Origin of the sequence: Bifidobacterium sp. ESL0745 (assembly GCF_029433335.1) — a bacterium.
Taxonomy (GTDB): domain Bacteria; phylum Actinomycetota; class Actinomycetes; order Actinomycetales; family Bifidobacteriaceae; genus Bifidobacterium.
In genome coordinates, this window is the sequence record NZ_JAQTHX010000001.1 from 1 (window position 1) to 57,671 (window position 57,671).

A 57,671-nucleotide genomic window follows, 5' to 3' on the forward strand; every position below is an offset into this window, starting at 1 on the left:
GATCCTTCCGATCCTTCCGATCCTTCCGATCCTTCCGATCCTTCCGATCCTTCCGATCCTTCCGATCCTTCCGATCCGGCTAATCCTGCAGATCCGGCCGCCCCAGACAATCCCGCCGATCCAGATCCCGCCGATCCGACCGATCCTTCCGATCCCGACCCGACTGGCCCCACGAATCCCTCCAATCCATCTCAGCCAGTCGACCCCGGCACCCCGTCAATGCCCGGAACTCCGTCTGAACCGTCCAATCCGAGTACGCCTGAGAGTCCTTCCACTCCCGGTACCCCGAGCACTCCGTCAACACCTGGAAATACCGGCACGCCTACCGCTCCTGGAACATCTGGAACATCTGCCGGCTCCGGCACCGAAACCACATCCAATGCCACAGGCACAACAAATGCTTCAGTCGGATCCCATGGCCACAAGAAGCCCAGCCTTGCAGGGACATCAGCAGCTTCTAGCGAACACGGTGATTCCGATGCCTCCACGGCATCCGGCACACAGTCTGCGTCTTCTGCCGCACGTTCAGCTACAGCGCTTGCCGACGCAGCCGGCACGAACGCCGCACAACCCGGCATGACCGTTCCCGCGGCACGGCACACAAGCAACGGACGCCCGGCCGTAACCGCGGCTCCACGCTTGCCCGGAGGCGCCGACCGCGTCCTCGGCATGGTTCCTGCGCCACAGCCCAAGACCAAGCGCACGCCGAACTGTGAACCGATCAACTTCACCATCGGCAGCGCCAGCCCGGCAGCTTACTCTTGCAGTGGGTTCGAATCACAAGCCTCCGCAGCCGCGCCCAACGCCAGCAAGCAAATGCCCACATGGATAGTCCTGACCCTGTTCATGATCACCATGTTCTTCCTTGTCGCCGTCAAACGCAGCAAGAAGGAACTGCTCATCTCCCACCACCGCGGAGAAGACAACAGGAACTAGCAACAGGCCAGAGTGAGGGCCGGATCGCAACAATTTGATTGCGGTCCGGTCCTCACTCATATTCAGCCACTTCACAAAGAAACCCCTAGGCAGCTAAAGCCTGAAACCGAAGAACAAACAACCCGAACTTCACCCGTGCCTTTACTGAGTTTTGTCGTGAGAATAACCATGCTCGGCTTCGACAGCTTCATCAACATTGCGACAAATGATGAATCTGATTAAATAAATTTGTCGAAATCATATAAAGATTGAATATTTTTATGATAATTATTATTATAATTTATTAACAACTAACTTTAATCGATACTCATCTAAATAGCTAAATTTTTAATACTTTATGATGATAAATTACATTACAATTTGCCATACATATGCAATTTGCAAGCGATCTTTCGCAGGGGGACATGGCAAATTGCATTGAAAAACACGCTTATAGACTCTGATATTTGGCGCTTTGAGGCACCGACGCCTACGCTGACACTCACGCCGAATCCGTCGCCCTCAAACCCACCAAGCACTCTTCCGTCGCCCTTGAAGCCACTGGGCACGTCTCCGACCGTCCCGTCGGCTACGCTGTCGAGCACGAACCCGGCAGCCGATCAGTCGGTCAAAACTCCAGAAACGACTGCGGCGGCACCTGGCACGCCAGAGCCGGCGACAACAGCAACGGCAACACCGAACGCAACGTGCACAACGCCCGGTTCACCGAAACCAGTAGCTGAACAACAATCGCAAACTCAGGCTTCTGCGCTGGCGCAGCTGGCCACGACCGGCAGCAGTGTCGCAGGCATCGCTCTGGCAGTCATCGCGCCGATCCTGCTGGCCGGCGCCACCGTCGGTCTGAGAAACGCCAATAGACAAAAGACCTAGCAATAAAGCATGATGCCGTTTTCGGCACATGAAACGTCGGAAGCCATATCATCCGCTTCACTACGAGAGGGCGGGCCACAACAATTCAATTGCGGCCCGTCCTCTTTACATTCATAAATCGGCAATCAGCAACCGCAGTTCCATCAACCAAGCCTTCGGCCATCGCCCCCGTACGCAAATCGTTCGAGTCGCAATCATTCGTCCAACCGTCGATGACAACGAGGAAAACGCTGCTAAAAATTTAACTTTTCTATGGGCAATCGTGTATTGCCCGCAATCTACGGCTCTTGACCAAACAATCACAACAGCCAGGTCACCACGATCTGTCTAATTAATCTCCAGTCGCCAGGATGGTGCGTAACCCGTACCCTAACCTGCATCTTCACTGAGTTTATGCTGTGAGAAATAACAGTCCATTTCGCCAAATTAATCGTCATTGCAGAAAATGAATATCACAATTATGCAATTTCATTTAATGTATTTAAATAAATATGGATATTTTACATTAATTTCTAACGTAATTAATTAATAAATGATATAGCTCGATAATCTTTTAAATGACAAGTTTTTTTAACCTTTTATGTGAAAAATTTAAGTTACGATTTATTAGACAGACGAAATTTTGCACGCAATCTTTTACAAAGGGAATATAGCAAAGTTACGTTTGCGGAACGTACCCGTAGAACTGGTATTCAGTGCTTTGAGATATTTGTCAGAAGGCCAGCAGTCAGGTATAAAGAAAGGACAAAAATGCACTTACTGCCCATTTCTCCCGGCAAAGCGTTCAAGCGTTTGGCAACCGTGGGAGTCACCATCACCGCTGCCGCGGCACTGCTGTTGCCGCTGTCCAGCGCCACCGCCGACGAGCCGAGCGCGCAAGACGGCTGCACCGTCGGCACCTCTACAATCGCCGAATGCTTCCCGGACCAGCACCTTGCAGCAGTCGTCGCAACCGCGGCGGGCGGCGGCGCCACGACTGCCTCACCATTCACGCAGCACATGGTCGACACCATAACAACGATTAGCCACTATAATGCAGGGGTTACCAGCCTTGAAGGAATCAACCTTCTCACCCATCTGACAGATCTAGAACTTGCAGATAGTAAAATCCACGATCTCTCACCGATCAGGACAATGACGCAACTCCAGAAGATTGATTTCTCAGGCTACGATCCCGGCACTAACCAATTTACCGACATTTCTGCGTTGACTAACCTCACTAACCTTACCTATATCGATCTGTCGCCAATTAGTCCCAGCTACACCCGAACCTCGGAGACCAACGCCATCATGGACTTGTCGCCGCTGAGAGGCCATACACAACTTGAGAACCTTTATCTACAAAATAACAGCATCAGGGATATCTCACCGCTTCACGGCATCATCGACAAACCCGGTCATCCAATCTACCTCCACTTGGACGGCAATGTAACGGTACTGCCCAAATCCAGATCATCAACCTCCACCAGCATCGAAACCGCAAAGGACTTAAACGGAGAATATATCACGCCCCTTGTGTTCTACCCAACTGATAAGGGCCACTATGATCCAAGCACGGGGCGAGTGACATGGACAGGGCTCGCTCCTGAGTCTACAGTCTCTCTGTACTACAAATCAGCTGATATAGCATGCGCCTGTACTCAGCCAAAAAATTTGGAAGGAAGAATCGAACAAACTCTTCCTAGAGTCGACGCCCCAACTCCTCCGGTGACAACGCCTCCGGTGACAACCCCTCCAAGCACTAATCCTCCGGTGACAACCCCTCCAAGCACGACGCCACCAAGCACGACGCCACCAAGCACGACTCCGCCGGTGACAACCCCTCCAAGCACAATCCCGCCGGTGACAACCCCTCCAAGCACTAATCCTCCGACCACGACACCGTCTGAGAACCCGCCGAGCACCAACCCGCCGGCCACACCTCCGAGCTGCAATCCGCCGAGCGCTAACCCACCAAACTCGTCGACTACCACGCCGACATCCACGCTTCCGGAATGCAACCCGCCGAGCACTCAGTCAGACAAGGCCCCCGGCACACCTACGGCAACACCAAACGCAACGACCGCAACGACTGACTCGCCAAAGCAAGCAGCCGATCAACAGCCGCAAGCCCAGGCATCCGCACCGACGCAGCTGGCCACAACCGGCAGCAATGTCGAAGGCATCGCTCTGGCGGTTATCGCATTGATTCTGTTGGCCTGCGCCGCCATCGGTTTGAAAAGCCTGAAACGGCACCAAGCCGAGCGATAGGCACGATGCGGCTTCCAGCGCATGAAACGTGTTGGGAGCCGCATTCCCGCTTCACAGTTAGGAGCCGTCTTTCGCTTTACAAGCTAAGAGCGATCGTTCCTAACGATTAAGCAACGCCCCGATTATCAAGCAACGAAAGTTGCATTCGATAATCGGGGCGTTGTCATATCTAAACCCACACCAGCCGCTTTTACATCTAAGCCGTCGGAGTAACCAAGAGGCAAACTCCCCCCTGTTGGTTTGCTCACAAACCCAAAAAATAAAAATCTATTGATTATCTATTGTTTGTTTACTTTTCCAGATAAAGAACCTAAATACATCCAAGATAACAATATCAAGTATTTATAATCATTATCTATCGATAATTTTTGCGGTAGTTTCCTTTTGCAGACATCTGTCAAAAAACGATAACTCAAGTTACACTGTAATCCAACAACGTAACTTCTACACGCTGCTTCTTTATGATTTGCGCGTTTGATTTTGCACATACAAACATAAAAACGTATTGCTCTCTACTGCACGGGTATCCAGCAGGAACAAACCGTAAGAGGCACAAAAGACCGAAAACGACCTAGAGGAAGGCCCAACTATGCCAAAAGTGCACAAAAGCACCTTCAAACACCTGGCGGCCATGGGAATTGCCGCCATCTCCGCAATGGTACTGCTTCTTCCGCTATCCAACGCCAACGCCGAAGAGCCCAGTGCACAAAGCACCTGTACCATCGGCACTTCGACTATCACCGACTGCTTCCCGGACGAAGGACTGCGCTTCGAAGTGATGAGCGCCATAGGTCATGCATCACCAACAGACACGCTGACGCAGGCAAAGGCAAACAGGGTAGTACAGATCAATATGCACAGCCCCAGCCTTGTCACGGACATCAGCGCGCTGCAATATTTCACCAATCTCACCTTTCTGAGGCTTAAAAGCGACGGATCCGCCAGTTCGTTCAGCGACATCACGCCGAACGGCTCCAGTCCCGAACTCATCCCAAACACCACACCGACGTTGGGAACAATCCCGACGCTGGGCACCACGCCTACGTTGACGTCTGACCCCCCGCGACCCTACATCCACTCCGACGTCGGGCGCGCAAACTCCGGCAACAGAATCGCAAAAGCAGCCGGCAACGCAACAAACACAGGACAAGGAACTGAGCCAGACGCAAGTCACGGTGCAAGGACAGCAGAAGCAGACACAAACGACCGAGCAGGCTCAAGCATCCGCGCAACAGCGAGCGCAAGTGGCCAAGCAGTCGCCAGAACAGACACAGGCGCAAGCGACCGAGCAGGCTCAGGAGCAGGCTTCAGGGCAAGCGAAGCTCGCAACGACCGGCAGCAGTATCACCGTCATCGTCGGCGTGCTTGCGATGACGCTGGTGTCCGGTCTGGCACTCGTAATCATCAACAAGCGCAGGGCCTCGGCTCAACACTAGTTCCAATGAGCACGTAGTACGTTCGAATAAAAGCGGCATCCCTGGATGAGCAAATCGCCCACAGGTACCGCTTTTCGCATTCCCAGCGCGCATTCTCGCCGACACCGCACGTTCGCCTCTTCGAACATATGATCACATATTGAAGTCGAAAATGCACATTCACAATTACCAAACGGATTTCGTCGTATCGATCCCGCCATACCTTCCAATTCGACGCCAGAGTCTTTCGCTATCGGAAAAATCAAAGCAAAAATGCCAAAATTTTTTAATCACCGTTCTTTTTACCTATCAGTAAATGGAATTGTTATACTACTCAGCAACTCAACTGAACATCAAACGTTCTAATAATCATTAAAATCATGTTGACCGTTTGTAGCGAGATAGACAAGAATACCGGTATATCAACAATTTCCTTACTAAAAATAATCAAAATCCGATAAACTCTCTCCGCAAACGTCAAATTCTTTTATTTTTTACTTTCCGGCATCAAAATCGACGAAAAAATACGCTAGAATCATAATTCATCTGCATCTTCACGACGGTTCACATACGACACGTCGCAAAGAATACGAATGAAAGTGTTGAATCATGAAAGAGATTCGTCAGGGGCTTTCCCATGTCAACCATGGAATCAAGCACGCCGTATATGTCATTATGTCTATTGTCCTGGCCATCTCGATGTTCATCGCGATGTCGGTCACTGACAGTCAAGCCTTTGCAGTGACCGTCACCTCGCAAAGTGGGAGTGGGAGCGGAAGTGCGCCCGCAAGTGGAAGCGGGAGCGGGAGTGCGTCTGCGAACGGAAGCGGGAGCGGAAGTGGATCCGCGAGCGCCAGTCCCTCAACAGGCAACGCAAATCCCCCTACTGATGCAAATCCCCCTACTGATGCAAATCACCCCACCAACGCAAATCCTCCTACGGACGCAAATCCACCTACGGACGCAAATCCACCTACGGACGCAAATCCACCCGCTGATACAAATCACCCCACCGATTCTCCCTCGAACCCGAATCCTCCCTCGAACCCGAATCCTCCCTCGAACGCGAAGCCCCCAATCGACGTCAATCCCCCAACCAACGACACCAAGCCTTCCGATAGTGCATGCATCGTCGGCAGCTCAACCATCGCCCAATGTTTCCCCGACCATAACCTCGCGGCCATGGTGGCAGAAATCACGACCGGCAGCGCCTCCAACACAGATCAAACATTCAGCAAATACAAAATCGAACAGGCCAGGATGATTCGATATGGCTCCGGCAAATCCATTACCAATCTCTCCGGCCTGCAATATCTCACCGATCTGACGTATCTCGACGTAAGCGGCAATCAGATCAGCGACATCACACCGATAAGCAACCTTACAAAGCTGACAACGCTGAACCTCAGCAACAACCGTATTAGCAACATAGCAGCCGTCAGCAACCTCACCAAACTCGAGACAATCGATTTGGACAACAACCAGATCAGCGACCTCACCCCGCTCGACAGGCTCGTCAATTTGGCCAGTTCTCGATTCGGCGGTGGCGAGATAAATCTCAAAACGCTGAATCTCAGTCATAACGAAATCAATAACCTAAGCCCGCTGAAACTTGATCCGGAAACCCGCAGCAACCTTACCGACCTTGATCTGAGCCAAAATAACATCACCGACGTAACACCATTGGCCAGTCTTTATGCTCTGGTAAACCTCAACCTCTCCAAAAACCACATCGTCAGTCTCCAACCATTCACAAGTACCGTCGACGATATCCCGCTCAGCAATGCCCAATCCTTGGATCTCAGCAACAACGACATCACCGATCCGCAGCCGCTGAAAGATCTCCATCACGCCGGCATCAACCTTGCGAACAACAACATCAGCGATTGCAGTGCCTTTAAAGACAAAGGAGACGGAGACCTCAATCTGCAAAACAACCGCATCAGCGACATCACGCCGCTTTACAGCCTGATCTATAATTCAACGAACTATATAAGCGCGACGATAACGCTGGACGGCAATCAGATTCTCGATGTCTCGCCGCTCAAAAATATCCCAGACGTCCATACCGTAAGTCTTAAGAACCAACACATCACATTGCCGGAACAAACCGTATCCGCAAAGCCCAAGACGCCAACGACGACAACGGTTCCTGCTGCACAATCCGAATCTGAACCTTCGCCGCAATCCGCAGCACCCACATTTGACCCTTCCTCCCTTTTGCGATCCGCGACTTCCAACGTCAGTCTGCCCACGGCCAAGACGAAGTGCGGCACGTACGTGGCCCCGAAGAACATCACCCCGGCCTCGGGAGTCTACAATCCAGACACCGGAACCGTGACCTGGAGCGATTTGGATAGTTCCGTACACGACGTTTCCCTCACTTTTGACACCACGATACCGTGCCCCTGCAGTGCCCCAGTCCAATACAATGGCAATGTCTCGCAGTTGTTGCGTTTCATAGTGCCGACGCCGACGCCGAATCCGAATCCGAATCCGAACCCGGAGCCCGGTCCCAGCCCTACGCCTACTCCAAGCCCAACGCCGACGCCAACGCCCGGTCCGACGCCGCCGAATCCGAGTCCGACGCCAACGAACCCGAATCCGTCACCAAATCCAGCGCCTGGCCCTTCTAACCCGAAACCCACGCCAATCACGCCACCCTCAACCCCAGGAAACGGCACAACCGTTCCCCCCACTTCGACGCAAAATCCAAGTGTGCCTACAAGCGCAGCTCCGAATCAGCCCACACCTCATCCGGTCCATGTCTCGGCACCTCCTTCAACACACCCAACGCCTATGGCTGCAAAGGCGCCTGAGCCAATACTGGCTGCCACCGGCGCCATCATCGACTATGCGGCCTGTGTCGGATTGGTTTTCCTTGCGGCCGGCATCATGATCGGCGTGAGCAAAAAGTCCCGGAAATCCGACCCATCGCCAACAAAAACCCTTTGAGCATAGGGCAGCGTCCGTTCTTCTCTGCCTGAAGAACCCTCGCAGCAACGTTCCATGCTCATTGATGTAACAAGAAGGTGCGGCAGCTATCTGTATAGCTGCCGCACCTTCAATTCACACAAGCAATGACAATGCTATTGTTCACTGAGATTACTGATCACTGCTCAATGCTTCTTCTCGCCTCTTCTTGGCCAGCACGAGATAAAGTCCCCAGAACAAGCAACGTGAACACCACCAACTCAGCCACCATTCCTGTCGGGCACGGCTTCCCATCTCGTGGAATTATCATGGTCGAACAGGACCCATCCCGACGCCAACAAATTGTACAGATCCGCATTGAGGCTGAAACCACGGGTTGGCGGTTTCTAGTGGTGGTTGCAACACCGTTGTCTAGTTGTCGGGTTCAGGGTATCGGATGCCTTGGAGGAGCGGTGTGATTTTTTCTGAGGGTGTCATCCATCCGAGGGTCTTTCTGGGCCTGTCGTTGAGTTCGCGGGCGACGGCGTCGAGGTAGTCCTCCGGGTATATGGAGAGGTCGGTGCCTTTGGGGAAGTACTGGCGCAGCAGGCCGTTGGTGTTCTCGTTGGTGCCGCGCTGCCAGGGCGAGTGCGGGTCGCAGAAGTAGACGTCCATGTCCAGGGCGGTCCTGATGCCGGCGTGGCGGGCCATCTCGCTGCCTTGGTCCCAGGTCAGGCTTTGGCGCAGGGGCCCGGGCAGGCCGGCCATCTTTTCGATGATGGCCTGCTGGACCTGGCCGGCGTCGTGGCCGTCGGGCAGGTGCAGGAGCACTGTGAACCGGGTGGTGCGCTCGACGAGGGTGCCGATGGCGCTCCTGTTGTATGCGCCGGTGATGAGGTCGCCCTCCCAGTGGCCGGGCACGGCGCGGTCGTCGGCCTCGGGCGGCCGTTCGGCGATCATGGCCATGGGGTCGCGGAAGCGTTTCGTCCGCCCGTCGGGCGTTCCCTGCGGCCTGCGTCCGGTGCGGCCCTGGCGCAGGGCCTGTTTCAGCCCGGCCCTGAGTTCGCCCTTGGCCTGGACGTAGATGGCCTGGTAGATGGTCTCGTGGCTTGCGCGCATGGTCCCATCATCCGGGTACGCCGTGACCAGCCGGCGGCTGATCTGCTCGGGGCTCCAGTGCCGCGAGAGGCCGTAGGAGACGGCCGCACGGAGCCTCGGGTCGGCGAGTATCCTGCGGGGTTTCGGCCGTCTGAGCCGTGCGGCGGCCTGCTGCTGGGCGCGGTAGGGCTCGTACAGGCCGCTGGCGGGGTTGGTGTTGCGGCGCATCTCGCGGCTCACCGTCGACGGCGGCCGGCCGATCGCGCGCGCTATGGCGCGCACGCCGTGGCCGAGGCGGCGCAGGTCGGCCATCCGGAGGCGCTCCTCCTGGCTCAAATACCGTCCGTTGATGGTCCTGGGCTGTTCCATGCCTTTACGGTAGCAGTCGACGCTCGGTCTCTCGTTGCGCCCGGTGCTCCTGGTGCGCCCGTTGCGCCAGACCTTGCCGGTGCGCTTGCTCACCCCGACCGTGCGGGCCGCCTGCGTGTAGTTCATGCCGTTGTTGACCAGCCGGATGTAATGGCCGCGCCTGGCCGCCAGCATCGTCTTGCGGTCCGGATAGCGTTTCCCGCCGTACTCGTATGCCGCCATGCGACACCCCGATTCACCTCAGGGCGTTGCAACGATCGCTAGAACCCGCCCTTATGAAGTAGCGGGGGGGGGCAAGATGCTAGCCAGCAGGCTGTTCAGCAGACGCAGCTGCAGCAGAGCACTCAGACAACAGTAACTCAGGCGCAGCCAGACACGTTGCAACAGCCGTCCGCGGTTGCTGCTGGTAAGGATGATGCGGCGGCTGGTTCGTCGTCGACGTCTGCGGGCAAGTCTGTTGAAGCTTCGCAGGCTCAGTCTGATTCATCTTCGTCAAAGCAGGATGCTTCCACGTCGCAGAAAGCAGGGGCTGCCGCCGGTTCCTCTACCACTGCTACCGGTAAGGTAAGTTCGACTGCTGGTTCCTCTGCTTCTGCCACTGGTAAGGATGGTGCGGCGGCTGGTTCGTCGTCGACGTCTGCGGGCAAGTCTTCTGAAGCTTCGCAGGCTCAGTCTGGTTCTTCTGCGTCAAAGCAGGCTACACCCGCGCCGCAGGCCGAGGAGCTTACTCCGCAGGTCGGTCCTCAGAGCGAGCCGGAAGAAATGCTTGACCAGCAGGCCGCCAAGATCAGTGAGTTCCGCTTGGATCCCTCGAAGAAATGGGAGACGGGTACTGCGCCTTGGGATTCTGACAATGACCCGGGCAACGACAAGGACGCCAACAACGATGTGGTGCGTTCGTTCGACAAGATCAGCTACAACTATAATTTCGCGGTTCAGCCTGACCTACCGGGCACGCAGTTCAAGAAGGCCCGTGTGGGCTTCCGCTTTGAACTCCCATACTCCGCGACGAAGGTCACGTTCAACCAGGCTGATATGGGCTGGATGGATAAGACCGCAGGTTTCGAACCCAAGGTGACACAGGAAACTATTGACGGTGTGCCGACTCAGGTGCTGACCGCCTACCGCCTGCTCGAGGGAACCAAGAGCCAGCCGATCGTGGTGCCGGGTCAGTCGGGCGTGACGCTGGTGCTGGATGTGAAGCTGATGAACAACGGCGAGACGGTGCAGCCGAAGGCGAAGTCGTGGGTGGCTCAGGCGGTTTCCACGAGCCATGCACCGAATGATACAGTCGATCGAAGCATGACGAACACGCCTGATAAAGTAACGGTTTCCGCGAAGGCCAGTCTAAACATCAGAGCTGATTTAACCGAAGTTTCGCAGGAGCGGACGGTTAATTTTGACGGTGCCGGTGCCTCGACGCAACTCAATTACGGCTTAGGCGAGCGCAAGGGCATGTTTGGTAAGGTTCTTTGGTCAGTTGACATGCGGCAGAAGAATGTCGACAAGGGTATGCGAGGCTTGCAAAAGCCCAATGGTGATATCTCTTTCAAGATTTCCCTGAACTCTATATTTGCGAAGGGCGAGGATAATAAGAAGCAGCCTGCCGAAGCCGCTTTACAGCCGTACTTTTGGGACAGTGCTTGGGTGAAAAGGAGTTCATATTCTCAAGGGCGTGACCCGGGAACATACGGATGGTATCCGACGTTTGATGAGTGGTCTGCCGCTGGATCAGAGTCTGTGTCCGCGAACCCTTCGCTCAGTCAGGCTGATCATGTATATAAGAACGGCAATGTGACAGTTGACCAGAATCGAGAATCTGACAGGACTGTTTTCAACGTAACGGTCAAGGATTATGACACCAACGGTGTCTTTCCCCGTCTGGCAATATCGCATACGCTAACTGACCAGTGTAATACGCTTTTTATGGCCGCCGGTTGCACACAGCAGACTGCAGGCGAGCTGTCGACCGGGTATCTGTATGTGGTTTTCCCGACCACGGCGCCGAAGAGTCCCGGAAGCTCCGAGATGCAAGGTATATTCGACCATTATAGTGCCACTCGTTTGTCTTTGATGGCTGACATGGAAGAGGGAGGCCTTTCCAACGAATTCGTCGCCGCCGCAACTGGTGATAAGGATCGTTCCAATCAGGCTGCAGAGAATGATGATGCGAAAAACAAAACGATAGCAGTAGGTCTCACGACTCCCATTGTTAATGGAATTAATTATTCGTGTACGTATGACGGTGTGAACAGAAACGGTAAGAATGTAAGTAAAGGCGATATAGAAAACGGGACTGATTGTGCTACGTGGCGTGGGTCAGACTGGAAGTATGGTACTGATTCGGCTCCTCAGGGGGCAGGTACCAGGCTGTATGTGAGCTCAATTGTGACTATCGGACAAACAAGACAGTTGCCTGTGGCTGAGCTCAATCTGGTGAAGATCGACCCGACCGTGTTTGACGTGCCAGAAAAGAACCAACTCGATTTGCGGCTGTACCAGCAAACTAATGGGAAGCCTCTGTGGAGTGGGTGGAACCTCAACCCGAATAAGTATGGCAAGACTGCTGTCGAGGTGAAGTATGCAGTCAAACCAGATGGGACGTCTTGGATCGATGACACCGAACAGAACAAGACACAGCTGAAAGACCTTGTTTTATATGATTCTAAGGCCGAAGCGGAGCAAGGTGGGCGTACCGTTGTTGGGCTGGTGTTTGTGGGTAGGACTGCCGAAGAGGCTCACAGAGTTGGAATTGTGAGTAGATACACCGTGGGGACGATTGCATTGCCCATTAAGCCTGATGCCAAGATTGGTAGCGTGGCACAGGTTACAGGGGCGTCGTACATGTATACACGCGAGCAGGTGAAAAACTTCGGCCTGACAAGCTTGAATATTGATGATGACAGCAAGGCGGGCGATGTCAATTGGGAAAATGCATCTGCAAGTTTTGATGCACTGGCTCTCTACCAGAAGTATGCCCAAGAAAATAACAGTGATTATATGCCGTTCCACCATACTTCTGCAGACCCGATTTATTACTACAAGAAGGCACAATACGATTCGGAGAAGGGTTATCTTGGTGGCGATTCTGGTGGCCGAGACCTTGGCGACTCAATGTATGTTACCGGTGAGACGCCTTCCGTTGGCATTGGGGTTGAGCAACAGAACGCAGATGCCAGCGTTAAATCCGTTTTCGACTTGGACAAACAGCAGCGTCGGGTCGATTGGAAGCTGACCGGTTATGTTAAACCAGGCAAGCCTGGTGGTGCTTCAGGCACGACCACGGCGTATGTCAGCGTGACGCTGCCCAAGGGGCTTGAGTACGAACCTGGTAGTGCTGTGTTGGATGGCACGTACCAGTCGCCGACTAGTGTAGAGGCTTCCGATGGCAAGGTGAACGGCGGCACGATGCTGCCTGATCCGACCAGTACCCCCGGTTCTCGGGTGCTGACGTGGACGTTGGACAGGCCGGTGAACGACAGCCTGTTCGTGATTCATTTCTCCACGAAGGTGGGAAGTCCTTCGGATCCTGCGCATGATGTGAAGTCGAATGATGCTTTCCCCGTACAGGCTACGATCATGTCCAAGCGCGCGATGGCTCAGCCGTCGGATGTTCTGGGTACCTCTTCGACGGCGTCGATGAGTGTGTGGGGTGCGCGTCATACCACTATCGGTGTGGATGCGCAGGACCCGGTCGTCGAGTTGAAGGGCGATATGACGTTCGACATGATGCGCTATTACCGCAAGGACGATGATCAGGGTGGCGCGTTCGCGGTGAACATTTTGCCGTCGAACACGAAGCTCGACGGGACACCAGGTCTGTCGTCCTACTCTGGCAACTACACCCTGAAGGGTGTGAAGCTCAAGAAGGCCGACAGCCATGGTGCCGAGCAAGTGCATGTCTATTTCGCCAAGGCCAGTGATTTGGCAGACAAGACGGAAAACAATATCAGCCGGGATGATGTGACCGGATGGGAGGAAGGCGCCATCGATGCTGACGGTAATGTGACAATCCCTGCCGGGTATGAACATGCGCCGGCGTGGGGTGTGGTGTGGACGCCGGCTTCCGGTGCCACCGAAAGCAATGTCAACATGTCGATGACACTCACGACGGGTGGGGCCAACAAGATCGACAGCAAGTATGTCGACCAGTGGTACTCCGGTCCGATCCATGATCAGACGTCGGTCGGTGTGGCCAACCGCGTGGTCAGCGGCAAGGTGTGGCTGGACAAGAACGCCAATGGCATTATGGATTCCGGTGAAGATGATCTGCCGGCCGGTGGTGTGAAGATCTCCATGGTCGATCAGACGGGTCTTGGCTTCACACGTGGTGTGAGCGATACTGAGCCGCTGTCCAGCGCGTATCCGTTGACGACGGATGTGGCCTCTGATGGCACGTTCAGCTTCAAGGGTGTGCCTGCCGGAACGCACGAGCTGCAGTTCACTTCCAAGAATGGTACTTATTGGACGAACCTTGCCGTCACCAAGTCCGATCAGGGCGGGGACAGGGCGTTGAGCTCGCGCCCGGCCTCTGAGACGCAGAGCGACAAGGTCGATAACGAGATTCGCCTGCATTATGCATTGGTCGATCTCCCCGAGTTGCCGACGATTCAGGATATGCCGAATGGCACGTACGCGCTCGAGCATGAGAATCTCGGGTTCATCAGGATGGCTACGTCGACTATTTCACAGGCTCCGCGTCCGGAGCGTCCGGCGGATCCTATTACTATTACGGTGCCTGTGACTCCGAAGCCTAAGCCTGCGCCGCCTACCCCGTCTCCGAAGCCGACTCCTGATCCTGAGCCTGCTCCGTCTCCGACGCCGAACCCCGATCCGGCTCCCGATCCTGCACCATCACCGACTCCGATGCCGAATCCATCACCGAGCCCGAAGCCGAACCCATCACCGACTCCGATGCCGAACCCATCACCGAGCCCGGCCCCGTCGCCGTCTCCTGCACCGAAGCCCGGAACCGAACCCACGCCGTCTCAGTCTCCTGAGCCGACGCAAGGGTCTGAGCCGGCTCCGTCTCCAGCTCCCAGCTCGGATAAGAATTCGAATTCCATTGGAAATCCGAATCCCGGGTCTTCCCAGTCTCCGACTCCGGCTGTTCCAACGTCGGCTCCGACTACTCCGACAGCCCTGACTGGTGGGAATCCAGGAATGCCGCAGGTTGGTCTTCCGCCTCGTATGCTGCCGCAGGTTCCCGTGATCGGGCAGCGTGACCATATCGGTTCCACCGTACGTCCTCAGCAAAGGAATGGGCAAGGCCAATCGCCGAAGCGGCAATATGAGTGCATAACTTCCGGATATGTCGTAGGTACTGTTGCATACACGTCTAATAGCCCGCTGTGCGGTAACGATGCGCCCGCTGAGGCGATTCAGATTACGCAGCCGAAGTTGTTCATGTTGTGGTGGTTGTTGCCTCTGATTCTGCTGTTGGCATTGGCCCTGTGCAGGCGCAACGTGCCGATAGTCTGCCAGCACCGTTCTGCCGGTGAACGTTTGGTCAATGTGCTCGGCTAGATGCTACTGAATATGGTGTGATGCTTCGCCTGAATTCTTGTCAGGTGTCGCCTCACACCATATTGCATATATGGATCGCATACTGTCTTGATGGTATGGATGTGTGGTTCAGTTGCTTTTGAAATTGCGAGTCGCCTATAAGCGAGGTCAGGAATCAATATGATGGAAAACGGTCCACAGAACGTAAGCATCGGCTTGGAAAATGTGGCTGATGTCCCGTCCGAGGGCATGGGCGGATCACGAGGTCGCCGCGGTGGCCCTGTGCAGGATATTGGTTCGATTGAAAAGAAAAGGCATCTGGATATTTCCAGCCCCCGTTTCCGTAGCCGTTTGACAGCGGTGGTCTTGGCGGTGGTCTTCATCTTGCTGGCATTCCTTATTCATTGGTTTTTGGGACGGCCGGTCAAGGGACATCTGCTGGATCATACGGTCTCGGTGAATCTTAAAGGCGCCACACCGCAATGGTTTTCTTCGTTTGCCTCTGCTTCTCTGTTTGCAGCCCAGGGCATATACATCACCTTGATCGTGCTGATGGCTGTGGCGGCGTTTGCGATCGCTGCTGTTCGTCGTCGTTGGTGGTTGGTCCTGCAGGCGGCGATCTTCTTCGTTGTGTCCTTGATTGCCATACCGATAGCAAAGTGGCTTCTTGGCAGCAAGTCTTTTCCCATAACCCTCTGGTTGTTGCTGGTGGCCTGCATGCTGCTGCTGATCACTGTCCCCAGGCCATGGAGGGCGTTGGTGACTTTGGTGGAGGGGCTGTACGTCATTATGACGATGTTCTCGATGATGTTGGGCAATGCCTATAGCCTTTCGGCAATGCTGTCGGTTGTTCTGGTGGTGTGCGCGCTGGCGATGGCCGTACTTGCCCTGACAAGGACATCGGGTATGGATCCCCTCGCCGAGCGGATGCACGTGATGAGCGTGCAGATCGGCTCGACGCTCATGATCTCCTTCGGTATCGTATGCTGGATCAACGTGTTCTATCTGCGTTGGCAGTGGGGGCGCTACCGGGTGTCGTCGCAGTGGGTCGCCAGTGCCTCGTCCCTGACGTCCTACCTGTCCATCGCCGGGTTGGTCTGCATTGCCTTCGGCACCGTCGTGGCGGTGCGGCAGCTCACCGCTGCGCCGCTGATGCATTTCGATCAGATTGGCGAGCGCTCCGACGACGACCAAAACCAGGATGAAGACCAGCAGGCCGACGAGCGCGGAGCCGGTGCTCCGTACGCCGCAGCCCGCCGCTGATTAGCCCCTTAATCTGATCCTCGGTTGCCTCCGCTCGTGCCTGGTTTATAGCTGTTGCCCGCCAAGACATGTCTATTATTGTCATTTTTCACTATGGGGTGAATGGTGGCAGAAAACTCTCAACAATCGAGAAAAACACCGAAGTATAAGACTTTTTGGTACGTTTTGTACGATTAATTTTGTTGTGTATAGGGGTTTGTGCAAACCTACAAAAGCGGTCGGGCGATTTTGTCGATTCCTTTGATTTCATCGGTGGGGGATAGGCGATAGGTTGGAACCTATGGTCAAAAATGTCAATAAACTGCTGGTGGCGAACCGCGGCGAAATCGCATTGCGCGTCATCCGCACGGCCCACGAAATGGGGATACCGACCGTAGCGATTTACGCCGAGCAGGACAGAGATGCACAATATGTACAGATGGCCGACGAAGCCTATCTGCTGCATGGGGATTCCTACCGGGCCTATATGGATGAGGATCTGATTATCGACGTGCTGCACCGCAGCGGCGCCGACGCCGTCCACCCCGGATACGGCTACCTTTCCGAAATCGCCTCGTTTGCCGACAAGGTCATCAAGGCCGGCGCCACCTGGATCGGCCCGAGCCCGACGGCGCTGACGGACCTCGGCGACAAGATCACCGCCCGCCGCGTGGCCAAACGTGCGCACGTGCCACCGGTGCCCGGCCTTTCCGAGCCCGTGAGCAACATGCGCGAGCTGCTGACGTTCGCCCAGATCAACGGATATCCGGTAATGATGAAGCGCACTGATGGTGGTGGCGGCAAGGGCATCACCCTGGTGCACAACGACGACGAGCTGCGTAGTTTCTATATGAACCATGACGCGCTGGAAGGCGGAGACCTCAACGAATATTTCGTCGAGCTCTTCATCGACAAGGCTCGTCACGTCGAAACCCAGTCCGGACGCGATTCGCACGGCAACTTCACCGTCTACTCCACGCGTGATTGCACGGTGCAGCGCCGCAACCAGAAGCTCATCGAGGAGGCTCCGGCCCCCTACCTCACCGACGACGAGAAGGAACAGCTCGAGCGCTACTCCCGCAGCCTCTTCAGCGCCGTTGATTACGTCGGCCTGGGGACCTGCGAGTTCATGGTCACCGGGCAGCACAAGGTCTACTTCCTTGAGGTCAACCCGCGCCTGCAGGTGGAGCACACGGTTTCCGAACAGGTCTGTGGCCTTGATTTGGTTCGTGAGCAGATCAACATCGCCAACGGCGAGGAACTCACCAAGGCCCCGCAAAGCCGCGGCCACGCTTTCGAACTGCGCATCACCAGCGAGGACCCGGACAAGAACCTCACCCCGTCCGGTGGCACGCTCACCCGTCTCGATTGGCCCAGCGGCCCCGGCATTCGCATCGATTCGGGCGTGAAGGTCGGCGACGTGGTCTCCCCGAAGTTCGATTCGATGATGGGCAAGCTCGTCGTCACCGCACAGGACCGGCCCACCGCCGTCGCCCGCGTGCGTCGTGCGCTGAAGGAATTCAAGCTGGAAGGCGTGCCCACGCCGAAAACGCTTTTCGAGACGATCTTCAACGATCCCGAATTCACCGCCGAAGACGACCACTCCTTCTCCGTATATACCAAGTGGCTTGAGCGCAAGTACCTGAACCGCAAGCCCAACACGGCCGGCACTGGCCAGCCCGCCTCGCTTTCCGGCGGCGAGGAGAAGCCGAAGAAACAGGAGACCGATTCCTTCGTCATCGAGGTCGACAACAAACGCGTCAAACTGACCGTTCCGCGCGACATCGTCGACAATCTCACCGGTTCGGCCCGCGCCCGCGGTTCACGTCGACCGACCCAGCCGCTGCGCGGTTCGTCGACGGGTGCCGTCGAGGAACGCGCGAAAGCCAACGACGGCAAGTCCGGCGTCATCGACTCGCCGATGCAGGCCATCGTCACCCGCGTCAACGTCGCGGAAGGCCAGGTGGTCAACAAGGGCGACCTGTTGGCCGTGCTCGAAAGCATGAAGATGGAGAACTACGTCTACGCGCCCGTCAACGGCACCGTGCAGAAGATCTTCGTCGGCCCGTCCGATTCCGTGGACGCCGGCACGACATTGATGAAGATCGATGTGGACGGCGCCGCCAACCGCGAGAAGTCCGGAGCCAGCGACAAGGCGGCTGATAACGCCGATGCTGCTTCCGCCCCCGATAGCGCCGCAAACGTTTCGTCTGCCTCGCCTGCCGACGGCACGAACAAGGAGAGCGATCGCTGATGACCGACATCATGACCACCACGGCCGTCGAAAAAGCCATGTCCAGCGATAAGCCCCTCGACCAGCAGCCCATACGCGCTTCCGTTGCCCGCGCCGCCGAACTCGCTCGTGACGCCGAAAACCACGCCCACGCCCGTCAGAGCGCCAAAGGCAAGTTCACGGCCCGCGAGCGCCTCGACCTGCTCTTCGACACCGGCACCTTCCAGGAGATCGGCCGCTTCACTGGCGGCAACATCAACAAGGGCATCGCCGGTTCCGCCGTCATCACCGGTTTCGGTGAGGTCTACGGCCGCAAGGTCGCCGTCTACGCGCAGGACTTCTCCGTGCGCGGCGGCACGCTTGGCCACGCCGAAGGCGAGAAGATCTGCCACCTGATGGATATGGCGCTTGATTTGAAGATTCCGGTCGTCGCGCTGATCGATTCGGGTGGTGCGCGCATTCAGGAAGGCGTGGAAGCGTTGACCCAGTACGGCCATATCTTCCAGAAAACCTGCGAGGCCTCCGGCTTCATCCCGCAGCTTTCGCTGATTCTCGGACCCTGCGCAGGCGGCGCGGTCTATTGCCCGGCGCTCACCGACCTGATCATCATGACCCGCCAGAATTCCAATATGTTTGTCACCGGCCCCGACGTGGTCAAATCCGTGACCGGCGAGACGATTTCCATGGAGGACCTCGGCGGCGGCAAGGTGCACAACGCGGTTTCCGGCGTCGCGCACTACTTGGGCGAGGATGAGGCCGACGCCATCGATTACGCGCGTACGGTGCTCGCCTACCTGCCTTCCAGCTCGGATGCGCAGCCTCCGGTCTACGCCTACGCGGCCACCCGCGCCGACCTCTCCACGGCCGAGCGTTTGGGCACCATCGTGCCCGACAATGACCGCCAACCTTACGACATCAACGAGGTCATCCGCTGCATCGTCGACTACGGCGAATTCGTGCAGGTACAGGAGCTCTACGCGCGTTGCGCAGTGGTCGGTTTCGCCTGCATCGAAGGTCATCCGGTCGGCATTGTGGCGAACCAGCCCAACGAGCAGGCCGGCATTTTGGACGTCGATTCGAGCGAGAAGATCGCCCGGTTCGTCCGGCTTTGCGATTCGTTCAACCTGCCGGTGGTCACCTTGGTGGACACCCCCGGCTACAAGCCCGGCAGTGACCAGGAGCACGCAGGCATCATCCGCCGCGGCGCCAAGGTGATCTACGCCTATGCCAACGCGCAGGTGCCGATGGTTTCGGTCGTGCTGCGCAAGGCCTTTGGCGGCGCCTACATCGTCATGGGTTCCAAGGCGATCGGTGCCGATGTCAACTACGCCTGGCCTTCCAGCCAGATCGCGGTGCTCGGCGCCGCGGGCGCGGTCAACATCATCCACCGCAAGGACCTGCACAAGGCCAAGGAGCGCGGGCAGGACGTCGAGGCGCTGCGCCAGCAGTATGTTGACCAGTACGAAAGCGAGACGTTGAACGCGAACCTTTCGCTGGAGACGGGCCAGATCGACGCGATGATCGACCCCGAGCAGACGCGCGAGGCCATCGCCGAATCCCTGCGGTTGCTGCGTGGCAAGAAGCGCGTGCGCCGTACCAGCAAGCACCATGGCAACCAGCCGATGTGAGTTTGGACACAAAGCGCAATCCGGCGCGGGGCAGGTAAGATAATTGCCAGCGGCCCTGCGTCGGGTTGACTTGAAAGTAATAGTTTTTATTTTTATTTAATAACCGTAGAATTTCAACCAAATATAAGGAAGACAATGACTGAAAACACCTTCTTTTTGAATCGCCTCAGTACCGAGCCGCATGCGCTCGTCTTCGGCGGTCAATCCACGCCGTGGGTCAGCTCTCTGGCCGACGAATGCACCGACCCGACGCTGGCGGAGAAGCTCAAGGCGCACGCCGATGCTTCGGATCGCCTGCTTTCGGCGGTAAGGCCGGATCTCTTGGCCACGATGGGTGGCACGGTCGATCTCTTTGGTTTCACGGCCAACCCCGCCAGGCTCGGCGTTGCCGCCGACGCAGCCGCCAGCGTTCCGGGCATCGCCTTGGCGCAATTGGGTGCGCTGATTGACGCGGAAGGCCTCGGCTATAGCGTTGCAGCGGCCAGGCCGATTGCGGTTCTTGGCCATTCCCAGGGCATCATCGCCGAGCACATGGTGGATGCCATCGAAGAAGCTGGCTCCATCGATGCCGCCGCTGACGCCATTGACGAGATCCTCGCCATCGCGCGCCTGATCGGTGCCGCTGGTACCCGCCAGTCCCGTCTGCTGCCGGTCTCCACGAAGTTCGGCGACGCCACCCCGATGCTTTCGGTGCGCGGTGCCACCAAGCGCCAGATCGAGGTCTTGGTAGACCGCGTAGTCAAGCCCCGCGGACCGATTGCGTTCGCCGTGACCAACGCCACCGATAATTACGTGCTTTCCGGCCATCCCGAGGATCTCGCGGCTTTTGCCGTCGAGGTCGGCAAGGAGCACCGTCGTCAGGCCAAGCTTCGCGCCGATAAGGTGCGCGGCGGCGAGGTCTTCGACCCGATCTTGGAATATCTCGAGGTCACCGTTCCCTTCCATTCCCCGCTGATGGCCGAGGCCGTCGAATCCACCGTCAACTGGGCGAAGGAATGCGGCCTTGACGCCGATCGCGCCCGCACACTGGCCAGCGAAGTGCTGGTCAACCACGTCGATTGGGCCGCACGCACCGACGCGCTTTTGAAGAGCACCGACCCCACCAAGCTGTGGATCGTGGATATGGGCCCGGGCAATACCGTTGGCAAGCTTGTGAGCGCTTTGGTGCAGGGCACCGGCGTCGGCGTGGTCGAAGCCGAAAGCGAAGAGTCTCGCGCCGCGCTTTCCACCATGGAAGACGACCCGGTCCGTACGCAGGACTGGCGCAAGTTCGCTCCCAAGGTCATCTCCACGCCCGCAGGCGAGAAGATCCGCACCAAGTTCAGCGATTTGACCGGCAAGCCGCCGGTGCTGCTGGCCGGCATGACCCCGACCACCGTCAACGCGGACATCGTCTCCGCCGCCGCGAACGCCGGTTACTGGACCGAAATGGCCGGTGGCGGGCAGGTCACTTCGGATGTCTTCGACCGCAACATCGCCGACCTCGACAAGGAACTTGAAGAGGGCCGCACCATCGAGTTCAACGCCATGTTCATGGACCGTTACCTCTGGAACCTGCAGTTCGGCCCCGCCGGCATCGTCGCCAAGAAGCGCGCCTCCGGCACCCCGATCGACGGCGTCGTGATCTCCGCCGGCATCCCCGAGCTCGACGAGGCCAAGCAGCTTGTCGCCCAACTCAACGAGCAGGGCTTCCCGTACGTCGCGTTCAAGCCCGGTACCGTCGACCAGATTCGTCAGGTCGTGCGCATCGCCAAGGCCGTCGCCCCCGTCTCCATCATCATGGAGGTCGAAGGCGGAGCCGCAGGTGGTCACCATTCCTGGGAATCTCTCGATGTGCTGCTGATGGACACCTACGCCGACGTGCGCGCCTGCGACAACCTCGTGCTGGTCGCCGGCGGCGGTATCGGCACCCCCGACCGCGCTGCCGACTACATTTCCGGCCAGTGGTCCCGTATCTATGGCAAGCCCGATATGCCGGTGGACGGCGTCCTGATCGGCACCGCCGCGATGACGGCCAAGGAAGCCCATACCAACCCCGACGTCAAGCGCATGCTTGTCGCCACACCCGGCATCTGCGCCAAGCCCGATGATTCCGACCCGTTCGCGCCCCTGGGTGAGAACTGGGTTCCCGCCGGCGTGGTCGCCAAGGGCGGCGTCGCCAGCGGCCTGAGCCACCTGCACGCCGACATCTATGAACTGGAGAACGCCTCCGCCCGTTGCGGCCGCTTGCTCGTTCGTGTCATGAAGCACCCGGAAGAGCTGGAAAGCCGCCGCAACGAGATCATCGAGGCCCTGAACAAGACCTCGCGTCCGTACTTCGGCGACCTCGACAAGATGACCTACGTCCAGTGGGCGCAGCGTTTCGCCGAACTCACCTACCCGTGGGCCGACCCGACCTACGCCGACCGCTTCCTGCACTTGCTGCAGCGCGCCGAAGCCCGTGTCTGCGATCAGGAATCCGGCGAATTCGCCTCCCTGTTCACCTCGCGTGCCGACGTTGAAAACGACCCGCAGGCCGCCATCGACAAGTTGCAGCGTGCCTATCCGCGTGCCGCCGAGGTCACCGTGACCCCGACCGACGTGGCCTGGTTCCCGACGCTGATTCACGAATATCACAAGCCGGTGCCCTTCGTGCCGCAGATCGACAACGATTTGTTGCGTTGGTGGGGCCAGGACCAGCTTTGGCAGTCCGAGGATCCGCGCTATTCCGCCGATTCTGTGCGTGCCATCCCTGGCCCGATTTCCGTGGCTGGTATCACCACCGTCGACGAACCCGTCGGTTCCATCCTCGGCCGCTTCGAAGCCGCCGCGTTGGAACGCACCCGTGAGATCAACGGGGGAGTAGAGCCAGAGGCCGCTTACGCCGAACTTGATGCCGCTAAGACCGCCGAGGACTTCATCCGCAAGTCCCCGAACATCTCCTGGGTCGGCCACCTGATGGCCAATCCCGCCTTCGGCACCCCGAACGGCGATAAGTATTACGAAATTCGGGAAGTGGGCGACGAGGACGGCACCCAGATGTTCGACCTCGACATCCACCTCGACACTTTCTGGGACAACGATCCCGACGGCGGACTTTCCAAGCACGCCGTACGTGACATCGTCATCCCGCTCAACGTCAAGCCGACCGAATCCGGGCTCTTCCCGGTGGTCGACCGCGAGCGCCTGCCAAAGCACGTCTACGCGATGCTGGCCGACACCGCCGGCATCGGCAACACCGCCATCACCGGCGATGAGCTCACGGCCATGCCACAAATCGAGGAGATGAGCGATAAGGTTGCCTTCCCCTACGGCCAGGCCCACACCAGCTACACGCTTTCCGCCAACCTCGGTTACGACCACGAAGCCGCCACGGCCGGCAATATGCCTGGTTCCCTGAACGCCTCGCGTATCGCCCCCGACGCCTTGGTCGGCCCCGCCTGGCCTGCGATCTACACGGCGCTTGGCTCGGTTTACGTCCATGGCTACCCGGTTATCGAAGGCCTCTTAAACGCGGTGCACCTCGACCATCAGATGGAACTTGAGGTCACCGAGGACGAGCTGCTCGCCCACACCGGCGAGAAGATCGACCTGACGAGCTGGGCCGACGCCTACGCCGAGTCCGCTTCCGGCCGCATCGTCACCATCCATGTCACCCACACCGCCATTGACGGCACCGTTCTGGCCCACGAGGTCGAGCGTTTCGCCGTGCGCGGCCGTTCCTATTCCGACGAGTTGCCGGTGGACGTGCCCGATTACGGCGACTATCTGAGCTATCGCAAAGCCCATACCGGTGCAGGCACGCCGTTCAGTGAGGAAGACGATAAGGGACTTGACCCCGTGGTGGCCACCCCGCGTCGCATGTTGCGTCGCGTCACGCTGACCGCTCCCAGCGAGATGACCGCGTTCGCCCGCACTTCCGGCGATTTCAACCCGATCCACACCTCGCATCGTGGTGCCGCGGTTTCCGGCCTCAAAGCCCCGCTGGTGCACGGCATGTGGCTTTCCGCCGCTGCCCAGCACGTCGTGCAGGCGCGTGACGACAAGGGCGCGCATTACGAAATTGTCGGCTGGACCTACAACATGTACGGCATGGTGCAGCTCAATGACAAGGTCGAGATTTCGGTCGAGCGCATCGGCAAACTGCGTCACGGCGGCATGACCCTCGAGGTCACCTGCCGCATCGATGGCAACATCGTCTCCCGTGGCACCGCCGCGGTTCGCCCTCCGCGTTCCGCCTACGTCTATCCGGGCCAGGGCATCCAGCAGCAGGGCATGGTCCTGGACGAGCGTGCCAAGTCCGCCGCTGCCCGGCAGACCTGGGAGCGGGCCGACAAGCTCACCCGCGAAAAGCTCGGCTTCTCGATCCTCGCCATCGTGCGTGACAACCCGAAGACGCTCACGGCCAACGGCGTGACCTATCATCACCCCGATGGCCTCCTGAACCTGACGCAGTTCACTCAGGTGGCGCTCGCCACCGTCGCCTACGCCCAGACCTCCCGTCTGCGCGAGGCCGGCAGCGACATCTGGCCCGCCTACTTCGCCGGCCATTCGCTGGGCGAATACAACGCCCTGAGTTCCTTCGCCGGTATCATCCCGTTCGAGACGGTGCTCGAGCTGGTCTTCCAGCGTGGGTCGGCGATGAACAGCCTCATCGACCGGGACGAGCAGGGCCGTTCCAACTATCGTATGGCCGCCTTGCGCCCGAACCAGTTCGGCGTGGGCGACGACGGCGTGGACGATTACGTCAAGTCCGTCTCCGAAGCCAGCGGCGAGTTCCTGCAGATCGTCAACTACAACCTCTCCGGCCAGCAGTACGTCATCGCCGGAACGCTCAAGGGCCTCAAGGCCCTGCAGGCCGATTCCGCGCGTCGCGTCAAGGAATACGGCGGCAAGCCCGCACTCATGTATGTGCCCGGCATCGACGTGCCGTTCCACTCCATGCTGCTGCGCAAGGGCGTGCCCGACTTCCGCAACAAGCTCGACACCCTGCTTCCGGCGCATATCGACTACTCGCGCCTGGTCGGCCGTTACATTCCGAACCTCGTGGCGACCCCGTTCGAAATGACGAAGGAATTCGCTCGTAAGATCGTTGACGTCGTGCCATCCACCCGTATTCAGGAAGCGCTTGACAACCCGGCGATCTGGGATTCCTACGCCGCCGACGAGCAGAAGCTCGGCCGTTTGCTCTTCACTGAGCTCCTGGCCTGGCAGTTCGCCTCCCCGGTGCGTTGGATCGAGACGCAGGCCATCATGTTCGGCGATCCGGCACAGGGTGGCCTCGGCGTGGAGAACTACGTCGAAGTCGGCCTTGGCAACCAGCCCACGCTCGCGAACCTGGCCACCAAGACCCTGCGTCTGCCTGATTTCTCGGGCAGTGAAGTTGCGGTCTACAACTTGGGCCGCGACGAGCAGCGCGTCTATATGACCGATTCGGATAGCCTGGTTCCTGATACCGATAATGATGACGCTGACGACGTATCGGCATCGGCTTCGGCTCAGCCAGCAGCCGCCGCTTCCGCTCCGGCCGCACAAGCCGCTTCCGCTCCGGCCGCACAAGCCGCTGTCGCACCTGCCGTAGCCGCTTCGGCGCCTGCGGCACCAGCTGCCGCCGCGCCGGCCGCTCCCGTCGCAACTTCCGGCGAACGCCCTGCGGACCTGCCGTTCAAGGCCTCTGATGGCATCGCCATGCTCCTGGCCTACGCGGCTAAGGTGCGCCCCGACCAGATCGGCGACAGCGACACCACCGACACCCTGACCAACGGCGTTTCTTCGCGCCGCAACCAGCTCTTGATGGACATCAGCTCCGAACTCGGCGTGGCATCGGTCGACGGTGCCGCCGAGGCGTCGATCACCGATCTCTATGCTTTGGTCAACAAGGTGGCCCCGAACTACAAGCCGTTCGGCCCGGTGCTTTCCGACATCGTGCGCGACCGTATTCGCGGTCTCTTCGGCGCTTCCGGCATCAAGCTTTCCCAGATCGAAAAGCGCGTCACCGATACTTGGCAGCTCGGCCAGGGCTGGGTGGACTACGTGCTCGGCACGTTGGTGCTCGAAACCCGCGAAGGCACGTCCTCGCGCGGTGACGACCTCGCCAGCCTCAACACTGCCCAGGTCTCCAACGCCAACGACGCCAACGCGCTGATCGACGCGGCCGTGCAGAAGGTCGCCGCCGATCATGGCATAACCGTGGCCCTACCGAGTGCTGGCGGTGCCGGCGGTTCGGTGGTCGATTCCGCAGCGCTCGATGCCTTTGCCGAGAAGGTCACCGGTGCCGACGGTGTGCTTGCCAAGACCGCCCGCTTCGTGCTTGATGAGCTCGATATCAAGGCTCCCGTCGTCGCCGAAGACGAGGACGAGGATGCCGCCGTGGTCGAAGCCGTCGAGGCCGAGCTCGGCAGCGATTGGGGCGATCAGGTCGCCCCGCGCTTCGATGAGCGCAAGGCCCTGTTGCTCGATGACCGTTGGGCCACCGCGCGTGAGGATCTCGCTCGTCTCTACTACAACCACGACCAGAAAGTCGCCTCACTGAGCTTCATCGGCGCAGGCCACGAGGTCGCCGATCAGGCCACTTGGTTCGCTTCCAAAGCCGAAACCGACGGGAACACGATTCTGTCCTCCACCTTCAACCGCATCGCGGTCGAGGCACGCAGCAATGCTAAGAACGATCCGAAGGCGTCCCGCTTTGCCGGTGACGTCGCCGTGGTCACCGGCGTGGCCCCGAATTCCATCGCAGGCCAGGTCGTCGAAGGCCTGTTGGCCGGCGGTGCGACGGTGATCGCCACCTCCCACAGCTTCAAGCAGTCGGTGAAGGCTTGGGCCGAGCAGATCTACCGCGAACATGCGGTCGGCGATGCCGAGCTCTGGCTGGTTCCGGCCAACCTTTCCAGCTACCGCGACGTAGATGCCCTCGTCAAGTGGGTCGGCGGCGTGAGCAAGAAGACCACCGGCGCCACCACCACGATCCTGAAGCCGGCCTACGAGCCGAGCCTCTTCTTCCCGTTCGCGGCACCTCCGGTGCACGGCACCATGGCCGACTCCGGCCAGCTCTTCGAATCGCAGGCACGCCTGATGCTCTGGGGCGTCGAGCGCGCGATCACCGGCTTCGCGGCCATCGGCGGCGACACCGACGTGCAGCATAAGCTCCACGTCGTCCTGCCCGGTTCCCCGAACCGCGGCGTCTTCGGCGGCGACGGTGCGTACGGCGAAGTCAAGGCCTCGTTCGATGCCATCGTCACCCGCGCACGTGCCGAGAAGGATTGGTCCGGCAGGGTCACCTTCGCTCACCCGCTGATTGGCTGGGTGCGTGGCACCGGCCTGATGGGTGGCAACGATCCACTGGTCGACGTGGTCGAACGCCATGGCATCCGTACCTATTCCACCGAAGAGATCGCGCAGCAACTGCTCGACCTGGCCGATGCCAGTGCCCGCAAGGAGGCTGAAAAGGCCCCGCTTCGCGCCGATCTGACCGGTGGCTTGGGCAGCGAGCCCATTGACATCACCGCGCTTCGCGCCGAAGCCGAGGCCGACAAGGCCAATTCCGCCGCGGCAAGCGCCGACGAGAACGCCGAGACCGGCGATGTCAGCGCCAAGAACAAGGACGGCAAGGCGACGCTCATCAAGGCGCTGCCCACCCCGAACCCGCCGCGTCAGGCCGAGGTCGACTTGGCTGATTGGCGCAACGTGACCGTCAAGCCCGAAGACCAGATCGTCATCGTCTCCATCGGCGAGCTGGGTCCGTGGGGCTCCGGCCGCACCCGCAGCGAGGCCGAGCTTGGCATCCACCCAGACGGCAGCGTTGATCTCTCCGCAGGAGCGGTGCTCGAGCTGGCCTGGAACATGGGCCTGGTCACTTGGCAGGACAGCCCGAAGGCCGGCTGGTACGATGCCGACGGCAATCTCGTGCCTGAAGAGGACATCGCCGAGCGTTATCACGACGAGGTCGTGGCCCGCTCCGGCCTGCGTCCATTCGACAACGGCATGGGCAGCGGCGACTATCAGAACGACACCGCCAGCGGCGAAGTGGAGATCTACCTCGACCACGAGGTCACCTTCAATGTGCCGAGCGAAGAAGTCGCGCAGCAGTACGTCGTCATGGACGCCGAGCACACCACGGTCGCCCAGGATGAGGAATCCGGCGAGTGGAGCGTCACCCGCGAGCCTGGTTCGATGATTCGCGTGCCCAAGCGCTTCGCGATGACCCGCACCGTCGGCGGCCAGTTCCCGAAGGGCTTCGATCCGGTCAAGTGGGGCATTCCGGCCTCCATGGTCGGCGAGGTTGACGAGATTGCTCTGTGGAACATCGTCACCACGGTCGACGCCTACCTTTCCGCGGGCTTCAGCCCCTCTGAGGTTCTGCAGACGATTCATCCTTCGATGGTCGCCTCCACGCAAGGCACCGGTTTCGGCGGCATGGCCAGCATGCGCAAGCTCTATCTCGACCGCTTCCTGGGTCACGAGATCCCGACCGACATTTTGCAGGAAGCCCTGCCGAACGTCGTCGCCGCGCATGTCATGCAGTCCTACATCGGCGGCTACGGCAACATGGTCCAGCCGGTTTCGGCCTGCGCCACCGCCGCGGTCTCGCTGGAAGAGGGCGTCGACAAGATCGCCTTGCACAAGGCTGACTTCGTGGTCACCGGCGCGATCGACGATATCGGCGTGGATTCGGTGATCGGCTTCGGCAACATGGGTGCCACCGCCGACGCGAACGTGATGTATGGCAAGGGCATCTCCGACCGCTTCTTCTCCCGTTCCAACGACCGTCGCCGTGACGGCTTCGTGGAGTCCGAGGGCGGCGGCACGATGCTCGTCACCCGTGGCGATATCGCGCTGAAGATGGGTCTGCCGGTGGCGGCCGTGGTCGGTTACGTCCACAGCTTCGCCGACGGCGCGCACACCTCGATCCCGGCTCCGGGCCTTGGCGCTCTGGCCGCGGCTCAGGGTGGTAAGAGCTCCCAGCTGGTCCGCCAGTTGGCACCTCTCGGCGTCACCCCCGACGACATCGCCGTGGTATCCAAGCACGATACGTCCACCAACGCCAACGATTCCAACGAATCCGAGCTGCACAACTCCATCCAGCACGCCATCGGCCGCAACGACGGCAACCCGCTGTTCGTCATCTCGCAGAAGAGCCTCACCGGCCACGCGATGGGCGGCGCCGCGATCTTCCAGATCGACGGCCTGACCCAGCTGTTCAAGTCTGGTGTCATCCCGGCCAACGCGTCGCTCGACTGCGTTGACCCGAAGATGCGCAAGGACGACCACATGGTCTGGCTTCGCAAGCCGCTCAATATCGGCTCCATCAAGGCCGGCCTGGTCACCTCCCTCGGCTTCGGCCACGTCTCAGGCTTCGTCGCCCTTGTGCACCCGGGTGCCTTCGAGGCGGCCGTTGCCAATGAGTACGGCCAGGATGCGCTCGACGAGTGGCGCAAGCGCGCCAACGAGCGTCTGGCCCGTGGCGAGCGTCGTCGCCTGATGGGCATGATGGGCGAGGCCCCGCTTTATGAGGAGATCGACAACCGTCGCTTCCGCGAGGATTCGAAGGCCTACAACGCTCATGAGGTCGAAAAGGCGATGCTTCTCAACCCGGACGCCCGCCTCGGTGCCGACGGTTACTTCGAGTGAACCCCTGGGTGTTGGCGCTGTAGTATAAACACCGAATGCTGAAACGTAGGCCCTTGGCTGTTGGCGATATCACCAACAGCCAAGGGCCTACGTTTCGTTGTCGAGTGGATAGGAGTGGATAGAAAACCCGTTCGGCTTTGTGCACAAACAATTTGTTTGTGCGATGAAGCCAGACGGGTCTTTCATATTTAAAGGAGGACCGGTTTTAATCCTGTGTATCCGTAGCGTCTTTTCCGTTCGCGTCACGTTCCGGGTTGCCGCCTGCGTTGTCGTTGTCGGCAATCGTATCGTCGTCGTTGAGCGTGATGCCATTCAAAGCGTCCATGAAATTTCTGTTTTTGAACGCGGTGAGAGCGGCGTCCAGGCGTTTGTTCATCCCTTCGGTAAGGGAACGCGAGTATGCCGAAATAACCAGCCAGGCGCATATATACAGCACGATGAACAGGATGACGAAAACAAGCATCTCTTTGCTGATCAGACATTTCTTGCCGCCGCTGATGAAGACCCAGAGCGCTGTCAGCAAAAGCGTGGAGATGCCATGGAGCGGAATGATGATCATCCAGGGAAGGTCCGTGCAGAACAGGGCCAGAGCCAGTTCGCCGAGGATGACATCGATGATCAGCATCGCAGCCATGCTGGTGCGTCCGATAGGTATCCATCCAGGAATGAACAGCTCGACGACGGCCAATGTCAACGCCCCTAACATCGGTCCCTTGACGGCGTATTCCAAAATCATACGAAGCAATGAGTCATTGTCGGAAGGACGCAGCAACGCGCTGACGCTGCCTGCGGGACTATGCAAGTTCTTCACGATTATGCTCCTATCATTTCGCGCAGGCCGGGGACGTAACGACGGCCGACTATCTCTTCCAGACCACCGTCAAGATTTGCGCTCATATTCCCTGCGTAGCTGAGTTTCAGCGAGCGAAGATGACGGATATTGATGATCGCCTGACGTGATATGCGAATGAATTCCGGGGGCAGTCGGGTCATGAAATGGACGAGCGTGTCGTGGACGGAAAGAATGGTGATCGCCGGTTTGCTTCTTTTGGCGCCGTTGGCATTGACAAGGATTTGAACACTCAGCGATTCGTCGTTGACTTCGACGGCAACGATTGCCGCTGTCGGCACCATCTCGAAACCGCCATTGGTGTCGATGGCGATCGTGGACGTGTTGTGCCATTTGAGTCCTTTGATCGACTGCATCAGCTGTATGGTTTCGTCGTTGGCCTCGTTGGCCTCTACAATGACATTCACTTCGCCCTGTGGCAATTCAGGATTCGCGCGGAACGTAATACTCATAGGCCCCACCTTATCCTTTCTTTTTTGGTAATCGTCCTGCCTATACAACGTTTTGCATCGCCATTCATCGCGGATCTTTCATAAGCAGCAACGCTACAATAATACATTTTATGCATGAAATTGTATACTTTCCGCTATTTGAATTTACGTTCAGCCCCATTTCAGCACCGTTTAACCCGCCCTGTGGATTACTGACTGGTTCGCTTGCTCGATGCTTCGTTGTGGTGTGTTATATTAATTATTGATGGGTTTAGAGAGGGTTCATTGGCTCATGCCTATGTGAGTCGATGAAACGTGGAACGCACTAGGTAGACGGGAGCAGTGATGAAGTTGTTGAAAAAGATTGTAATCGCCCTGTTTGTCGCAGTGACGGTGTGCGTTGCCCCAGTTGCGGCGAATGCGGCTGAGCGCGTCGACATGGCTTCCGATCAAGTAGTCGCCTCCCAGAATTCCGTGATCGAGTCGGCTCCTCAAAGTGCCAGAGTCCCCATTACCCCGGTTGAGGGTGATACGTTGAACTGCAACGAAGTGGGTCAGGCCCATGTGCAGCAGTGCCTGGCCAATCAGCCCCGTAGCGCCATCAGTGCCGGCACGTCGGTCAGGTTCAATTGGTGGGTGATCGCGATGTTTACCGCTTTCGATGTCACCGTTTTGGCTGTGGTCTATGTCTATGAAGCGAACAAGGATGCGGGCAATGTTCTTGCCCAGCATTGCAGCGGTCGTTATTTGAACGGATAAACGATATTCGAATTGGTCCGGATTAATCTAGATCAATAGTTCGGCGGTTCAACAGATACCAGAATGGTTGTTGAACCGCCGACCTTTTTCGGTTTTTACGGTTCATTCGTGCCCGGACGTCAAGGCGCTCGTTGATGTTGTTGGTGAAACCGTAGTAGGCGAGTATGCCGGTCCCAATGACCGCGTACACCAGAATGAATCCGATAATGAACAGGACGGGCTCCTCGTGGAACACGTGCCACTGCCATCCGTTGATGCGGATTCAGGCAATGCAGATCACCAATATCACACCAGGTGTGCGGGAGTAATGACGAACAGGGGCAGGTCGGAACGTTGGAAGGCAAGGGTGATGATGCCTATGATTGCGTCGATGAGCAGCATCGTGCCCATTCCGAATCGGGTGATCGGCACGATGCGAGAATGAGTATCTCGATGAGTATTGCGGTGCACGAGCCGAAGAGGATGCCTCTGATGGCATAGTTGATGACATCATATACCAAGGTTTTGCGTTCGGCCGGCGCTTGGCATTCCCCGACGGAGTCGGAATCGGTGGGGATTCCTGTCCGATTCCGTCGTCACGGCGATATGGTTTTGGTCTGAATTCTTCATATACTGCCAAACCTTATGCTCCTATGGTTTTCCGAAGATTTGCGACATATCGCCGCCCCACGGTCTCCTCTATACCGGCGTCAAGGCTGGCCGTCATGTTGCCGGAATAGCTCAATTTCAATGACCGCAAATGATTGATGTTGATGACTGTCTGACGCGATATTCTTGTGAACTCGTTGGGCAACCGTGTAAGAAAATGGGCGAGGGTGTCGCGGGTGGCGATTGTTCTGTTCGGCATCCGCGAATTTTGTAGCGTCGTCTTGCCTGCCGGCAGGCGCAGGAGGAGCATTTCGTTGTGGACCTCGACGGCGATGATCGAGGCTACTGGTATGAGCTCCAGGCTTTCATCGGTGCTGACCACGATCGTAGTGGTGTTTAGCTGGCTCATTTTTTTGATGCCCTGCAAGAGCTGCATCACTTCGTCGCTCGCATTCGATGCCTCGACGATGACATCCACTTTGTCGTCTGGGAGATCGGGATTTGCACGGAATATGATGCTCATAAATGCTCTGCCTGCTCTTTCTATCGAATCCGTACGAGCGTCTTTTTCGTATGTCAATAAGTATTAATCTGATGTAATAATAGTTCGATAATGTCAATTATGTATAATAGCAGTTCAAATCGATTAACTTGTCCGATGTAACTTAAAAATAGATACATGTTATCTGTATATGTTTATCAGCTACGACGTCGTCGACGATGACGATGGGAAACTGCATGCCCGGCCTTGGCCGTCCTGTAATTTCATATCGGGCAGGTAGCATGAAACCGTGATTGACTTGCAGCAGGGCACCGGCCCGACTTCGTGCGGTTCGCGCGTGCTCGGGGTTGGACACGACGTCGTGGACGTCTCAGCGTTCGCCGAACAATTGAGCGAGCCCGGAGCTCATGGCAGGTTGCTGTTTTCGACGCGTGAATCAAGGCAGGCTGCCAGCCGTGCCAAGGCAAAACATGACGGTGAAGCGGTGCACTTGGCCGCTCGGTGGGCAGGCAAGGAGGCCGTACTTAAAGCGTGGTGCGAGGCGTTGGGCGATCACCCGAACCCTTATACGCTGGATGATTTCCCGTGGACGCAGGTCGAGATTCTCGACGATTCGCGCTCGCGCCCCCATGTGGTGTTGAGCGCGGCTTGCGAGGCAATGTTGCGCAAATCGCTGGCTGGGCAGGATTTGCTGCGTTGGCATATTTCGTTGAGTCATGACGGGCCGGTGGCCTCGGCCGTCGTGCTGCTGGTTTGTGATGTTGGTATGGATTGATTGGCTGGGCTGTCGGGATAGCATCAACAATGATGATAGTTATCTTATATAGTGATATGTCAAACGTTATATGTTCGCCTTGAGGCAGATTTGAAGATTCTTGTTTGATTTTCCAAAACGAATCGTCTTGAAAATGAATATCGTATATTTGATTCAATTTTATTTGAATACGTTGTAATATAACGATTTTCATGTATAAAAATAAGAAATATATAATAATTATTGAATATAAAATTCCTGATAGATAGATATATCAATATTATCCGTTAATCTGTGATGCAAGTTATGGTACTATGTCGTTGTCATTAAGTTTATCGTTCGACGTTTTGGTTTTTGGGTTCATATTGAGAACGATACGATTTTGCCAGTGCTGAATGCGGACATGCAATTGGGGTGATTGCGGTCTGATTGTTGAGGGAAAGGACAGGCAGGAGTGAAAAGGACAACGAAGATCGTCGGTTTGCTGCTTGGCGTGGCCATGCTTGTCGGCCCTGTGGCCGCCAACGCGAGTCAAAGTGCGGCAGACGCTGCGGGCTCGGCCACGATGTCGCAGAATTCATCCGTGGCGAGTGCCAATGGTGACGATGCCGCAAAAGTGCCGCGGGATTCATCGTCGGCTGCCGGGGACTCGCAATCCGGGTCTGATGCCGACAAGGCTGATACGCAGGCCAAGGGCAGCAACGTACAAAGCGAAGGCGCGTCCGTGCAGAAGTCTTCAAGCCAAGGAACGTCTAAGTCTTTGCCGACTCTTGCGCAATCACCTTCCGCGCAGGGCGAGTGCGGTGCCGGCGACGCGGCAAGCGGTATGTGGGGCGACGCCCCATGGGAGCTGTGCGACGGCACCCTGACCGTCAGCCGTGGGGTCATCACCGGATGGGGGAGTGGCGCCATCGGCAACTCCGGAGGTGGCAGTGTAGCTAATCATCCTTGGGACAACAACGCCGTCAAGAGCATCGTCCTTCAGCCGGGCGTCCTGCTCAATTCGGACTCGGGCTGGGCATTCGCATCGATGCCGAACCTTGAGCATATTTCTGGTCTGGACTCTGTCGATGTGCGCTATGCCCGCAGTCTTTGGGGGCTGTTCCGAGACGATCCGAAACTGCAAAGCGTCGATTTCGGCTCCGCGAACCTGATTCTAAACGCGCAACAACTTTCCTACATGTTTGCCGGTGACACTTCGCTGACCGGCCTCGATCTGTCGGCGTTAAAGGTTTCGCAGAATTATGGTGCGACTGTCAGTGCCGACAACATGTTCCTCGACTGCTCGAATCTGCACGGCGTCACCGGCCTGAACACGATGGCCCCTGCCGGTTATGGAAAGATCAACAATCTTGATTCCATGTTCAAGGGCGCGAGCAGTCTGCAAAGTCTCAACCTTTCCGGGTTTGACGCTTCGGCCGTTTCAAGCACCGCCGACATGTTCAATGGTGACGTTGCCTTGACAACGCTCAATCTCGACGGCTTCGACACCTCTAATGTGAACTGGATGGGCCGTATGTTCCTGAATTGTCAGAACCTTGCTTCCATTCCGATTGGGCATTTCAACACTCGTAACGTACGGGATATGACCAGCATGTTCGATGGCTGCCATAAGGTCGAAAATCTTGACATATCGAGTTTCGATACCACGAACGTGACCTCGATGGGCTATATGTTCAACGAGTGTAACAGCCTCAAGAAAATCACCGGACTCAACCATTTCAACACGTCCGCAGTGAATGACATGCGCATGATGTTCAACGATTGCTTCCACCTCGATCGTCTTGACGTTTCCGGCTTTGATACCGCCAACGTCACCACTATGCAATACATGTTCCGTTTTAACAGCGACGCGACGAATCCCAACGCCATCACCGTGCTGGATGTTTCGAACTTCAATATGGCTCGTGTGGCGAATGCAAGCGCGATGTTCGCACAGGATCGCACCCTTATAACGCTTACCATGCCGGCTTCCGCAAGCCCTGCGCTCACCGATGCCAGCGTCATGTTCTTTGAGGACGGGAAAATCGAGGCCCTCGATCTGAGGAACCTCAACACCGCCGGCGCCAATACCGGCTCTATGTTCGCCGGCGCCACAGCGCTCGCAAGGCTTGATCTGGGGCCCAGCACGCTGATCAAGCCGGGGTCGTTCAACGGCACGAATCCTCCGCTCGGCGATGCCACGAGCGGCGAATGGGTGAAGGTCTCGGCCAACGCCGGGGACAAGGTTCATTGCGCCGACGCCGATGACAATCTTTATCAGGTCAAAAACGCGGCGTGGAGCAGCTGCGTCACCAATCCCACTCCTGGTCAGCAGGCGTCGCACGTGCTTGAGGCCTATGCGTCAGCTTCCCATCCCGGCACCTACATCTGGGGCCAGCGGGCCACGGTGAGGATGAAGAATGTCGACCCGACCCAACCTGCAGGCGATGCCAACATGGCCGTTGACCATGTGTACGGCATGAAGATCGATAATGCGTTTGTCTACAACGCTTCCGGCAATGCCAGCACAGTGAACGTCAGCAATTTCGTCGATTACACCGTTCCTGGTGCTCCCGATCATGATGAAAACAGTTACATATTCAATGGCTGGAACACGCTCGCCGACGGCAGCGGCACCACCTATCAGCCAGGGGACACCATTACGCTGAACGCGGGGACCACCAAGCTCTACGCGCATTGGCAAAAGATCGCAATCCCCGTCAGCGGCGGGAATGGCAGTGGTTCCGGAACCAGCGGCACGACGCCTGCTCAGGGCGGCGGTTCAGGTTCCGGTAATGGCGGAAGCGGCACCAGCGGTTCGAACGGCTTCGGCTCCAATTCCGGTTCAGATAATGGTTCCAATGGGTCTAATGGTTCCAATGGCAGCACAGGCAATGGAAGCAATTTCAGCGGTTCGGGTTCCGGCAATGGCAATAATGCCGATGCCTCTAATACCGCTGCCAATTCCAACAACCCGAATGGTTCCACAATTACGAACGGGTCAGGCACCACGGCTGTCGGAAACAGCCAGACGGTGGGCATGCAGGCCCCGGCGTTGACTCCGGCGGCTGCCCCGGTCGCGTCATCTGTCGCCCCGCTGGCTTTGCCGGTATCCTTTGTGGTTGCGGCTGCCCCGGTTGTCGGCGCCCCGGCGGCTACGGTGGGCACGCCGACGCCAGCGGTTACCGCCGCGTTGGCTGCTCGCGCTGCAACCCCGCTTCGGGCCACTCCTACAGCTCCCACTGTTCCTGCCGATCCAATGCCCAATCAGGACAACGGCATTCCCGCACCGACCGCGCCGCACAACCGCACCAAGCAATGTGTCAATGCTGCCGAGCAATCGGCGTACACCGTCAGCTGGCTTGAGCCCGCGGCCTCGGCTGCCCCGCTTTGCGGCGAACCGAGCTCTGCGCCTGCACATGCGCAGTTGTCGATGGCGGATTTGTGGTGGGTTCTCCTGATCATGGCCGTCGCCGTGCTCACCATGATCGTTTATCGTCGTTATGCGGCTCAGAGCGAAACCGTGGCACATCACCGTAATCAAACCGAGTGATTTGGTACGGTTTTGACCCCTGAAAATGGGAGCCAACCGATAGCTAAACGCTCAAATATATGCGATGCCGTCGCCTATGCAGATATGTTTTTCTCTGCAGGTGGCGGCATTCGTCATCGCTGGGCATTTTTGCTTTGATTATGTGTTATCGATGTTGATGTTTTATGTTATTATGTAGCTACCTACCGGTCGGTAACTAAGTGGTTATCCTGAAACACAGGAATGGCCGGGCCGGCAATAACTGAATCAACATAGGTGTAGCGCAACGCTCAGAGATGAGCCTTGTGGGAATACAGAAAGGTTGCACAATGACCAATCAGACAACACCGGTAACGAGCGCCAAAGATCTCAGTGTAGAAGAGCAGGCAGCTCTGACCAGCGGCACCAATCCGTGGAGCATCGGCACGGTGCCCGAAAAGGGACTGCCGAACTATACGATCACCGACGGCCCTCACGGACTGCGCAAGGCGCAGAATCTCGAAGGCATGGATGTCGAACAGGCCGTCCCCGCCACCTGCTTCCCCCCGGCTGCAGGCATGTCGTCGAGCTGGAACCCGGATCTGGTCAAGGAGACCGGCGAAGCCATGGGTGAGGAGTGCGTCCAGGAGCAGGTCGCCGTCATTCTCGGCCCCGGCATCAACATCAAGCGCAACCCGCTGGGCGGTCGCTGCTTCGAATTTTGGAGCGAGGATCCGTATCTGGCCGGGCATGAGGCCTGCGGCGAGGTCGAAGGCATCCAGTCCAAGGGCGTCGGTACGTCACTGAAGCATTTTGCGGCCAACAACCAGGAGACCGATCGTATGCGCGTGAGCGCCAATATGTCGCAGCGCACCCTGCGTGAGATTTATCTTCCCGGCTTCGAACACATCGTCAAGACCGCCCAGCCTTGGACGATCATGTGCTCCTACAACAAGATCAATGACGTCTATTCTTCACAGAACAAGTGGCTGCTGACCGATTTGCTGCGTGGTGAGTGGGGCTTCAAGGGCATCGTCATGTCCGATTGGGGTGCTGTGCACGACCGCGCCGCCGCCCTCAACGCCGGCCTCAACCTTGAGATGCCGCCGACCAGCACCGATGACAAGATCATCCACGCCGTTCGCGACGGTGAGATCAAGCCCGAGCAGCTTGAGAAGATGGCCCAAGGCATGATCGATCTGGTCAACAAGACCCGTCCGGCCATGGAAAAGGGCAAGGCCGGCTATCGTTACGACGTCGACGCGCATGATGATGTCGCGCGTCGCGCCGCCCGTGAGGCCATAGTTCTGTTGAAGAACGAGGATGGCCTGCTGCCGGTGAAGTCCGGCACCAAGCTAGCCGTCATCGGCGAATTCGCCCGCACCCCGCGTTATCAGGGCGCTGGTTCTTCGCTCATTAATCCGAACAAGCTCACCAGCTTCCTCGATGCGTTGAACGATCGTGGCGTTAAGGCGGACTTCGCTCCCGGCTTCACGCTCGATGACGACGCGCAGGATCCTGCACTGACCAGCGAGGCCGTCAACACCGCCAAGGGCGCCGATACCGTGCTGCTCTTCCTCGGCCTGCCTGCCGAATACGAATCCGAAGGCTTCGACCGCACCTCGCTTGACATCCCTGCCAAGCAGGTTGAGCTCTTGAAGGCCGTTTCCGCGGCGAACAAGAACGTCGTGGTCATTCTCTCCAATGGCTCCGCGGTCTCCATGCCGTGGGCTGGCGATGCCAAGTCCATCCTCGAAGCATGGCTGCTGGGCCAGGCCGGTGGCGCCGCAACCGCCGATGTTGTCTTCGGTGATGCGAACCCGTCCGGCAAGCTCGCGCAGACCATCATCAACGATTTGGACGACGATCCGACCATGATGAACTGGCCAGGCGCGGAAGGCCAGGTCGACTATGGTGAGGGCGTCTATGTCGGCTATCGCTACTACGACACCTTCCATAAGCCGGTCATGTATCCGTTCGGCTATGGTCTTTCGTACACCACCTTTGAAGTAACCGGAGCCAAGGCCGAGAAAACCGGCCCGCAGTCCGCTCGCGTCACCGCGACCGTGAAGAACACGGGCAATGTGGCCGGCGCGGAGGTCGTGCAGTTCTATGTCGCCCCGCCGAAGGAATCCGTCGCGCGTCCTGTCCACGAGCTCAAGGGCTTCAAGAAGGTCTATCTGGAGCCTGGCGAGTCCGCCGAGGTTTCCGTTGATCTTGATTCCCGTGCGTTCGCCTATTGGTCTGAGCGTTTCGAAGGCTGGAAGGTCGAGGAGGGCGAATACAAGGTTGAGGTCGCCACATCGTCCCGCGATATTGCCGACACCGTTTCCGTCGATATTGACGACGACGGCAAGACCGCCAAGCTCAACGAGTGGTCCACCCTCAGAGAATGGAAGGACGACCCGATCGGTGGCCCGATTGTCACCAGGGCCGTGGCTAAGCTCGACAAGCAGTTCGGACACAACATCATGCCCGACAGCTCGCTGAACGTGATGTTCCTCGACAGCTGTCCCGTCGGCGGTATGGCGATGATGCTCGGCGCCGATGTGGCCGAGGCGCTCTCTACTGAACTGCGGACCCAATATGCCGAAGTCACCAAGTGACTTTCCGGTCCCCGCAATTCAACGGTTTACTGATTCACTGAATCGCTGAATGTGCAAACAGGGCGTGCCGTCCGTTATCTCTCGCGGGCGGCACGCCCTGTTTGTAGGCTTTGTTGCTGGTTTTGTTTCGTCTTGTGGTCTTGTGTTCTTGCGTGTTTGTGTCTTGTGTGTCGGTGTTGTAGGTCAGCCTATTCCGATGGTTTCCGGCGGCTTGTGCAAATCGGATTTTGGGATTTGATGTGGGGCATGGTGCGTTTTGTGGATTTCGTGTTCTTTCGAAGCAGGGATACCTGCGCAACCGCAATTGCGCGTAACCCTAAAATAGGGGCTTCTCACAATCGCGCACAACCTTAAAATAGGGACGCCCGTACTCGTAATCGCTCATAGCCTTGAAATGGAGACACCCCGTAATTTCAATTGATCACTACCTTGAGACGTGACCCAAACCGGCAGGTGTCGCCAATTCCATGCTTCGTGTATACTGAAAATCGTTGTTTTGTGCGTCTTTCAAGTCGCATTAAACGGCACGCGGATGTAGCTCAATGGTAGAGCCTCAGTCTTCCAAACTGATTACGCGGGTTCGATTCCCGTCATCCGCTCCCATCGCGACGATGGACAGGTTCCAAACCTATTCTCGGTTATAGGTCTTCTTCTATTGTCGTTCGGTGTCATACGCGAAATGTAACGCGTCGTCTCGCTGGAAGCCCTGATGGAGGATGCGAAAGGTTCGTGGAATCAATGAGGTGTGGCCATGACGGTTGAATCGAAGGATGCGAATCCTGAGTTCGCGGACGGCACATCGAATGATGCCCTTCTTCCCGACAAAACCAACGAGGCCGTCGAAATCGTCGAAGGCAAAGTCGAAAAGGTCAGTGTTTCCAAGCACCCTGAGGCTTCCATCCCGCAGACCGATCTTTCTTTGGCCGACATCAAACGCAGCCAATCGCGCCCATTGCGCTGGGTGGTTTACCTGATTATTCTGCTGATCGCCATCATCGCCCCGTACTGGTTCGGACGCGTGCTCGCGGTGCAGCACACATCGCAGGTGATCAAGCTGCTGAGTCCCTTCGCACCGCAGGGAGTGTCGCTTGTCGCTTGGACGGTGACGGTGTTCGTACTGGCCACGTTCGCGCTTTCGTTTGTCGAAGCTCATGCTTGGCTATGGCGTATCCTTTTCCTGCTGCTGCTTGGCTTTGATCAGCTGATCGCGGGTATATGCCTCCTCAAATTCCAGTTCTGGTATTCCACTTATGTCGTGTACGGGTCGGCGTCGACGCTGCCAAACGCCGTCAACGTCGGCATCATCGCGGCACTGCTGGCGGCGGGCGTCTACGCGATTGTGTTTGTGGGCCTGCTCATCGGCATCAAGAAGGATTCCCCGCTGAACGTCCTGACGCGCAGCTGGGCCTCGTTCCTCATGTACTTCATCATCGAGGGCATCGCGCTGCTTATCGTCCTTTTCAGCGGTATCCTCGCCGCCGTGTGACCAGCGGCTATCCTGTCAGCCGCGATGATACGACGAAAAGCATGTAAATCCGTGCTTTTGGTCGCGCCTCATTCATAAACGCGACGAAAAGCACAAAAATGGGCCTAAAACCGTGCTTTTGGTCGCATGTTCAATTCAAGTGGCATTGGCGCGGGGTACTGGCGACTGTCTAACGGCAGTCCGTCGATAGCCGGCTCATGGTTTGATGGTGGTTCTGCGACAACGGAATTGCGTTCATCCGTACCTATTCGTATACTTGAAACTTGGCGTGTATTCGCCCGCGGATAGAGAGCGCTTCGGCATAATGCCGGCGGCACCGCGCAGCAACTATAAGGAGGATGCCGTGGCACTTACGGCTGAAGAAAAGCACGAGATCGTAACCAAGTATGCGACGCACGAAGGCGACACGGGGTCTCCTGAGGTTCAGGTTGCGCTGCTGAGCAAGCGTATCTCCGATCTGACCGAGCACCTGAAGACCCATCAGCACGATCACCACTCTCGTCGTGGTTTGCTGCTGATGGTCGGCGATCGTCGTCGTCTTCTCGATTATCTGAAGAAGGTCGACATCAACCGTTACCGCTCCTTGGTCGAGCGTCTTGGTCTTCGTCGATAGCTGTTTTATGCCCGGGCTTCGTGCTCGGGCTTTTTCAGAGGTTTGATTGGACATAGGCGGTAGCAAACGTCTAATAATGTTCGCGCGTGAAGAAAAACCGACGGCCCTAAGGTGAGGGTCGATAATTGAAATATCTGGATATGTGTTCCGGCTCGATAGCCGCCAATGCTGCTTCAGACTGAGAAGTGAAAGTCAACGTGCCGTCCACCAGCGTTGGTGAGGCCAGGTAAGCCTTACAAAAAATACAGAGGTCGGACGTTGACAAAGCATTTTGCAGTATGTTGGAAAATAGGAAATTAAACAAAGGAGGAACCCTTGGAGGGTCCCGAAATCAAGGCCGTAGAGGCCGTTATTGACAATGGTTCATTTGGTAAACGTACGTTGCGATTCGAAACGGGTCGCCTTGCGCAGCAGGCCGACGGCGCTGTAGCCGCCTACCTCGATGACGATTCGATGGTCCTTTCAACCACCACCGCTGGCAGCAGCCCGAAGGAAAACTATGATTTCTTCCCGCTCACCGTCGACGTGGAAGAGAAGATGTACGCCGCGGGCAAGATCCCGGGCTCGTTCTTCCGTCGTGAAGGCCGTCCTTCGAACGACGCCATTCTGGCCTGCCGCATCATCGACCGTCCGCTGCGCCCGCTCTTCCCACACACGCTGCGCAACGAGGTCCAGGTCGTCGAGACCGTCCTCGCCTGCAACCCGGACGATGCCTACGACATGATCGCTTTGAACGCCGCATCCGCGTCCACCATGATCTCCGGTCTGCCTTTCGAAGGTCCGGTCTCCGGTGTGCGTCTGGCGTTGGTCGACGGCCAGTGGGTCGCCTTCCCGCGTTGGAGCGAGCGTGACCGCGCGGTCTTCGAGATCGTTGTGGCCGGCCGCGTCGTCGAAAACGGTGACGTCGCCATCGCCATGATCGAGGCCGGTGCCGGCAAGAACGCCTGGAATTTGATCTACGACGAGGGCCAGCAGAAGCCGGACGAGGAAGTCGTCGCCGGTGGCCTCGAGGCTGCCAAGCCGTTCATCAAGGTCATCTGCGAGGCTCAGAACGAGCTCAAGGAGAAGGCCGGCAAGACCAACGACAAGGAATTCCAGCTCTTCCCGGAGTATACCGACAACCTGTACAAGCGCATTGACGAGATCGCCCACAACGACCTCAACGATGCCCTGTCCATCGCCGCCAAGCTGCCGCGCCAGGAGCGCATCCACGAGATCAAGGAAGACGTCCGCGCCAAGCTCGCCGACGAATTCACCGACATGGATGACGCCGAGAAGGAAAAGGAACTCGGCAACGCCTTCAAGGAACTGCAGCGCCAGATCGTGCGTCGCCGCGTCCTGACGGAGGACTTCCGTATCGACGGCCGCGGCCTGCGCGACATCCGCACGCTTTCCGCCGAGGTCGGCATCGTACCGCGCGTGCACGGCTCTGCGCTCTTCCAGCGCGGCGAAACCCAGATCCTGGGTGTCACCACGCTCAACATGTTGAAGATGGAGCAGACGCTCGATTCCATCTCCGGCCCGCAAACCAAGCGCTACATGCACAATTACGAGATGCCGCCGTATTCCACCGGTGAGACCGGCCGCGTCGGTTCCCCGAAGCGCCGCGAGGTCGGCCATGGTGCGCTCGCCGAAAAGGCGCTCGTGCCGGTGCTCCCCAGCAAGGAAGACTTCCCGTACGCCATCCGTCAGGTCTCCGAGGCCATCGGTTCCAACGGCTCGACTTCCATGGGCTCCGTCTGCGCCTCCACGCTTTCGCTGCTCGACGCGGGCGTTCCGCTGAAGGCTCCGGTCGCGGGCATCGCGATGGGCCTCATCTCCGGTGACGTCGACGGCAAGCACATCTACAAGACCCTGACCGACATCCTGGGCGCTGAAGACGCGTTCGGCGACATGGACTTCAAGGTCGCCGGCACTTCCGAATTTATCACCGCGCTCCAGCTCGACACCAAGCTCGACGGCATCCCCGCCGACGTTCTGGCCGCCGCCCTGCAGCAGGCGAAGGAAGCCCGCACCACGATCCTCGAGGTCATCAACGAGTGCATCGACGCCCCGGCCGAGATGAGCCCGTATGCCCCGCGCATCATCACCACTTCCGTTCCTGTCGACAAGATCGGCGAGATCATCGGGCCCAAGGGCAAGATGATCAACCAGATCCAGGAGGAGACCGGCGCCGACGTCAGCGTCGAGGATGACGGCACCATCTACATCGCTTCCGAAGGCGGCGACGGCGCGGAAAAGGCCAAGGCCACCATCGACGCCATCGCGCACCCGCACGTTCCCGCTGTCGGCGAGAACTTCAACGGCAAGGTCGTCAAGACCACGAGCTTCGGCGCGTTCGTCAACCTCACCCCAGGCACCGACGGCTTGCTGCACATCTCGCAGATCCGCAACCTGACCAACGGTGAACGTATCGACGCCGTCGAAGACGTCCTCAAGGAAGGCGACACTGTCGAGGTGACCGTCCAGGGCGTCGATGACCGTGGCAAGATTTCGCTGGCCATCCCCGGCTTCGAGGATCAGGAATCCGGCCCGCGTGGCGGTGGGCGTGGCCCGCGTCGCGACCGTGACGATCGCGGTGGGCGCGGCTATCGCGGTCACGGGCGTGACCGTGAGGACCATGACGATCGTCGCCGTTCTGATCGTGATGATCGTGATGACCGTCGCCCCAGCCGCGGCCGTGAGGACCGTGAAGATCGCGTTGAAGATGATTTTGAGGATCGTCCGCGTCGCCGTCGTGAGGATCGCGACGACGATCGTCGCCGTTCCGATCGTGATGACCGTGATGACCGTCGTTCCGGCCGTAGCCGTGAGGACCATGACGATGCCGATGATCGCGTTGAGGATGATTTTGAGGATCGTCCGCGTCGCCGTCGTGAGGATCGCGACGATTACCGTCGCTCCGACCGTCACGAGGGACGCCGTGGTGGCGGCTACCGTGGTGGCCGTCGCAACGACCGCAACCCGCGCTACGCGACCGACGATCACTATGACGAATATCGTGAGGGCCGCGAAGAGCGCAGCGAGCGTCCGCGCCGCCGTGTCCGCCGCGACTTCGATCCGTTCGAGGACTGATTGACTAACTGGCTGATGGCTGACGGCTGACCGGTCGTTTCGATCGACTAATCAGCCAATCGACTGATCGCTAGATAACTGATAACTGGTCTGCAACCCGCTTCGTTTGGTTGCAGGCCAGTTTTGTTCATCCGGTGTTGTTTATTGTTGGTTTACAGATTTCATTGACTGGCTTTGCATCTTGGTGGTTTGGTGTGAGAGAAGGTTTGTTTAGGGATTCGTATTGGCCGGTTTGTCTTTTGATTGCTTTGGTGCGAGGAACCGCTTATTTCGAGGTTCGTATTGACTATTTTTGGTTTTCTGTCGGTTTCGTATCGGGAATGATCCATTGAGAGTGTCATATCAATCGGTTTTCGACATTCTGTTGGTTTTGTGTCAAAGACTGTTTATTTGGAGGTTTTGCTTACCGATTTTGGCTTTTGCTTGGTTTGACACCTGGAGCCGTTCATTTTATTTATCGAAGCTTATTAGTACTTATTCATTGCTCTTTACCGACGTTTTTTATTGATTGTTGGTTTTAGCCGTTATTCGTCGACATTGATGATAGATTGTTCTTCTTCACATATTTTTAGTAATTTGAGTTAACGTAATTCGCGTTTTTGTGGATGAATGTGCATGGCCCGACGATTCAACCCGCGACACGCCTCAAATGTGGATAACCCCTATCATCCGACCACAGTACCCGTTTCAGCTTGCGCTTGAGGTCTGCAAGCAGATTGAATGGATACATGGAACATGCATTGTCGATTTTGGAACGTTATGGTGGCGATATCTCTTCCGCGCGCCACAAAACGGTATTGCCGCCGGCCAAGGTTCGAGACAGACCGCCTGATAGGATTCGTGTCGGTCCACATAGCCGGATGGCACTGATTCCGCGAACTTTGGCAACGATGCCGGTATCAGCGTCGAAGCCGATATCGGAGGCTGTGACGGCAACCGCTTTGATGAAACCTCGACCGTATCGCCCACCGCACCCATCGGCTGTGTGCGAATTGCCATGCTCGCCGCAAGCGGTGAATGCTCCGGATATGCCAAGGAGTACCGGTTCCCGCCCGTTGAACTCGTCGACGCCGTCATATTCTTTGCAAAGACCGGACGTTTTAAGTCCACCTTCGAATGTTCAAATGCCTCCTACGTCTCAGCCGTTTCATACGCCTCGTGCACCAGACCAGTCAGGGTCGCAGACAATAGCGGTTTGTCATCCTCATGCCAAGGCGTCCGGCATGCTGGCTCTTGTACAACCGCCGATGCCGCAGACGGCGCAGGAAGAGGGAATAGGGGCTTGCTTCAGATCGCCTCAACCGTCGTCGAAAAGCTCGCCAAGTGTCAAGAAGCTCACAAGCCACTCATTCGGCAGACATACGGTCATCTTTCTTTCGGCCAGCGGCGGGGTGGGCTTGAGCGCTCTGTGCTCGCTGACCGCGTTGGAACTCAAAACCCAAAGCATTAAAACTTCATTGGTCGATGCGGATTTTGATGCTGGCGGGCTTGATGTGCTTCTTGGCCTTGAAAATGACAAAGGCCTGCGGTTTGGCATGCTGGACGTGCCTCTGGGCAAGATCGACGGCGAGGTGTTGCGTCAACGGCTTCCGCAATGGGAAGGCGTGCCCGTTCTCGCCTTCGATTCTTGGAACGGCGAGATTCCCGAATGGTGGGAGGTGAAGGCGGTGTTGGAGGCACTGGAACGAGCAAGCGACATGGTGCTCGTCGACGGTGCGCGTGGACGGCTGATAAAGATGATTCCCGACTTGTGTTCGGCTCCGATCGTGATTGCCGTAGAGCTTTCGGTACTCGGCCTGGCGCGTGCCAAAGCCTTGTTGGGCAGGCTCGTGTCGTTTTTTGCTGATGGAAGTGGGATGCTGCAGAAGGACCATTTTGGTGATTTTTTCGGTCCGGGGCCAAACCCGCCTTCATATTCATCACGGTGCCGGCCATCGCATACGCCATCGCGATCTTACAACGGCAATTTTGCTGTCGACGAGGGTGCTGAGCGGCGAACGAGTCCCCGATCACCGCAACTTGCCGCAATCGTCGGCATTGAGACACGAGGCACATCCAGGCGGCGTGGGGTTGTAAATGTTGACGAAGCCAGTGAATATTTGGGCCATGAGGTTCTTGGACCAATATGCCCCAACAGCGCCAGAACCAGCGACGCATTGGAAGGGCTGGGACTTAAGGCCGCCAAATCCGATCGGACAGTGATGGGTAAGTTGGCACGAGCCATCAGCGAATCGGTCGAAGGAGACGATGGGCATTGATGTTCGGACCGCTTGAAGAGCTGATTGGCGACAGTCGTGTGACTGATGTGGCCGTGACTTGTGAGGGTCGGGTATGGGTCGATCGTGGAAGTGGGATGCTGGAGTATCATCCTGCGGTGCCGTTCCGTTCCCCGCAGGTCGTGCGCGAATACGCCACCCAGCTGTGTGCACAATTGGGGCGTAGGCTCGACGATGCCTGCCCGATTGCGGATGCCTCAAGTGTGGAAGGTGTCCGTGTCCATGCGGTGATCGCCCCAATCGTGCCGTTCGGTGCCAGCATTTCCATTCGTTTGCCGAGTCTGATGGTTCCTCGGTTGAGCGGACTGGGGGAGCAGGGTCTGTTCCCTGCCTCGTGGTTCCCGCTGTTGTGTGGATTGGTCAACAACCGTGCGACGATCCTGATCACCGGTGGCACCGGGGTTGGCAAGACGACGCTGCTCAAGGCATTGCTTGGCCAGGCGGACCCTGCACAGCGGATTGTCAGTGTCGAGGAGGTGCGTGAATTGGGTGATCTCGGGCGCGGCAACCATGTCTCCTTGGTTGCCCGTGAAGCCAACGTGGAAGGTGCAGGTGCGATCGGTCTGCCGGAATTGGTGAAGGCCACGCTGCGTATGCGTCCGGATCGCATCATCTTGGGCGAATGCCGTGGCGAGGAGATTGCCGATCTGTTGCGTGCATTCAATTCCGGGCACCACGGAGGCATGGTGACATTGCACGCCGACAGCGTCGATCGTGTACCGTCGAGGCTGGTGTCATTGGGTTTGTTGGCTGGCCTCAACCAAGCGGCACTGACAATGTTGGCCGCCGGGGCCTTTGACGTGGTGTTGCATCTGGAACGTCGTAACGGCAAACGCAGAATCGTACAGATAGGCAGGCTTTTAGTAGATCGCGAGCACTTCGTCGGTGAATCGGTGGCGGCTTGGAACGGCTTGGGTATACCGGTTCCTGGGCCGGAGTGGGACACGTTCGTCAGCCGTTGGTCTGGGTGATTGTATGGATTTTTACGCATTGATGACTGGGCTCTTGGTGGTTGTTGCGATTGTATGTATATGCTGGCCCAATGAAGCCGGTAAGCCGAGGGCGCGGGATTCGGCGGGTGAACCCACTTCGAATCCTCGCCAGATCGGTATCCTTTCATGCATTGAGACGTTGAAGGCGTATGTGAAGGCAGGCGGTTCGCTTGAACAGGCATTCGCCGAACAAATGAGCGATGAGCCTCTTTACTCAGCCGCGACTATGCCCGGTCGCGCTCAGCTGCAGGATATGCTGCGTGCTCGTTTGGGTCCAAAGGAAACTATTGAACAGGCGGATTGTGCCGCTGTCGAGCTTGATCTCGCCTGCAGATTGAGCAAAACACTGGGTTGTGAAGCTTCGCATTGTCTGGACGCGGTGGCTTCGTCCTATCGTCGCAATCGGATGATGAAGACCTTGAAGGACAATGCGTTCACCGTGCCGAAATCGACGGTGAAACTTCTTTCTTTGTTGCCATTGGCCACGCTTGTTTTGGGCGAACTAATGGGTGCCTCGCCAATTGCGTTTCTTTTCGGCAATGCGGCTGGACGTGTATGTCTGTTGCTGGGTGCGGGGACATACGCGCTTGGAATGCTGTGGATGCATGCGTTGATGGATGGCATCGGCTCAGGGGAGTACCAATTGAATGGTGGAGGGGAATTGTCCTGAATCAGGAGGGTAAATCGTTGTTGCCTTGGCAGTGATGACGGGAGTAACGATTGGAGTTATGGGTCCACGAAACAGAATTTTAGGTGTGGGCCCTAGAAGGAGCAAGTCGTCTAGGTGCTGGTTCGGGGAAGCGGACATTTCATCCTCAACTCGTCCAACCACCCGCCCTTCTAGGCACTGGTTCTGGGAAGCGGGTCTTTAGGCGTGGGGCTGGAGCGCAGGGTGCGAGGTGCGAGGCGTGAGGTGTGGGGCGTGAGGCAGACAACGAACAGAAATAGAGCCCATTGTGCAGAACGGGCCGTCTTCCTTTACCGGCATCGGGTATGTTGCCAAATCTAAGTCGGCGAGGTCCGAATCGGTAAGGGACAAAGTCGGGAAACAAACGATAATGGCAGGAACAATGGATATGGATTCGCTGATTTCAGGGTGTTTGATGGGTGTCGCATGGCTACTGTGGCGCTGGCCTGCAGGACGGGTCAGCGAGCAATTGCGTTCGTTTGATCAAACACCTGCAGTGCAGCCTTCTCTGGGTGTCATATTGGAAATGATGGCGGTGGCGATGCGGGAAGGGACGTCTATCCCGCGTGCGCTCGAGGTGATCGGTTCTATTGTTGCAGGAAGACTTGGGGCAGGAATGCGCAAGGCCTCAAGCTCATTGATGTTCGGATACAGCTGGGAGGATGCATGGCTTGCTGCCTCGTTGGCATGTCGAAGCGGCAGTGAAGATGATAAGCAAGCATCCGTATCGTCGGGCACAAGAGGCAAACACCGGAAGAGCGTCGGAGACGAGACTCCATCGGGTGATGTTGCCTTTGCACTCGACGCATTGAAAGTTCTTGATGACGCGCTCAAAGACAGTTGGACTCGCGGTGTCTCGCCCGTTGGGCCTTTGGAAAGTGCGGTCGAACAGCTGGATGCGCGGGCTCGTGCCTCGATTGAGCAATCGGCGCAGAGGCTTTCAGTAAGGCTCTTATTGCCAACGGGTCTTTGCTTTTTGCCTGCTTTCATGCTCATTGGCATCATTCCGGCGATTGGTTCCTTCGTCGGTCATTGATCAGGTGCTGCTTTTTGGTGTGGATAACTTTTGGGCATTCCACATTGCTGTCAACAATTGTTGTTGACAGAAAACGCGACACGCCCGGAATGTGTATAACCCATAGCATCCGACCACAGTGCCCGGAATCGCCACGGTATCCAGCGCGTTTCTGCCAGACTATGGGTATCGCAATGCAAAGGCTGCGATGCAGATAAAGACCAAAAGCGTCAAAGGAGTAATCATGAGTAAGGAATTGACAACAATCGATCAAAGCAACAGCCGCACTGTCACCCGTTTCAGGGGACGCTTGGCCGAACGGTCCAGGCAGGTCAAGGGGCGGCTGTGTCTGCTGGATGCCAGGATGCGTACCGTCATGGCGCAACCGGATGAAGGTGCGGCTACGGCCGAGTATGCCGTCGTACTGGTGGCGGCCACAGGGTTTGCTGCAGTGTTGGTCGCTTTGCTTAAATCCGGTGCCGTGCGAACGCTGCTGATGGCATTGGTCCAAAAGGCGCTCAAGATGGCCTGATTCGTTGAGATTTACCAATGTGGGAACAGTGAAGATGAACGACATGGGTTGCGGAGAGGATGCAGTGCAGGATGTCACTTCAAAGGATGCAATCGCAAGGATCGGCTGCCCACTATCCATGTAGGCGCCTGTATCCGATGGCTGTCAGCTCCTTGGACAGCACGGTTTGTTCGCTGGTTACGTGGATACGCTGCCTGCGTAAGCGGTTTCGTGTCCACGTGACCGGTAATCGGCATCGAATTTTTGGTTCTTTTGGTCCTCGTCGTCGGGCCCGTAGCGATGAGGGTGCCGTTACCGCCGAATTTGCGGTGGTTCTTCCCGCCGTGATGGCGATGGCGGTGCTGCTGATGATGCTGGCGCGGGCCGTGACGGTCGAGATGAACTGTCAGGATGCCGCCTCGGCTGCTGCGCGGGTGGCGGTTGTATCCCACAGCGACGCTGAGGCTCGGCTTGCCGCACACAAGGCCGCTGGCGGTGATGCCAATGTCTCCATATCGAGGGGATTGAAGCAGGTCAAGGTCACTGTCAGCTGCCGGGTGGTGCCTGATCCCATGCATGTGTTGCCCATGGCAGTGATGGGTAAGGCTACGGGGGTGGTGCAATGAGGAGTCAGAAGAAACCTCACAAAGCCAAAGAAGAGCCTGGGTGCGTAGGATCGAACGATCCGACGCAGGGCTGCAGCAAACGTAGGAATCGCCTTCTGTCTCTTAGTGCGCAATTCCTGTTACAGGGCAGGCAAAAACATCTGTCCACTTTATTTCGGTTGGCCAAACCTGTGTCCGGTTCATCGACTGGTCGTCAGCGGTTTTGGGCGTATCGTGCCTGTGACGAGGCGTCCGGAACCGTGAGCGGGGTTATGCTGATCGCCGTTGCGGCGGTGCTGATGTCGGCTATCGCCTTGGGCGGCAACCTGCTGGTTTGTATTTCACAGGCCAGATCGGCTGCCGATCAGTCGGCTATCGCCGGGGCGCAATCCGCACGAGACGGGGACTACGATCCGTGCCTCAAATCTCGACTCGCTTCCTCGCTCAACAAGGCTTCGTTGACCACCTGCAAAGTTGACCAGGAGGATGTCACGGTGAAAGTCGCGGTCAGAACGTCGGTTCCGTTCGTGCCACTCGTTTCCCGCATGGCTCGGGCTGGGCCGGTAGAATGTTCGTGAAGTCCTGTTCGTTTTCTGCGCAAGGTATCGGATATCGTTGTCTTTTGGTTTCGGATGAAAATTCACATGAACCAAGAGGCTCAGAAAAGGTCGACAAAAGGCAAAGAGTCGCGAATAATTGACTCGCAGGGTTTATTGCACAAACAAAGCGATTCCGCTCGTGAAACGTCGCCAAGATAGTCGGGTGAAGGTAGGTTAGAAGTATGGCACTTGCATTGTATCGACGGTATCGGCCAGACACATTTGACGGCATCATAGGGCAGGATCAGGTCACTGTCCCGCTTTCACGAGCCTTGGATGAAGGCAAGCTGACTCACGCCTACCTATTCAGTGGTCCGCGTGGTTGCGGCAAGACGAGTTCTGCCAGGATTTTGGCCCGATGCATCAATTGTGCCAAGGGGCCCACCTCTCATCCGTGTGGTGAGTGCGAAAGCTGCAAGGATCTGGCCACCGGTGGTCCAGGGTCGATTGACGTGGTCGAAATCGACGCTGCCAGCCATAACGGAGTCGAGGATGCCCGTGAACTGCGTGAGCGTGCCGCGTTCGCGCCGGCTCGTGACCGCTATAAGATCTTCATTCTCGATGAGGCCCACATGGTCACCCAGCAGGGATTCAATGCCTTGCTCAAGATCGTGGAGGAACCGCCGGAACACGTCATGTTCATCTTCGCCACCACCGAGCCGGACAAGGTCATCTCGACCATTCGCTCGCGTACGCATCATTATCCTTTCCGTTTGGTTCCGCCTGAAGTCATGGGACCCTATCTGGAAGAGGTGTGCGACAAGGAGCACATTGATTTGGAGCCGGGTGTTTTAAGGCTTACCATGCGTGCCGGTGGCGGTTCGGTGCGTGACACGCTTTCCGTGCTTGACCAGCTGATGGCCGGAGCCGTGGATAATGAAGTGTCATACGATTCCACAGTCGCGCTGCTTGGCTTCACCCCTGATGAACTGATTGGAGAGGCGATTGACGCGGTCATCAACAAGGATGGTGGAAAGCTTTACGCGGTCATCGAGAAAGTCGTTGTGGGAGGTTTTGAACCCAGACGATTTGTTGAGGATCTGCTTTCGCGTGTCCGTGATCTGCTGGTGCTGACGCTCGGCGGAGAAAAGGCCGAAAAAGTGCTGAGCGACGATTCCGCGGTAGAGGATATGGGCGACCTGCATCGTCAGTCTTCGGCGTTGGGGCTTTCCGCACTCACCGCAATGGCCGAGATTATCAACGACACGTTGGGCAATATGACCGGCGCGATTTCGCCTCGTATGCGTTTGGAATTGTTGGCCGCGAAGTTGTTGGCAGGTCGTGAGAGTGGCTTTGCGCAGGCATCGTCAGCGGCTTCAGCTTCTGGTGCGGATAGTTCGGCAGGCCAAGCTTCTGTTGGCAGCACCGGCGCGACTGGGAATCAGACCGCGCATGGGCACAGTGGTTTCATCGGTTCCAGCAGGAATGCTTCAAACCCCCAGCAAGGCAATCCAAAGGTTCCTGCTCAAGGTAATTCCTCGGCCCAGGGTTTTGCACGCAATGGTTCCGTACAAACAGGGCAATCGCAGGGCAACACCAGTGTGCGTAATTCTGGTCCACGGCGTGCATCCGGAAACTCGATCATGAATAGTGAGCCGAACGGGTGGCAGAGCCATGGGCAAAATGAGAATCCACAGAACAGCAATCCACGCAATGGCAACGAACAGCAGGTGCTGCGCACGAATGCCGAATCCGGCAGTGCTGAGGTAAACGTCGGCACCAGTGGCGGTCAATCCACTGCGGCGGCAACGGTCGGTGTCGACCCGAATGCGACCGTGGAGGAAAAGTGGGATGCGGTACTTACAAGATTGCCTGAAAACGTTCGCGACTATGTGAATCATGATAAAGTTACTACGGTTTCGTTGGCGACCAACGGTTCAGGGAAATCGCGTCTTTCGATGACTTTCGATTGCGCGTTAAGCCAGCATGCGTTCGCATTGGCTCTTGCTTCTGATGCTAAGCACAATGGGCAGAAGGCCTCCAACGTGGTATGGGAGGGTGTCCGCTCGGTTTTCGGGCCCCACACCATGATCGCCCCCACCGCCGTGGCAGCAAATGGCGAAAAGGTCATATCGACCAAGCGCATGAAACCGGAAGAACTTGCCAAAGTCAAGCGTGACATCGCGATTGCCAAAGTCTCGGCAGCCGGTGGGCTGGGTATGAGTTCCGGGCAGGGGGGTCATGCTGCTTCTGAACCCAAAGAACACAAGAAGTCCGATACCAATGCGGCGGGGGAACCGGATGATTCCTCTCACCGACGGGGTAAAGCCGAGTCTGATGGGTTTGAAAGCAATTCCGTTCTGAACGGGCCTGATGGCGCTGGCCCGAGTGCCAGAGATGTTGCTTCTCAGAATGGAGAGGTTACTTCGCAGAGGGTCGGGAATAAGGGGATTGCTCCTGATGCCGGAGCGCAGCCCGTTGACGATCCTGCTCCGATGATGGCGAAACCGCCGTCACAAGATTCGACGGATGTCGATTATGACCCGTGGTTTTCGCCTTTGCCGGCACCTAGCCCAGCGGGAGGCAAAGACTTTAGACAAGAGGACAGACAGGCGGTCCCTGTATCTGGGCATCCAGAAACGGGCGACGCTACCCAGATAGGTTCTGCTGGTATATCCGATAATTCCGTTTCGCCGCATTACAAGAAACATGTGGCGGTACCCGACATCAGCGACGGCGTGGATCCATGGGCCACCCCCGCAACTGAAATGCAACCCGACGAGCCTGGTACTTATCCCAACGGTCGCGACAGTGCCACGGTCGAGTGTCAGCCGGAAACCGGCAACAGATTCAACGGTTTGGCATCGTCAGAGGGCGTATTCAATCGTGAACAGGAATCGCCGCACCCTCAAGCCGATAATTCCGCCATTACGCCAAACCAAACCGGTAACCCTGCCGATCATGGTTTTGCGTCGCCAAACGACCGGCAACCGCAATCGCGGGCCACGCAAGATGTCCCTGCCTCTAATGCGGATGACAGGGGAGACGTGGCTGCGCGTTTTAAGGATGTCGATCCGGTCGGCAACAGCGAACAACATCCACAAGTGGCGGCCGAAGATGACGATTATTCGTTAAGTGACCAATCGTTGGGCGATGCCGTATCCATAGACTTCAATGAGCTCAAGAAACTGTTCGAAGTCAAAAAGGTCGAGACCTTCAAGGCGGACGATCCCAAGAATCCCAAGAACATCAAACCGGTGGAAAAGCACCCCGAAGAAGAAAGGCGATAGCAGATGGCATTGGCTTATGACGGCGCAATCCAGCGCCTTATCGATGGGTTCGCCCGGTTGCCGGGCATCGGTCCCAAAGGCGCCCAGCGCATTGCGTTCTACCTGCTCTCGGCTAGTGACGAAGAGGCTCAGGACCTGGCGGACGCCATCCGCGAGGTCAAGGAAAAGGTGCGGTTCTGCGAAATCTGCGGCAACGTATGCGAAACGAGCCCATGCCCGATCTGTTCGGATCCACGGCGCGACCATTCTATTATCTGCGTGGTCGAGGAGCCGAAAGACGTCATGAGCATCGAGCGTACCCGCGAATTCCATGGCGTCTACCATGTCCTCGGCGGCGCCATCAACCCGATGGCCAACGTCGGCCCCGGTGACCTGGCCATTCCCAAGCTTCTGGACAGGCTTAAAACCGATGAGGTCAAGGAAATCATTCTGGCGCTTGATCCCAATATCGAAGGCGAGGCGACGGTCACCTATCTGAGCCGCCTGCTTTCGCCGCTCGGCATCAAGATCACGCGTCTGGCCAGCGGTCTGCCGGTGGGCAGCGATTTGGAATATGCCGACGAAATCACCTTGGGCCGTGCCTTGCAGGGGCGTCAGGAAGCCTGATTTTTTCGGTTCCACTGTGCTTGAACGGTGAGGTGGTTCGGGGTGAATATGCCCGCATGGTGGTAGGCGGCACGGATGGGCGTGACACTGGCATATAATTCAATCATTACTGTCGAAACCGACCGCAGTGCCCGTTATATTGCGCGACTTTGCACCGTACTGTGCTGTGGTCGGTGATGAGATTTGGCGGCATGCGTCGAGTTGCGCATCTGCCGGGGAAGAGCAAGGAACATCGTGGCGCTTATCGTGCAAAAGTACGGCGGGTCCTCTGTGGCCGACGCCGAGTCCATCAAGCGCGTCGCCAAACGCATTGTGGAGACGAAACGCAAGGGCAACAATGTGGCCGTCGTGGTTTCGGCGATGGGGGATACCACCGATGACCTGATTGACCAAGCCATGAGCATCGATTCCAACCCTCCGGCCCGAGAGATGGATATGCTGATGACCGCAGGCGAGCGTATCTCGATGAGTCTTCTGGCGATGGCCATCCACGCCGCCGGCGAACGCGCTTATTCTTTCACCGGTTCGCAGGCCGGTTTTATGACCGATGCCCAATTTGGCGCGGCGCACATCAAGTCGGTGAAGCCCGAACGTGTCGCCCATGTTGTCGGTGACGGCAAAATCGCCATTGTGGCCGGTTTCCAAGGCATCAACGCCGACGGCGATTACACCACTCTTGGCCGCGGCGGTTCAGACACATCAGCGGTGGCGCTCGCGGTGGCGCTCGGTGCCGATATCTGCGAGATCTACACCGACGTTGACGGCATTTTTACCGCCGATCCCCGCATCGTTCCCAGTGCCCGGCGCATTCCATCCATCAGCTATGATGCCATCCTCGAAATGGCTTCCTGTGGTTCGAAGGTCCTTGCCCTGCGCTGTGTGGAATACGCCCAGCGATTCAATATGCCGTTGCACGTGCGCAGCTCATTTTCGCACCGGATGGGCACTTTGGTGGTTCCGGAAGGTGTCGACGCGAGGAAGCTGCCGAACCTGCAATAAGCGGCGACGACGGAAACACAAGTTCATCCAACGGCATGAACGGCAATAAAGTCTTAAGACAATAAAGCCTCAATGGGCACGAAACGAACAAGACAACGAAGGAAAACGACAATGAGCAGTGAGCGCAGAACAGACAATGGCGTGAATCCGGCTGGCCAGTCGGAATCTCAATCCAACAAGGGCAAGTCTGCCGAGACCCAAAACAAGTCGATGGGCGACATTTTTCCTGATCTCGGGCCTGAAACCCCGGTTATTTCCGGAGTGGCACACGATCGCACCGAGTCCCTCGTCACGGTGCGCGGAGTGCCGGACGAGCCCGGAATGGCGGCGCGTGTATTCACCGAACTCGCCAAAAGCGGCATCAATATCGATATGATCGTACAGGCCGGCGCGTCCACCGGCAAGGCCGATATCTCCTTCACTGTACCCGACGCCACAGTGAAAACGGTCAAGAATGCACTTGACAGCAAGAAAGCCAAGCTCGGCTACGAATCGTATTTCGTCAACAGCAATGTCGGCAAGGTCGCCGTGGTCGGTGTGGGAATGAAAACCCATTCCGGTCTCGCCGCGAAGTTCTTCGAGGCCCTGAGCGCCAAACATATCAACGTCATGATGATTTCGACTTCCGAGATCCGCATCGCCGCCCTCGTCCCGCTCGATCAGCTTGATGACGCGGTGCGCGCGCTGCATACGGCTTACGGACTTGATTCCGATCAGGTTGAAGCGGTGGTCTACGGCGGCACCGGTCGCTGAGGCGCTGCCTTGCGGTGGTCCTGTCTAGCCGGTCTGTAAAGTGAACGTTCCCGGAATCGTCGCCTTATCGGGAACCAAGCAAAACAGGAATTGTCGAATCGTTATTACATCGCTATAATGATAGATATTTTGTAGTATTTTATAGGGTTCTACTTTTTCGTAGTCCTTGGAAACA

Annotated in this window: 33 protein-coding genes, 1 tRNA gene and 1 pseudogene; 30 read left to right on the forward strand and 5 right to left on the reverse strand. The window is 57.5% G+C overall.

Annotation, left to right across the window (positions count from 1 at the left end):
* The 3 genes and pseudogenes from PT275_RS00005 to PT275_RS00015 form a co-directional block, all read left to right on the forward strand.
* Nucleotides 1–936: pseudogene (locus PT275_RS00005) on the forward strand (hypothetical protein); the annotation flags it as partial.
* A gap of 417 nt (nt 937–1,353) precedes the next feature.
* Nucleotides 1,354–1,806 carry a hypothetical protein gene (locus PT275_RS00010; protein ID WP_277151125.1) on the forward strand — a complete coding sequence of 151 codons (453 nt, stop codon included), beginning with the start codon at nt 1,354–1,356 and terminating at the stop codon, nt 1,804–1,806.
* Between the two features lie 582 nt (nt 1,807–2,388).
* The gene (locus tag PT275_RS00015; protein ID WP_277151128.1) at nt 2,389–4,056 is read left to right on the forward strand and encodes a hypothetical protein; all 1,668 of its coding nucleotides are present in this window, start codon (nt 2,389–2,391) and stop codon (nt 4,054–4,056) included.
* Nucleotides 4,057–4,848: 792 nt separating this feature from the next.
* Here PT275_RS00015 and PT275_RS00020 read toward each other — a convergent pair.
* Nucleotides 4,849–5,091 (reverse strand): hypothetical protein, encoded by a 243-nt coding sequence (locus tag PT275_RS00020; RefSeq protein ID WP_277151130.1) that lies wholly within the window; start codon nt 5,089–5,091, stop codon nt 4,849–4,851.
* Nucleotides 5,092–5,231: 140 nt separating this feature from the next.
* Between PT275_RS00020 and PT275_RS00025 the strand changes: the two genes are divergently transcribed.
* Nucleotides 5,232–5,492, forward strand: coding sequence for an LPXTG cell wall anchor domain-containing protein (locus tag PT275_RS00025; protein ID WP_277151132.1), 261 nt, complete (start codon nt 5,232–5,234; stop codon nt 5,490–5,492).
* 588 nt (nt 5,493–6,080) lie between these two features.
* Nucleotides 6,081–8,426 carry a leucine-rich repeat domain-containing protein gene (locus tag PT275_RS00030; RefSeq protein WP_277151134.1) on the forward strand — a complete coding sequence of 782 codons (2,346 nt, stop codon included), beginning with the start codon at nt 6,081–6,083 and terminating at the stop codon, nt 8,424–8,426.
* Between the two features lie 390 nt (nt 8,427–8,816).
* Here the strand turns inward: PT275_RS00030 and PT275_RS00035 are convergent, their stop codons facing one another.
* Nucleotides 8,817–10,073, reverse strand: coding sequence for an IS30 family transposase (locus tag PT275_RS00035; protein ID WP_277151136.1), 1,257 nt, complete (start codon nt 10,071–10,073; stop codon nt 8,817–8,819).
* 156 nt (nt 10,074–10,229) lie between these two features.
* Between PT275_RS00035 and PT275_RS00040 the strand changes: the two genes are divergently transcribed.
* The 5 genes from PT275_RS00040 (at nt 10,230) to PT275_RS00060 (ending at nt 30,065) form a co-directional block, all read left to right on the forward strand.
* Entirely contained in the window at nt 10,230–15,377 is a 5,148-nt protein-coding gene (locus tag PT275_RS00040; protein WP_277151138.1) for an SdrD B-like domain-containing protein, read from the forward strand.
* 159 nt (nt 15,378–15,536) lie between these two features.
* On the forward strand, nt 15,537–16,619 hold the full coding sequence (locus tag PT275_RS00045; RefSeq protein WP_277151140.1) for a hypothetical protein: 1,083 nt from the start codon (nt 15,537–15,539) through the stop codon (nt 16,617–16,619).
* 280 nt (nt 16,620–16,899) lie between these two features.
* The gene (locus PT275_RS00050; RefSeq protein ID WP_277151142.1) at nt 16,900–18,852 is read left to right on the forward strand and encodes a biotin carboxylase N-terminal domain-containing protein; all 1,953 of its coding nucleotides are present in this window, start codon (nt 16,900–16,902) and stop codon (nt 18,850–18,852) included.
* Nucleotides 18,852–20,459: an acyl-CoA carboxylase subunit beta gene (locus PT275_RS00055; RefSeq protein ID WP_277151144.1), complete on the forward strand. Its 1,608-nt coding sequence runs from the start codon at nt 18,852–18,854 to the stop codon at nt 20,457–20,459. The genes PT275_RS00050 and PT275_RS00055 overlap by 1 nt, the downstream gene beginning before the upstream one ends.
* Before the next feature lie 135 nt (nt 20,460–20,594).
* Entirely contained in the window at nt 20,595–30,065 is a 9,471-nt protein-coding gene (locus tag PT275_RS00060; protein ID WP_277151146.1) for a type I polyketide synthase, read from the forward strand.
* Nucleotides 30,066–30,270: 205 nt separating this feature from the next.
* Here PT275_RS00060 and PT275_RS00065 read toward each other — a convergent pair whose 3' ends face one another.
* Together PT275_RS00065 and PT275_RS00070 are read right to left on the reverse strand one after the other, a co-directional pair.
* Nucleotides 30,271–30,876, reverse strand: coding sequence for a hypothetical protein (locus PT275_RS00065; RefSeq protein WP_277151148.1), 606 nt, complete (start codon nt 30,874–30,876; stop codon nt 30,271–30,273).
* Between the two features lie 2 nt (nt 30,877–30,878).
* Nucleotides 30,879–31,367: a LytTR family DNA-binding domain-containing protein gene (locus tag PT275_RS00070; RefSeq protein WP_277151150.1), complete on the reverse strand. Its 489-nt coding sequence runs from the start codon at nt 31,365–31,367 to the stop codon at nt 30,879–30,881.
* A 324-nt stretch (nt 31,368–31,691) separates the two neighbouring features.
* Here PT275_RS00070 and PT275_RS00075 point away from each other — a divergent pair, with 324 nt between their 5' ends.
* Together PT275_RS00075 and PT275_RS00080 are read left to right on the forward strand one after the other, a co-directional pair.
* On the forward strand, nt 31,692–32,105 hold the full coding sequence (locus PT275_RS00075) for a hypothetical protein (RefSeq protein WP_277151152.1): 414 nt from the start codon (nt 31,692–31,694) through the stop codon (nt 32,103–32,105).
* 294 nt (nt 32,106–32,399) lie between these two features.
* On the forward strand, nt 32,400–32,585 hold the full coding sequence (locus tag PT275_RS00080; protein ID WP_277151154.1) for a hypothetical protein: 186 nt from the start codon (nt 32,400–32,402) through the stop codon (nt 32,583–32,585).
* 142 nt (nt 32,586–32,727) lie between these two features.
* Here the strand turns inward: PT275_RS00080 and PT275_RS00085 are convergent, their stop codons facing one another.
* Nucleotides 32,728–33,216 carry a LytTR family DNA-binding domain-containing protein gene (locus PT275_RS00085; RefSeq protein WP_277151156.1) on the reverse strand — a complete coding sequence of 163 codons (489 nt, stop codon included), beginning with the start codon at nt 33,214–33,216 and terminating at the stop codon, nt 32,728–32,730.
* Nucleotides 33,217–33,532: 316 nt separating this feature from the next.
* Here PT275_RS00085 and PT275_RS00090 point away from each other — a divergent pair, with 316 nt between their 5' ends.
* The 18 genes from PT275_RS00090 to PT275_RS00175 all read left to right on the forward strand — a co-directional run bounded on the left by PT275_RS00090 (nt 33,533) and on the right by PT275_RS00175 (nt 57,496).
* A complete protein-coding gene (locus PT275_RS00090) occupies nt 33,533–33,970 on the forward strand; it encodes a holo-ACP synthase (RefSeq protein WP_277153585.1) in 438 nt (145 codons plus the stop codon).
* Nucleotides 33,971–34,403: 433 nt separating this feature from the next.
* Nucleotides 34,404–37,484, forward strand: coding sequence for a BspA family leucine-rich repeat surface protein (locus PT275_RS00095; RefSeq protein WP_277151158.1), 3,081 nt, complete (start codon nt 34,404–34,406; stop codon nt 37,482–37,484).
* 308 nt (nt 37,485–37,792) lie between these two features.
* Nucleotides 37,793–40,048 (forward strand): exo-alpha-(1->6)-L-arabinopyranosidase, encoded by a 2,256-nt coding sequence (locus PT275_RS00100; protein ID WP_277151161.1) that lies wholly within the window; start codon nt 37,793–37,795, stop codon nt 40,046–40,048.
* Between the two features lie 528 nt (nt 40,049–40,576).
* A tRNA-Gly gene (locus PT275_RS00105) sits at nt 40,577–40,647 on the forward strand.
* Between the two features lie 152 nt (nt 40,648–40,799).
* Nucleotides 40,800–41,534 carry a hypothetical protein gene (locus PT275_RS00110; protein ID WP_277151164.1) on the forward strand — a complete coding sequence of 245 codons (735 nt, stop codon included), beginning with the start codon at nt 40,800–40,802 and terminating at the stop codon, nt 41,532–41,534.
* Nucleotides 41,535–41,877: 343 nt separating this feature from the next.
* Nucleotides 41,878–42,147, forward strand: coding sequence for a 30S ribosomal protein S15 (rpsO, locus tag PT275_RS00115; protein WP_277151166.1), 270 nt, complete (start codon nt 41,878–41,880; stop codon nt 42,145–42,147).
* Between the two features lie 315 nt (nt 42,148–42,462).
* Nucleotides 42,463–45,222, forward strand: a complete 2,760-nt coding sequence (locus PT275_RS00120) for a polyribonucleotide nucleotidyltransferase (RefSeq protein ID WP_277151168.1) — start codon at nt 42,463–42,465, stop codon at nt 45,220–45,222.
* A 1,223-nt stretch (nt 45,223–46,445) separates the two neighbouring features.
* Nucleotides 46,446–47,480, forward strand: a complete 1,035-nt coding sequence (locus PT275_RS00125; protein ID WP_277151170.1) for a hypothetical protein — start codon at nt 46,446–46,448, stop codon at nt 47,478–47,480.
* Complete coding sequence (locus PT275_RS00130) at nt 47,480–48,469, forward strand: ATPase, T2SS/T4P/T4SS family (RefSeq protein WP_277151172.1); 990 nt, start codon at nt 47,480–47,482, stop codon at nt 48,467–48,469. The genes PT275_RS00125 and PT275_RS00130 overlap by 1 nt, the downstream gene beginning before the upstream one ends.
* Nucleotides 48,470–48,473: 4 nt before the next feature.
* A complete protein-coding gene (locus PT275_RS00135; RefSeq protein ID WP_277151174.1) occupies nt 48,474–49,160 on the forward strand; it encodes a pilus assembly protein in 687 nt (228 codons plus the stop codon).
* A 388-nt stretch (nt 49,161–49,548) separates the two neighbouring features.
* On the forward strand, nt 49,549–50,214 hold the full coding sequence (locus PT275_RS00140; protein ID WP_348519500.1) for a hypothetical protein: 666 nt from the start codon (nt 49,549–49,551) through the stop codon (nt 50,212–50,214).
* Between the two features lie 223 nt (nt 50,215–50,437).
* Complete coding sequence (locus tag PT275_RS00145) at nt 50,438–50,725, forward strand: DUF4244 domain-containing protein (protein WP_348519501.1); 288 nt, start codon at nt 50,438–50,440, stop codon at nt 50,723–50,725.
* Between the two features lie 137 nt (nt 50,726–50,862).
* Nucleotides 50,863–51,330: a TadE family type IV pilus minor pilin gene (locus tag PT275_RS00150; protein WP_277151176.1), complete on the forward strand. Its 468-nt coding sequence runs from the start codon at nt 50,863–50,865 to the stop codon at nt 51,328–51,330.
* On the forward strand, nt 51,327–51,887 hold the full coding sequence (locus tag PT275_RS00155) for an Rv3654c family TadE-like protein (RefSeq protein WP_277151177.1): 561 nt from the start codon (nt 51,327–51,329) through the stop codon (nt 51,885–51,887). Before PT275_RS00150 ends, PT275_RS00155 begins: the two co-directional genes overlap by 4 nt.
* 203 nt (nt 51,888–52,090) lie before the next feature.
* Nucleotides 52,091–55,138 carry a DNA polymerase III subunit gamma/tau gene (gene dnaX, locus PT275_RS00160; RefSeq protein WP_277151179.1) on the forward strand — a complete coding sequence of 1,016 codons (3,048 nt, stop codon included), beginning with the start codon at nt 52,091–52,093 and terminating at the stop codon, nt 55,136–55,138.
* 3 nt (nt 55,139–55,141) lie between these two features.
* Nucleotides 55,142–55,744: a recombination mediator RecR gene (gene recR / locus PT275_RS00165; protein ID WP_277151181.1), complete on the forward strand. Its 603-nt coding sequence runs from the start codon at nt 55,142–55,144 to the stop codon at nt 55,742–55,744.
* Nucleotides 55,745–55,978: 234 nt separating this feature from the next.
* Entirely contained in the window at nt 55,979–56,743 is a 765-nt protein-coding gene (locus PT275_RS00170) for an aspartate kinase (protein ID WP_277151184.1), read from the forward strand.
* A 210-nt stretch (nt 56,744–56,953) separates the two neighbouring features.
* Nucleotides 56,954–57,496 (forward strand): ACT domain-containing protein, encoded by a 543-nt coding sequence (locus tag PT275_RS00175; protein WP_277153588.1) that lies wholly within the window; start codon nt 56,954–56,956, stop codon nt 57,494–57,496.
* Nucleotides 57,497–57,671: the final 175 nt, after the last annotated feature.

Coding starts and splice junctions, on each gene's coding strand:
- PT275_RS00030 (WP_277151134.1), top strand. CDS start 6,081: ATGAAAGAGATTCGTCAGGGGCTTTCCCATGTCAACCATGGAATCAAG.
- PT275_RS00110 (WP_277151164.1), top strand. CDS start 40,800: ATGACGGTTGAATCGAAGGATGCGAATCCTGAGTTCGCGGACGGCACA.
- PT275_RS00135 (WP_277151174.1), top strand. CDS start 48,474: ATGGATTTTTACGCATTGATGACTGGGCTCTTGGTGGTTGTTGCGATT.
- PT275_RS00125 (WP_277151170.1), top strand. CDS start 46,446: ATGCTGGCTCTTGTACAACCGCCGATGCCGCAGACGGCGCAGGAAGAG.
- PT275_RS00070 (WP_277151150.1), bottom strand. CDS start 31,367: ATGAGTATTACGTTCCGCGCGAATCCTGAATTGCCACAGGGCGAAGTG.
- PT275_RS00130 (WP_277151172.1), top strand. CDS start 47,480: ATGTTCGGACCGCTTGAAGAGCTGATTGGCGACAGTCGTGTGACTGAT.
- PT275_RS00155 (WP_277151177.1), top strand. CDS start 51,327: ATGAGGAGTCAGAAGAAACCTCACAAAGCCAAAGAAGAGCCTGGGTGC.
- PT275_RS00045 (WP_277151140.1), top strand. CDS start 15,537: ATGATGGAAAACGGTCCACAGAACGTAAGCATCGGCTTGGAAAATGTG.
- PT275_RS00175 (WP_277153588.1), top strand. CDS start 56,954: ATGGGCGACATTTTTCCTGATCTCGGGCCTGAAACCCCGGTTATTTCC.
- PT275_RS00140 (WP_348519500.1), top strand. CDS start 49,549: ATGGCAGGAACAATGGATATGGATTCGCTGATTTCAGGGTGTTTGATG.
- PT275_RS00060 (WP_277151146.1), top strand. CDS start 20,595: ATGACTGAAAACACCTTCTTTTTGAATCGCCTCAGTACCGAGCCGCAT.
- PT275_RS00085 (WP_277151156.1), bottom strand. CDS start 33,216: ATGAGCATCATATTCCGTGCAAATCCCGATCTCCCAGACGACAAAGTG.
- PT275_RS00035 (WP_277151136.1), bottom strand. CDS start 10,073: ATGGCGGCATACGAGTACGGCGGGAAACGCTATCCGGACCGCAAGACG.
- PT275_RS00145 (WP_348519501.1), top strand. CDS start 50,438: ATGAGTAAGGAATTGACAACAATCGATCAAAGCAACAGCCGCACTGTC.
- PT275_RS00055 (WP_277151144.1), top strand. CDS start 18,852: ATGACCGACATCATGACCACCACGGCCGTCGAAAAAGCCATGTCCAGC.
- PT275_RS00075 (WP_277151152.1), top strand. CDS start 31,692: ATGAAGTTGTTGAAAAAGATTGTAATCGCCCTGTTTGTCGCAGTGACG.
- PT275_RS00150 (WP_277151176.1), top strand. CDS start 50,863: ATGGCTGTCAGCTCCTTGGACAGCACGGTTTGTTCGCTGGTTACGTGG.
- recR (WP_277151181.1), top strand. CDS start 55,142: ATGGCATTGGCTTATGACGGCGCAATCCAGCGCCTTATCGATGGGTTC.
- dnaX (WP_277151179.1), top strand. CDS start 52,091: ATGGCACTTGCATTGTATCGACGGTATCGGCCAGACACATTTGACGGC.
- PT275_RS00100 (WP_277151161.1), top strand. CDS start 37,793: ATGACCAATCAGACAACACCGGTAACGAGCGCCAAAGATCTCAGTGTA.
- PT275_RS00050 (WP_277151142.1), top strand. CDS start 16,900: ATGGTCAAAAATGTCAATAAACTGCTGGTGGCGAACCGCGGCGAAATC.